The 42,619-nt window shown below is 62.3% G+C and carries 40 protein-coding genes and 7 pseudogenes; 16 read left to right on the top strand and 31 right to left on the bottom strand.

What is annotated here, in order from left to right; all coding sequences use genetic code 11:
- A pseudogene (locus ACGLHR_RS30695) lies at positions 1–281 on the top strand (hypothetical protein); the annotation flags it as partial.
- Between the two features lie 125 nt (positions 282–406).
- On the opposite strand, the gene ACGLHR_RS30690 reads toward ACGLHR_RS30695, so the two are convergent.
- The 3 genes from ACGLHR_RS30690 to ACGLHR_RS30680 all read right to left on the bottom strand — a co-directional run bounded on the left by ACGLHR_RS30690 (position 407) and on the right by ACGLHR_RS30680 (position 3,364).
- The gene (locus ACGLHR_RS30690) at positions 407–994 is read right to left on the bottom strand and encodes an SCO family protein (RefSeq protein ID WP_400098367.1); all 588 of its coding nucleotides are present in this window, start codon (positions 992–994) and stop codon (positions 407–409) included.
- Between the two features lie 43 nt (positions 995–1,037).
- Positions 1,038–2,681: a multicopper oxidase family protein gene (locus ACGLHR_RS30685; RefSeq protein WP_400098369.1), complete on the bottom strand. Its 1,644-nt coding sequence runs from the start codon at positions 2,679–2,681 to the stop codon at positions 1,038–1,040.
- A gap of 446 nt (positions 2,682–3,127) precedes the next feature.
- Positions 3,128–3,364, bottom strand: coding sequence for a hypothetical protein (locus ACGLHR_RS30680; protein ID WP_400098370.1), 237 nt, complete (start codon positions 3,362–3,364; stop codon positions 3,128–3,130).
- On the opposite strand from ACGLHR_RS30680, the gene ACGLHR_RS30675 reads away from it, so the two are divergent.
- Positions 3,363–3,782 carry a hypothetical protein gene (locus tag ACGLHR_RS30675; protein ID WP_400098365.1) on the top strand — a complete coding sequence of 140 codons (420 nt, stop codon included), beginning with the start codon at positions 3,363–3,365 and terminating at the stop codon, positions 3,780–3,782. The genes ACGLHR_RS30680 and ACGLHR_RS30675 overlap by 2 nt on opposite strands.
- 56 nt (positions 3,783–3,838) lie before the next feature.
- Here the strand turns inward: ACGLHR_RS30675 and ACGLHR_RS30670 are convergent, their stop codons facing one another.
- Both ACGLHR_RS30670 and ACGLHR_RS30665 read right to left on the bottom strand, forming a co-directional pair.
- Positions 3,839–4,051, bottom strand: a complete 213-nt coding sequence (locus ACGLHR_RS30670; RefSeq protein ID WP_400098363.1) for a hypothetical protein — start codon at positions 4,049–4,051, stop codon at positions 3,839–3,841.
- A 169-nt stretch (positions 4,052–4,220) separates the two neighbouring features.
- Positions 4,221–5,098, bottom strand: a pseudogene (locus ACGLHR_RS30665) (hypothetical protein).
- Positions 5,099–5,367: 269 nt separating this feature from the next.
- Here ACGLHR_RS30665 and ACGLHR_RS30660 point away from each other — a divergent pair.
- The 3 genes from ACGLHR_RS30660 to ACGLHR_RS30650 all read left to right on the top strand — a co-directional run bounded on the left by ACGLHR_RS30660 (position 5,368) and on the right by ACGLHR_RS30650 (position 7,083).
- The gene (locus tag ACGLHR_RS30660) at positions 5,368–5,811 is read left to right on the top strand and encodes a hypothetical protein (protein WP_400098361.1); all 444 of its coding nucleotides are present in this window, start codon (positions 5,368–5,370) and stop codon (positions 5,809–5,811) included.
- A 282-nt stretch (positions 5,812–6,093) separates the two neighbouring features.
- A complete protein-coding gene (locus ACGLHR_RS30655; RefSeq protein WP_400098359.1) occupies positions 6,094–6,324 on the top strand; it encodes a hypothetical protein in 231 nt (76 codons plus the stop codon).
- Between the two features lie 264 nt (positions 6,325–6,588).
- Entirely contained in the window at positions 6,589–7,083 is a 495-nt protein-coding gene (locus ACGLHR_RS30650) for a MarR family transcriptional regulator (RefSeq protein WP_400098357.1), read from the top strand.
- Between the two features lie 119 nt (positions 7,084–7,202).
- Here ACGLHR_RS30650 and phbB read toward each other — a convergent pair whose 3' ends face one another.
- A complete protein-coding gene (phbB, locus tag ACGLHR_RS30645) occupies positions 7,203–7,946 on the bottom strand; it encodes an acetoacetyl-CoA reductase (RefSeq protein ID WP_400098355.1) in 744 nt (247 codons plus the stop codon).
- 383 nt (positions 7,947–8,329) lie between these two features.
- On the bottom strand, positions 8,330–8,896 hold the full coding sequence (locus ACGLHR_RS30640; protein WP_400098353.1) for a phasin family protein: 567 nt from the start codon (positions 8,894–8,896) through the stop codon (positions 8,330–8,332).
- Between the two features lie 1,642 nt (positions 8,897–10,538).
- Here ACGLHR_RS30640 and ACGLHR_RS30635 point away from each other — a divergent pair.
- From ACGLHR_RS30635 to ACGLHR_RS30625, 3 genes and pseudogenes are all read left to right on the top strand, one after another.
- Positions 10,539–10,801: pseudogene (locus tag ACGLHR_RS30635) on the top strand (ThiF family adenylyltransferase); the annotation flags it as partial.
- Between the two features lie 475 nt (positions 10,802–11,276).
- Positions 11,277–11,591 carry a hypothetical protein gene (locus ACGLHR_RS30630; RefSeq protein WP_400098351.1) on the top strand — a complete coding sequence of 105 codons (315 nt, stop codon included), beginning with the start codon at positions 11,277–11,279 and terminating at the stop codon, positions 11,589–11,591.
- A gap of 33 nt (positions 11,592–11,624) precedes the next feature.
- The gene (locus ACGLHR_RS30625) at positions 11,625–12,848 is read left to right on the top strand and encodes a polyhydroxyalkanoate depolymerase (protein ID WP_400098349.1); all 1,224 of its coding nucleotides are present in this window, start codon (positions 11,625–11,627) and stop codon (positions 12,846–12,848) included.
- A gap of 10 nt (positions 12,849–12,858) precedes the next feature.
- Here the strand turns inward: ACGLHR_RS30625 and ACGLHR_RS30620 are convergent, their stop codons facing one another.
- Both ACGLHR_RS30620 and ACGLHR_RS30615 read right to left on the bottom strand, forming a co-directional pair.
- Positions 12,859–13,362 (bottom strand): transposase, encoded by a 504-nt coding sequence (locus ACGLHR_RS30620; RefSeq protein ID WP_400098348.1) that lies wholly within the window; start codon positions 13,360–13,362, stop codon positions 12,859–12,861.
- Between the two features lie 218 nt (positions 13,363–13,580).
- A pseudogene (locus ACGLHR_RS30615) lies at positions 13,581–13,685 on the bottom strand (IS6 family transposase); the annotation flags it as partial.
- 465 nt (positions 13,686–14,150) lie between these two features.
- On the opposite strand from ACGLHR_RS30615, the gene ACGLHR_RS30610 reads away from it, so the two are divergent.
- Both ACGLHR_RS30610 and ACGLHR_RS30605 read left to right on the top strand, forming a co-directional pair.
- Positions 14,151–14,405, top strand: a complete 255-nt coding sequence (locus ACGLHR_RS30610; protein WP_400098346.1) for a hypothetical protein — start codon at positions 14,151–14,153, stop codon at positions 14,403–14,405.
- A 112-nt stretch (positions 14,406–14,517) separates the two neighbouring features.
- Positions 14,518–15,897 (top strand): diguanylate cyclase, encoded by a 1,380-nt coding sequence (locus ACGLHR_RS30605; protein ID WP_400098344.1) that lies wholly within the window; start codon positions 14,518–14,520, stop codon positions 15,895–15,897.
- 435 nt (positions 15,898–16,332) lie between these two features.
- Here ACGLHR_RS30605 and ACGLHR_RS30600 read toward each other — a convergent pair whose 3' ends face one another.
- The 9 genes and pseudogenes from ACGLHR_RS30600 to ACGLHR_RS30560 form a co-directional block, all read right to left on the bottom strand.
- Entirely contained in the window at positions 16,333–17,019 is a 687-nt protein-coding gene (locus ACGLHR_RS30600; protein ID WP_400098342.1) for a PilW family protein, read from the bottom strand.
- A gap of 15 nt (positions 17,020–17,034) precedes the next feature.
- Positions 17,035–17,223 carry a hypothetical protein gene (locus ACGLHR_RS30595; RefSeq protein WP_400098341.1) on the bottom strand — a complete coding sequence of 63 codons (189 nt, stop codon included), beginning with the start codon at positions 17,221–17,223 and terminating at the stop codon, positions 17,035–17,037.
- Positions 17,220–17,525, bottom strand: coding sequence for a hypothetical protein (locus ACGLHR_RS30590; protein ID WP_400098339.1), 306 nt, complete (start codon positions 17,523–17,525; stop codon positions 17,220–17,222). Before ACGLHR_RS30590 ends, ACGLHR_RS30595 begins: the two co-directional genes overlap by 4 nt.
- Positions 17,526–17,645: 120 nt before the next feature.
- Positions 17,646–18,632 (bottom strand): IS5 family transposase, encoded by a 987-nt coding sequence (locus tag ACGLHR_RS30585; RefSeq protein ID WP_400098337.1) that lies wholly within the window; start codon positions 18,630–18,632, stop codon positions 17,646–17,648.
- Between the two features lie 74 nt (positions 18,633–18,706).
- Positions 18,707–18,829 carry a prepilin-type N-terminal cleavage/methylation domain-containing protein gene (locus ACGLHR_RS30580; protein ID WP_400098336.1) on the bottom strand — a complete coding sequence of 41 codons (123 nt, stop codon included), beginning with the start codon at positions 18,827–18,829 and terminating at the stop codon, positions 18,707–18,709.
- Positions 18,829–18,993: a hypothetical protein gene (locus ACGLHR_RS30575; protein WP_400098334.1), complete on the bottom strand. Its 165-nt coding sequence runs from the start codon at positions 18,991–18,993 to the stop codon at positions 18,829–18,831. The genes ACGLHR_RS30580 and ACGLHR_RS30575 overlap by 1 nt, the downstream gene beginning before the upstream one ends.
- A gap of 18 nt (positions 18,994–19,011) precedes the next feature.
- Positions 19,012–19,308 carry a Tfp pilus assembly protein FimT/FimU gene (locus tag ACGLHR_RS30570; RefSeq protein WP_400098332.1) on the bottom strand — a complete coding sequence of 99 codons (297 nt, stop codon included), beginning with the start codon at positions 19,306–19,308 and terminating at the stop codon, positions 19,012–19,014.
- 24 nt (positions 19,309–19,332) lie between these two features.
- Positions 19,333–19,596 (bottom strand): annotated as a pseudogene (locus ACGLHR_RS30565) (type IV pilin protein); the annotation flags it as partial.
- Positions 19,597–19,650: 54 nt separating this feature from the next.
- Positions 19,651–19,815 carry a prepilin-type N-terminal cleavage/methylation domain-containing protein gene (locus ACGLHR_RS30560; protein WP_400098330.1) on the bottom strand — a complete coding sequence of 55 codons (165 nt, stop codon included), beginning with the start codon at positions 19,813–19,815 and terminating at the stop codon, positions 19,651–19,653.
- Between the two features lie 1,095 nt (positions 19,816–20,910).
- Here ACGLHR_RS30560 and ACGLHR_RS30555 point away from each other — a divergent pair.
- Both ACGLHR_RS30555 and ACGLHR_RS30550 read left to right on the top strand, forming a co-directional pair.
- Positions 20,911–21,333: a universal stress protein gene (locus ACGLHR_RS30555; protein WP_400098328.1), complete on the top strand. Its 423-nt coding sequence runs from the start codon at positions 20,911–20,913 to the stop codon at positions 21,331–21,333.
- 76 nt (positions 21,334–21,409) lie between these two features.
- Positions 21,410–21,523: pseudogene (locus ACGLHR_RS30550) on the top strand (IS5/IS1182 family transposase); the annotation flags it as partial.
- 91 nt (positions 21,524–21,614) lie between these two features.
- Here the strand turns inward: ACGLHR_RS30550 and ACGLHR_RS30545 are convergent.
- From ACGLHR_RS30545 to bioF, 4 genes and pseudogenes are all read right to left on the bottom strand, one after another.
- Positions 21,615–23,483, bottom strand: a complete 1,869-nt coding sequence (locus ACGLHR_RS30545) for a transposase domain-containing protein (RefSeq protein ID WP_400098327.1) — start codon at positions 23,481–23,483, stop codon at positions 21,615–21,617.
- A gap of 1,195 nt (positions 23,484–24,678) precedes the next feature.
- Entirely contained in the window at positions 24,679–25,878 is a 1,200-nt protein-coding gene (locus tag ACGLHR_RS30540) for a Fic family protein (protein ID WP_400098325.1), read from the bottom strand.
- A gap of 495 nt (positions 25,879–26,373) precedes the next feature.
- Positions 26,374–27,675 carry a cytochrome P450 gene (locus ACGLHR_RS30535; RefSeq protein WP_400098323.1) on the bottom strand — a complete coding sequence of 434 codons (1,302 nt, stop codon included), beginning with the start codon at positions 27,673–27,675 and terminating at the stop codon, positions 26,374–26,376.
- 82 nt (positions 27,676–27,757) lie between these two features.
- Positions 27,758–28,980, bottom strand: a pseudogene (bioF, locus tag ACGLHR_RS30530) (8-amino-7-oxononanoate synthase).
- A gap of 442 nt (positions 28,981–29,422) precedes the next feature.
- On the opposite strand from bioF, the gene ACGLHR_RS30525 reads away from it, so the two are divergent.
- Both ACGLHR_RS30525 and ACGLHR_RS30520 read left to right on the top strand, forming a co-directional pair.
- The gene (locus tag ACGLHR_RS30525; protein ID WP_400098321.1) at positions 29,423–29,698 is read left to right on the top strand and encodes a hypothetical protein; all 276 of its coding nucleotides are present in this window, start codon (positions 29,423–29,425) and stop codon (positions 29,696–29,698) included.
- A gap of 214 nt (positions 29,699–29,912) precedes the next feature.
- Positions 29,913–30,395 carry a DNA primase small subunit domain-containing protein gene (locus tag ACGLHR_RS30520; protein WP_400098320.1) on the top strand — a complete coding sequence of 161 codons (483 nt, stop codon included), beginning with the start codon at positions 29,913–29,915 and terminating at the stop codon, positions 30,393–30,395.
- 448 nt (positions 30,396–30,843) lie between these two features.
- Here the strand turns inward: ACGLHR_RS30520 and ACGLHR_RS30515 are convergent, their stop codons facing one another.
- The 8 genes from ACGLHR_RS30515 to ACGLHR_RS30480 all read right to left on the bottom strand — a co-directional run bounded on the left by ACGLHR_RS30515 (position 30,844) and on the right by ACGLHR_RS30480 (position 40,212).
- A complete protein-coding gene (locus ACGLHR_RS30515) occupies positions 30,844–32,100 on the bottom strand; it encodes a CoA transferase (protein ID WP_400098318.1) in 1,257 nt (418 codons plus the stop codon).
- Between the two features lie 31 nt (positions 32,101–32,131).
- Positions 32,132–33,328, bottom strand: coding sequence for an acetyl-CoA C-acetyltransferase (locus ACGLHR_RS30510; protein ID WP_400098316.1), 1,197 nt, complete (start codon positions 33,326–33,328; stop codon positions 32,132–32,134).
- Positions 33,325–34,149 carry an enoyl-CoA hydratase/isomerase family protein gene (locus tag ACGLHR_RS30505; RefSeq protein ID WP_400098314.1) on the bottom strand — a complete coding sequence of 275 codons (825 nt, stop codon included), beginning with the start codon at positions 34,147–34,149 and terminating at the stop codon, positions 33,325–33,327. The genes ACGLHR_RS30510 and ACGLHR_RS30505 overlap by 4 nt, the downstream gene beginning before the upstream one ends.
- Positions 34,142–34,891: a 3-oxoacyl-ACP reductase FabG gene (gene fabG, locus ACGLHR_RS30500; protein ID WP_400098312.1), complete on the bottom strand. Its 750-nt coding sequence runs from the start codon at positions 34,889–34,891 to the stop codon at positions 34,142–34,144. Before fabG ends, ACGLHR_RS30505 begins: the two co-directional genes overlap by 8 nt.
- A gap of 47 nt (positions 34,892–34,938) precedes the next feature.
- Positions 34,939–35,832, bottom strand: a complete 894-nt coding sequence (locus ACGLHR_RS30495; RefSeq protein ID WP_400098310.1) for a MaoC/PaaZ C-terminal domain-containing protein — start codon at positions 35,830–35,832, stop codon at positions 34,939–34,941.
- A gap of 39 nt (positions 35,833–35,871) precedes the next feature.
- Positions 35,872–37,038 (bottom strand): acyl-CoA dehydrogenase family protein, encoded by a 1,167-nt coding sequence (locus ACGLHR_RS30490; protein ID WP_400098308.1) that lies wholly within the window; start codon positions 37,036–37,038, stop codon positions 35,872–35,874.
- Positions 37,035–39,140, bottom strand: a complete 2,106-nt coding sequence (locus ACGLHR_RS30485; RefSeq protein WP_400098306.1) for an acetate--CoA ligase family protein — start codon at positions 39,138–39,140, stop codon at positions 37,035–37,037. Before ACGLHR_RS30485 ends, ACGLHR_RS30490 begins: the two co-directional genes overlap by 4 nt.
- A gap of 94 nt (positions 39,141–39,234) precedes the next feature.
- The gene (locus ACGLHR_RS30480) at positions 39,235–40,212 is read right to left on the bottom strand and encodes a tripartite tricarboxylate transporter substrate binding protein (protein ID WP_400098304.1); all 978 of its coding nucleotides are present in this window, start codon (positions 40,210–40,212) and stop codon (positions 39,235–39,237) included.
- 147 nt (positions 40,213–40,359) lie between these two features.
- Between ACGLHR_RS30480 and ACGLHR_RS30475 the strand changes: the two genes are divergently transcribed.
- The gene (locus ACGLHR_RS30475; RefSeq protein ID WP_400098302.1) at positions 40,360–41,307 is read left to right on the top strand and encodes a LysR family transcriptional regulator; all 948 of its coding nucleotides are present in this window, start codon (positions 40,360–40,362) and stop codon (positions 41,305–41,307) included.
- A gap of 40 nt (positions 41,308–41,347) precedes the next feature.
- Here the strand turns inward: ACGLHR_RS30475 and ACGLHR_RS30470 are convergent, their stop codons facing one another.
- Positions 41,348–41,662 (bottom strand): hypothetical protein, encoded by a 315-nt coding sequence (locus ACGLHR_RS30470; RefSeq protein ID WP_400098300.1) that lies wholly within the window; start codon positions 41,660–41,662, stop codon positions 41,348–41,350.
- A 109-nt stretch (positions 41,663–41,771) separates the two neighbouring features.
- On the opposite strand from ACGLHR_RS30470, the gene ACGLHR_RS30465 reads away from it, so the two are divergent.
- A partial coding sequence (locus ACGLHR_RS30465) for an IS630 family transposase (RefSeq protein ID WP_400098298.1) occupies positions 41,772–42,619 on the top strand: 848 nt, incomplete at its 3' end.

The raw sequence follows: 42,619 nt of genomic DNA, 5'->3' as shown, positions 1-42,619 counted from the left end.
TACTCACGCCTTTCCTTGAGCATCTCCCAACCTTGGGATACGCACGCAAGACCTTGCTTCGGCACCGCGATCTCATCTGGATGCTCGGCGGCGAGATGATCCGACGACGCCATGAAGATCCCGACCTCCTTACCCTCCCTGTGGCAACCCTCCTGGACAAGCTCATCGAGGAAGACGGCGGCCCTCTCATCTGGCCAGCTATCTCCGAGTCCGCACAAAAATCCTTTGATGCAACCTGTCGCAAGCTCTATCAGTACCTCAATCGGGCTTCACTTGGCTAGCCGCGCATCCTCTTTCACCCACAGATTTCCCCGACGAGCCTAAAAGGCTCGTCGGGGAAATCTGTGGGTCGTTTCCTAGACGTGACTACTGCTCTTGAACCCGCATGAGAAAGAGCGAGGCCAGACTACACACTCAGGATGGTACTCACGATCTGTCGCGGCGAGCTGAACGCCGGCATCATGCACCAGTGATCGTGCGGCGCGTCGCCGATGCGCACCAAGCCGGTGTGTTGCCGCACATCGGCATCCACCTTGGGGTCCAGGTCGTAGAATCCCAGCTTGCGACGGATGATTTCCGTGTCCTGCGGCTCGCCGCGCATGAAGCTCCAGCCCGGCTTGACGCCGAACTGCCTGGCATAGGCCTTCAACACCGGCAGCGTGTCAAACTCCGGGCGCAGCGTGATCGAATACATGAAGATGTCGCGGCCCACGCGTTCGCCCAAGGCCTCTTGCACGCGCACCAGGTTGGCCGTCATCGCCGGACAAACCCCTTCGCCGCATTCGGTCAGCAGCATATTGATCACGACCACCTTATCCTTGATCAGGTCATCGTAAAACCGGACCTTGCGGCCGTCGTGCGTCTCGAAGATCGCGTTGGGAAAATAGCCCGCGGGCGGGCTGCCACCGGCCCGAGACTGAGGCCCGGCGGCGGCCACCGCGGGACTCAACAGGCCTGCGCCCAGCTCGCCGAGAACAATGCGTCTAGTCATCATGGTGGCATCTCCGCTTGCCGGACAGGGGCCGGACAGGAAGCGTCTAGCGAACAACGTCAAAGCGCAACATCATGGCGTGGTCTTCGTGGAGCAGGTTGTGGCAGTGCGCCGGGTATCGCCCGAGAAAATCCCGGAACTGGATAAACAGACGGAGCTCTTCCCCCGGGCCGACCACGTACATGTCCTTGCGCCCGCGCTCGTGCGGCGGCGGGGGCTTGCCGTTACGCGACAGGATCCGCCCTTCCTCGAGATGAAGATGGAATGGATGTGACCAATCCCCATTGGGCTGGATCACCCAGATCTCGGCGGTTCCTTGCCGGGGAGACGCGCTCGGCTGCTCGGGGTCGAATATGCCACCGTTGACGGTCCATTGGCCGTTGGACCGGTCCAGCTTGATCGTCCTGGTCTTGACCACCTGGGCCAGATCAATGGGTGGCTGCTCGCGCAGCTTTTTCGGCACGACGCTCATGTCCGGGTGGGCCGGATCACCCCCGACATCGAAACGCAGGATTTGCGTGCCGGGCGAGAGGAGGTTGCCTGTCGGCCCCCTGCCGTTGACCTGCTCCAGGCGGTTGACCAAGTACAACTGGCTGCCCTGCGGATACTGGGAAAAATCAATCACGATGTCGGCGCGTTCGGCCACGCCCAGCCTGACGCTCTTCATGCTCAACGGCGCCGAGAGCAGATTGCCGTCGTTCGCAATGTACGTGAAGGCCTGGTCGACGCCTTTGTAGCTCAAGAAGAATTCATAGAAGCGCGAAGGCCCGCCATCGAGCAAGCGGAAGCGATACTTGCGGCGTTCCACCGCGAAGAATGGCTGCACCTTGCCGTTCACGCAGAACTTGTCCCCCAGGATGCCATCGGTGTTGAACTGGTCGAAGAACAGGAAGCCGCTGGAATCGAACTGCTTGTCCTGGAACACCAGGGGGATGTCATAGACGCCCACGCCGCTCGGCAAACGCAGCGCGTTGGGGTTGGGGTCGTGCTCATCGCCGGAATCGATGTCATCGAACAGCAGATAAAAGCCGGCCAGGCCCTTGTACACGTTCTGCGAGGTGAAATCGATCCGATGATCGTGATACCACAGCGTGCCCAGGGCCTCGCGCGGATCACCGCCGGCGAACATGTTCGGGTAATGATGATCCTTGTAGCGGCCCGGATGCGTCAGGAATCCCCGGGGATCCACCTTTGCCACGCTGTACCAGTCGCCGGGGAAGCCGTCGCTCTCGGACGCGATATGCCCGTTGTGCAGATGGGTGGAAATTTCCGGCATGCCGAACCCGACATGGTCCAGCGGCAGGTCGTTATAGATGCGCACCAGTACCGGCTCGCCATAGCGCGCCACGAAAGTCGGACCGGGGACCTTGCCGTCATAGCCCCAGATCGGCTGCGTCGGCAACTCGGGGTGAAAGGAATGCAGGGCTTCCTGGACGTGCAATGCGTAGAATTTCCTGGGCAGGAATTCGTTCCATCGCTGATGCGCCACGCGTCCGACCTCGCCCACGCCGGCATTGATGCCCGGTGCCGGGTCAAGCGTCGTCGTGGCTTTGGGAGCAAACACCGGCAGCGGGACGACGAAAGGCGTTGTCGGCGGGCTGCGCACATCGGACGATGCGACATTTGCCGCCACAGCCGCAGCGCCGGGTTGCGCCGGCAGCAGGCAAGCTCCCGTGGTGGCGAAGCCCATTTTCAATAGCCGGCGACGAGCGGCTTTCGGAGGCAATCCTCCAGCGACCTTGGACATGGAACGTTCCTCCCCCGCAATCGTGATAGCGTCGCACCGCCGCCGCCCGATGAACTGCCGGGCCCCGCGCCTGTGTTCATCCAGCCCATCCACAACATGCACCGAACGAAAGGTCTGCGGGTTTTCCCCCGGACACCTGATCATCCGTTGATTGCCCGCGCCTAGACCATCCTTCCGATGGATGAGAAATGTATGGACATGACGGGGGCAGCCGCCGCAGAGAGTCTTCCCCAGCGGTCGAGCACTGCAGCCAATCTCGCCGCGGCTGCCTGCCAACCATCTGATTGCGATCATCGTCGGCGTGCCGTCGCTCAACGGCAAGCCGGGGGGGCAACAATCGCTTCTATGGCGCCAACGACCCGCGCCGCAACACTGCGGCTGGCCGCCGATTATTGATCGTCATCGCACGATGGAAGCCCGCTTCGGCGGGCATTTTTAAATTTTTGGTCGAAAACGAGCGTGTCATAGCCGCTGCCAGGCCGGTTGCAACACGAACAGATCGGCTTCGAACCCTTGCGTGGCCGCACGTCGATCTCGATGGTTTTGGACGACTCGCACAGCCGGGCACTTTCATAAACGAAGCCGGGAAAATGATGACAGGCATTGAGCAGGCGGGTCAGCAACATGGTTAGCAAGCGCGCGGGAATCGGTAAAGACGCTATTGTTGCCTCAGATCCGGACGCACTGGAACGCTACGTCCCGGACTTGCAGAACTGGGCTGCCTCATGGCGCTTCGAGGACGAGGACATCCCGTTCGGACAGGCGCTCGTGACGGTCTTCACGCCTTTCTTGCAACACCTGCTGACCCACGGGTATGCCCGCAAAACGTTGCTCCGCCACCGCGATCACCTTTGGATGCTTGGGGGCCATCTCATCGAAGTTCGTCACGTCGACACAGACTCAGCTGCGATGGATGCCCGCACCTTGCTTCTCAATCAGATCCAGGAGTTCGGTGGTCCGCTTTCCAGACACCTCTCCGAGCACGGGCAGAACGCCTTTGACGCCACCTGCAAGAAACTCTATCGCTTCCTCTGTCCCTCCTGAATCGCATCAAACTACCCACAGATTACGCCGACGATCCAAAGGTAATAGCGCTCGTGTCATCGGACACCCCCTGCGTAGATTGCCGCTCGGCGCATGTCGTACAGGCCGAAGAGGTAGGCGCGGATTTCGTCTGCAAGCTGGGCCATAATCAGGTCCTCCAGCCGCTCCAAGGGCATGCGGTAGGGGTCTTCAAGGTCGAGGACGCAGGACAGGTCAGTGCCCTGTGACAGGGTGTGGAGGGGGTGGGACAGTAAAATGGCACTAGCCATGACAAACCTCCGTTGAAGGTTGGTTGTGGTCACGCGAGTCCTGTGGTGGCTGTCACTAGGCTCGCCGCTTTTCGTCAGCGCCAAGCTCTGCCGACGAAGTAGATTGCTCAGGAAAGGGAGTTGCTGGGGTCTAGCCGAGACGGTCTAAGAGGCACCCCTTTCAAGGTGATTAGACGACACGTCCAGCCTTGATGACACGGGCGGTAGAAACATGCCGCCGTGCTACGCATCCGGCCACATAGCCGTTCTTCTTCGGCGCTTTCGGTCCCCGCGTATGTTTGCGCATCGCGCGGGGATCAACGTGCGTCGCCATCTTGATCAACTCGCGACCGAGCTGAGCTGGGGTGAGGAGGTCATAGGCCTGCCACACCTCGGGCGGCACCGCGATCATCATGCCGGCATAAGTTGCCCGGATTTCGCTGGCGAGGTAATACGGTGAGAGCTCGATGTCGCTATCCAGCTCATGCCGGATTCTCACCGCAGTCGCAATCACGCTCAGTACGTTATACGCGAGCGCCGCCACGCCGAAGGCCAGCAGCGCCGCGCGCGGTTGGCTCAACGAACGAATCTCACTGTTGAGCACCGATCAACGATCATCGCTATGTCCGGGTCATAGACGACCAATGACTGCCCCGGCAAGGCTGCGCCCCGAAACCCACGTAATGGTTTCAGGCGCTTTTCGCTCGCCGGCAAATGGCTGCCATCCACGATGCGCAGGCGATAGCCGTCCACCGAGGGTGGCTGCTTGCGCAACATCGGTTGCACGACCGGCCCCAGCCGCCGCGCGCTGCCTTGCACCAGGGCACGAACCAGTCCGGGCTCGGTCCGGCTGATCTTGTCGTATAGCGCGGTGATGGAAACCGGCAGCGCCGGACTGGCCTTGGCCGCCGCATGCACCGACGGGCGCAGCCCCACGGCGACCAGTGACATGATTTCCACCGTCGTCGAGAACAATAGCTCCCGCGTGTACTGCGTTTCACGCTCTTGCTCGAACAGCTGGTCGATCCAGGCCGGATCAAGGGCGCGTTGCAACCCCAGGCGCGCCATCACGCTGATCGGGCTGTGTTCGAGAAAGCGTTCCACCACTGCGTCCACTACCACGCCATTGACTCCGGTTTCTGTTCGAGAACACGGAGGGTGCCCTAATTTTCGTCACCTTGAAAGGGGTGGCATTAACAGCCTCTCGCAACCAACTCTGCGCCCCCTCTTCAAAATGGCAAGTTCCGCTCTCGGAATTCCGATACAGCGTTTTCCCCATTCCAGAAAGCTCCCGAGGAGTGCATAATTTTTGTCAGGTCTATTCTGCGAACATAAAAATGGCCAGGCGACAGCCTCGGTATTACAAGAAGCAGGGCAACGCGGTAGCTGCCCTTCCCATAACGTATGGCTTTAGAGATGGTGCGCTCATCACGTTCCAGTTGAAGGCGCGCCTCGCGCTGGATGCCTTCCGCCGAGGCAACACGACGCTGGACGACGTGGCCGCCATCGACACTGTACTGGCCGTCGGGCTTCTATTGGCTACTGACAAGACGGCAGCAGTCGCAGACACTATCGAACAGGCCCGACGCGTACTTCTCGAAGTCGCCTCCCTCATGCAGCAGGTGCTGGAAATCTCCCCCACAGACGAGCAGTTCATGCAGCTCGCTGATGGCTTGAGCTACGGCGAAGCATTGCTCGAGGCGGGTACGCGTCGTCAGGTCAGGGACGCGGTCGCAGAGGCGTTGCGCTCGTCCAAACGCAACGGGGTTGGGGCGCGATGAAGAATAGCCTGACCTGACGGTCACAAGTGTCGCGAGCTTGAAGACGTTTCATCACCGCTCAAGCGCGGTCGGCTAGACCGCTGCGTTCCTTGAGCCGGGAATTGACGGCTGCCTCAGTCTAGTAGTGCAATTGCTACATTTTTAGATTATCCCTCGTGCCGACGGCAGTTTCAAATCTGGAGCATTTTTGATTCGGCTTACATCAGACATAAGATTCACTTGCCTTCAGATTCGCGAAACCTACTGTTCTGACATCCGCCGGAAATCCTGCAAGCGTCTCCAATGAAGCTCGACCCGGAAGCACCTACCGCCCTTCCACCCGGCCACTATTGGGCAACCTGCCGCGAGCGCACGCCAATGCAGGCTTTGGCAAAGGACCATGCAGCACTTTTTCCGCAAGCGCGTTGTGTCAGCGATGGCAAGCGTGTTGTGGTGTTCTACCGAGATGGCAACGAGATCTGGGCGTGCAATGCACTCTATGCTGCGGTGAATTTCGACATCCAACCTGCTTGACCCATCGCTCCCGCTCTCACTGCTGTGTAGCGATTGCCACTCACGCGAGTTGGCTTGGAAGTGCCGATGCCAGATTGGCCACCTGAGGCACACAGGGAAAACCCTTCATTTCATTTTTCTGCCGTATTTTTCTGCTATGTTCGCTCCCCGGCAGAAAAGATCAGCGCCCACCTGCTGACACCAGCTAGCGCTGCAGCACACCGGCGCCGGGCCGACCAGGGCCGGAATTTGCGGACAAACACGAGAGGGGGACAAGACAAGAATATGAAGTCTTTGGCACAAGAATCGCATGAGCCGGTCGTTTTCGACTTGGTCGACACCGTCAAAGCCTGGCAGGCCGTACTGAATCAGGAACTCTCGGTGTACGGGATCAATTATGTGAAATGGGTCCTGCTGCGTGCCATCATGCATGGCGAGTTCGTGCGCCACGAGGACTATCTTGGGCCGCTGCTGATCGATGCTGAGCAAGCCGAACGCTTGCTCGCCGAATTGCATGCCACCGGGTGGGTGGCGCTCACCTCAGCCCCTCAAACGGCCGAGCCGTTTGTTCCGCCCGAGGCGATGGCGCGTGTGGCACGGGTGAGCCAGTCCGTGCGCGCGCTTCACTCTGTCTCCGTCGCCCCGCTTGACCGTCAGGAGCGCGCGGCGCTCAGTACATTGCTTCGACGCATGAAGTCGACGTTGCACGAGCACAGCCAGCGGAAACGCCAACAAGGCCGACCGCCCGAGTTCGACGCTCCGTTTGCCAAGGCGGCATAGCCGGCGACACACCCAACCCACACCAGACAGACGGGGCCGCGCCGCACACGGCCCCCGCAACGCGCAGGAAACGCGCGGGCGGGACGCGGTAGCGGACACTACCGCGTCCCGCCCATCGTTTATTGCATGTGTTGCCCGCCGTTGATGGCGATATTGGATCCGGTCACGTAAGCCGCGTCCTCTGAGCACAGATACGCGACCAGGGCCGCCACCTCTTCTGGTTTGCCGAGACGGCCGACGGGAATCTGCGGCAGGATCTTTGTCTCCATGATCTCCTGCGGCACGGCGGTGACCATCTTGGTGGCGAGGTAACCGGGAGAGATGGTGTTAACCGTCACGCCCTTTCTTGCCACTTCCAGCGCCAGCGACTTCGTGAAACCGTGCATGCCGGCCTTAGCGGCTGCATAGTTGGTTTGACCGAAGGCCCCCTTGGAGCCATTGATGGAGGCGATATTGATGATGCGGCCCCAGCCCCGCTCGATCATGCCCTCGCACAGCGGCTTGGTGACGTTGAACACCGAGTCAAGATTGGTGCGGATCACGGCGTCCCAGTTCACCTTGTCCATTTTCTTGAAGGCCATGTCGCGGGTGATGCCGGCGTTGTTCACCAGGATGTCGACCCGACCCATGTCGGCCAGGATCTTCGCCATGCAGGCCTGGCTCGCGTCGTAGTCGGCCACGTCCACCGGATACGCGCGCAGCTCCCGGCCGGCGGCAGCCATGGCAGCAAGCCAGCTCTGCACGTTCGGGTTCTCTGGCGAGTGGGTCACGACCACGGTATAGCCCGCGTCGTGCAGCTTAATGCTGATAGCCTCTCCCAGGCCGCCCATGCCGCCTGTCACTACTGCGATTCGTTCCGTCATACTACCTCTAATCCTAAAGTTGACCGACCCCTGACACCCCATGGTCGTCCCGAGTAAATTGCCATCGGCTTTCGAGCTGGCCACCCGGCACGCGGCAAGGTGGACGCACTCAGCCTTGGCTGACGAGCTCGCCGGTTTTTCCGACTTCTGGTTTTGTAGGATTGAATTTCCCCGCCCGTGCAGGCAGTAGCCGGGCGCCCTCCAATCGGAACATCGGGGATGGATTTGTTTGGGGGAGCGCGATGCCGGAACGAAACGTTCCGGAGAGCTGCGCTTAAGCTCCGGATGCCATCCGAATCCGTTGGAGGTTCGGAGCGCTTAGCCCACCTGCAGGAGCACGGCGCTGCGCAACGCGCAGTGCCATTGCGCAGCGTACGCAAGTACTACCGCTTTGCGGTGCGCGGCGCTCGTGCGTCGGCTTGCTGAGCAGCCTCCGACGCAGCGTTGGCCGCCGCATCAAAGTTGGTTCTGGCAACTTCGACCGCTTGCTTGGCGGCCTGCTGCACTGATTCATAGCTGCCTTGGGCGGCCGAGAACGCGGATTGCAGCAGCGCGGTGGCGGCTTCCGAACCGGCCGGCGCGTTCTTCACGAAATTATCGAGCAGCACTTGCGCGTCGCGGCTGTGCTGTTCATATTGTGCTTGCGCCACTTTCCCGATTTCGGCCTGGGTATTTGTCACGATGTCGTAGACCTGACGGCTGTACGAGATGGCTTTTTCGGTCGCCGATTGGGCCAGGCTGGCTTGCATCGTGAACAGTTCCCGCAAGTCTTTGCCGTCCACTGCCTGTTGCAGGCAGTCCTGGCTTTCGGCGATCGTAGACTTGGTCGCCTCCAGGTTCAGTTCGGTCAGCTTGTGAAAGCCTTCAAATGCCTTGTTTGTCAGGGCGAACAGATTTGCGACGTTAGCTCGTTGGGCGGCAAGCCATGGCTCTTGGTCGATAACACTCATTGCTGCTCTCTCCTGTAGCTCGACGGGCGCGTGTCTGATGGACGACAGGCAAGTTTGGTATCGCGCACACATGGTCGAGGGTTTCACCACTGGGGATGCCACCGTTTGTGCGGCGCACCAATCCGGGGCATTCTAGAATATTTCCCCTAATTTTGGGTGCTTGCGGTTCTAGGCGTAAACCCTGCTGACCGTGTTCAGGCATGTGAGGCCGCGCGCTTCGGCGGCTCACCCTCGAGACGGTACACATGGTGCTTGAACTCAACGTCCGAACGCGCTGTAGCTAGCCCGGCTCTCGCGTGGCGACTCGGTGGAAGAGCGCTCTCTTCGAGCCGATTCCAGGATCGAACTCCGAGCGCAGGATGCTTGTCCATGGTAGCTCTCCTCTGGGGCAATAGAGCAACCCGAGCAAAGCACCATTTATTATGTTCAGCAAGAGCGTCTTCCTATGCACAGTAACGGAGCCAGCGCAACGAGTGCTAAGCGACCGCAGACCCGCGCGAACTCTGCATAATTCCGTCACGTGGGTAAGAAGGCGACATCCGCCTCTTCACGACCGGAGGGAAGCATGCGCAGCTCGGGAATATGCAGGGTTACGCCCAACGGACGCTCGTTACGCCTTGCCTCGGCTGACGTTCCATCGCCTCGTCCGGTGATGGACTGCGCATAATAAAAGTGCTTTCCTCAGAAGGCGTTTTGCTTTCATGAGGAGAGACATCATGGACAATGAAGTTACCCTACGGCCGCAGGCGCGGGCGTGGCTGGACGGGCAGCGTACTCACGCGCGGTGCGCCAGCTTATTCGTTGCCGGTACGAGGTGCGAGCAGCTCTCAAGCATTTGCTCATCGTGCTGCGTGCACGAGCGGATATACTCCCGCCACCGGAGTTCACGCCCCAGTCGATACAGGACGAGTTCAAGCAAATGAGGTCTACTTTGACCAGGTCTGCGGCCTGGCGTCGGCCACGCGAACAATACGTGTTTTCGTGTCGCACGGACTTTCCTGCCGGATCGATTCGCTGCATCAGTATTCAAACTGGCGCAAGTCAAGCCGGAGCACATTCATCGATTCGGGATCAACCACGTGGCAGATCATGCGCCCAGCAACGGGTAGATTATCGGATCTTCACTGCGTGTCCGGATCGGCACGTACGACGTAAAGACCGCCGTGCCTTATGGCCTGGCTGTCGAAGCGACCGACATGCGCTGCGGGAAGATTCCCGTCCACTTGATCGGGCAGTTTGCCGAGATGGCCACGGCAGCCATGCCCAACGAGACTGCCGGCTGGGTCATGTGGAACGCGGACTTGCGCCTTGCCCCTGTCACCTGTCACGATCCGCTCACACGGTCGCAGCCACTTGGATTACGAGCGATCCGTGTTTGCCGCCAACGAGGTACTGGTGTTGGACTGCCACTATCACGGCGCCGCGCTGGTGTTCTTCGCATTGACAGACGATTAGGACGACCAGCATGACGTGCAGTTCGCGTTCGTGATCGGCAATTGCCTTGCCGCTGTCCCGTCGCTATCCCTGCGCCTTTGTGCCAGAGGGATCTCCGAGAAGATCGAAAAGGTTCGGACTGACTGGTATCCAGCGACGGCGGCAAGGAGGGTGGCGTGATGGCAATGCTCACCACATCCCGGATGAGATGCTCGAAGACGTCTGGTGCGTATTTGGTTGGCGGCGCCGGTGGTACCGGCAGCGCGTTGCTGCCCAATCTGGCACGGCTCCATCATGCCATGCTGGAGGTGGGGCATCTCGACGGCATCAAATGCATCGTGTGTTCGACGACGACACGGTAAGCGAGACGAATGTCGGGCCGCAGGGTTCTACCCCAACGACGTTGGCCAGTTCAAGGCGACGCTGCTGGTGTACCGCATCAACGCGCTGATGCCGTCGGGACTCTTATGGCCAACATTGTCGAGGTGGGGATTGTTGGCTCAAACCGCATTCGTTGCAGACCACTCAGATGTGCTGCTCGTGTCACAAGGTGCGGCATGCTAGCGAATTGCTGAAGACAGTTTCCGAAAGACTGTTACCCAGTAGGGTGGTGCAATCCTCTCGCCAGCGGAGGTAGAAAGGCAATTTTTCCGCCCATCCAATTGTTACAAATGCATCAGAAATGTTTACCCTATGCCGTAGCAATTGCGATCTCTAAGGCATCCCGCCGCGCCACTCCTAACTGCGTCGAAAACACCACATCCTACGCGGGAAGTCATGCAGCGCCTGAGTTTCAGTCCAGGATCCGATTCGCATCCCGCTATTGAAAAGGATCCGGTTAGGGTTAAAACGAATGTGTTACTGAATGTAAATAATGTAAATTTACCATTACCTTCTCCCCCTGCACTGCGATGCAGTCTCGGTGAATTTAAACGGTAAGCGCCGCATGCAGTACTCAGTCGATCCGCTCGTGCCCTATGCCGGACGCTCCTCGTCAGTCCTGCCGGCGTCAGGCGCAGCCAGTTTTTTCGTCGCCGACGATATTTGGGCCGCACGCAGCATAAGTAAGGTCAGCAAAGAGATCGTCCGCTTGAACCATCGCGTGCGCGAGCTCGCCGCCCAACTGAACGCGTTGGGCGAAGCCGTGCATGCCTGCCGCGCGCGCCACGTGGGCCGAAGTCCTCGCAGCGCTATACCAGTCGCTCGATGGCAACAAATTGCCGCCTGCCTTAACTGCATTGGCCTGACCCTGGTCCACTGAGAACCAGGCCTTCTTTATCGGCGGAGAACTTCAATGGCGCTCTACGGATTGCGGGAACTGGCGCTTCAGTCTTTTGAACCGCTTGGACTGATGGCCGAGGCAAGCCACCAGACAGTCAACTTCTGGGGCAACTTTGTCGCCTGGATTCCAGGGATGCGGGAAGCTGGTGCTGCACTCGAGTCGTTTTCCCGACTTGCCAAAGGCTACGGAAAGCCCGGCTTTGCCATTGACGATGTCATCGTGTCCGGACAAAGGGTGGCCGTCACGGAAACAGTGCTCATCGATGAGCCCTTCTGCCGGCTGCTGCGTTTCAAGAAAGACATGCCTTGTCCCGGTCCCCAGGTGCTACTGGTGGCCCCGCTCTCCGGCCATTACGCGACGCTCCTGCGCCCGACTGTCGAAGCGTTACTTCCGGAGCACGATGTCTGCATCACCGACTGGACCGACGCGCGCTTTGTCCCGCTTGACGCTGGCCGCTTCGACCTTGGCTGCTATGTCGAATACCTAAAAAGGTTCATGAGATATCTCGGTACAGACACGCACGTCATAGCGGTATGTCAGCCAGGGGTCCCAGTGCTCTGTGCGATAGCCCAGATGGCCGAGGACAGCGAGCACGCGCAGCCGCGCACCATGACACTCATTGCCGCGCCCATCGACACGCGGGTAAGCCCGACACCGGTCAACCAGTTCGCGCAGACGTACACGCTCCCCTGGTTCGAGGCAAACGTCATCGAGCGGGTACCCGCGCGCTACCCAGGAATGGGACGCCAGGTCTATCCAGGCTTCCTTCAACTCGCGGGCTTCGTATCAATGAACATGTCACGCCACGCTGACGCTCACCTTGACTTCTACTGTAACCTGGTCAAGGGAAACCAAAACGAGGCCGCACTGCATCGCAAGTTTTACGACGAATACAATGCCGTCCTCGACGTGCCCGCCGAGTATTACCTGGAAACCATCCAGAAAGTTTTCCAGGAGCACCACCTGTCCAGAGGGTGCATGGAAGTGGGCAACCGTAGGGTGCACCTCGAGGCGATCACTAAAGTCGCGCTACTGACCATCGAAGGCGCCGAGGACGACATCACGGGCCGAGATCAAACTGAAGCGGCTCACCTTCTATGCACGGGCATTTCGCCCAAGCACAGAAAGCACGTGGTCGTCGATGGCGTGGGCCACTATGGGACTTTCGCCGGCCGAAGGTTTCACCAGTGCATTCTGCCGGCCATCACGCAGTTCATTGGGATGCACGCTGCATAGCTTCGCCGCGTCAGGTTTCAGGCAGCGTAGTGTGGCGATCGCGCAGCCAGTTAAAGCCACGGCGCGGCAAGCGGCGGCGCCCAGCATGCCGTGGCGCACTATCTCGGGCCAAAGCCCCTAAGGCAATAGCCCGTGCATGGACGTCCCCGGTTTGCCAAGCAAGCAACGCGAACAGATCGTCCCAATCGTCAGTCTGCAAAGTCTGCTTTGCCAGCAGAGAGGATGGCAGGAGCGTCTCCAGCAACTCGGCAGCCCCCAGCTTCCATTCGCACAGCGTGGCACGCGGCAGGTGAATGCCCAGACGGGCGTAGCCCATCTCCTGCCGGTGGATCGGCAAGTGGTCCACAAAGGTATTGACCTGGATGTTGGCGAGCAGGCCCGCGCTGGCGTTGCTCTTGGGTAACGGCGAGGGCTGCGCGGTGGCGGTCACGATGGTGGACTCACCGTTCTTCATGGCCGCATACTTGAAGCGGATGTGCTCGATGACGGTGAGCTTGGCGCGACGCGTGCGCAACGGTCTGCTTGGCCGACTTCGACGCCGTGCCGCTCGCCGCATCCGCGCAGGGGTCTCCGACATTAAACCACATCGCACTGTACCGTTCTCGATTGGGACGCCGATAGCCCAGTGGTGATGACGTAGACCGCCAGGCTAGCGACTACGGCGAACAGATACCGTTGGAAGCGGACGGTGGGTGCCTTTGCCGCCTGGTAGTAGGCAAGGCAGCCAAAGGCGATGTCGCGCAGGCTCAGTTGAAGGCGAAAGTACCAGGGCACAGCTTGGCTGATGATCGCCGCTGGAAACCGATGGCCGCGATAGAGCGACTTTGTCTTTTGCATCGGTGGAATCTTACGCTATACACTGGCCAACGTGACAAAGCCCGGGCGCAAGCCACTATTGGCCGACGCAGGCGACCAGATTATCGACGTATCGCCGCGCCCAGAGAATTGCGTGATCCTGTGCGAATTGGCTGGTTGCGTAGCATCCGAGCGCCACCGCGGACTCTGCAAAAGACTGAGGAGCCGATTGATCCCCATTTCGCACGAATCCCCACGATTCGTACAAGCCATCCCCCGTTGGATTGGCGAGGCCCTCGATTATGTAACCCCGGTATATTTCGACCGACATAGGGTTGCTCCCAAGCAATCCGTGTTGGATGAGATCCGCCGCATGCCCCATAGTCGGCAGACTCCGCTAACCATCCTAGTAACACATCGGGGTATCGAGCAAGTCCGAAGTGTATTGCGTGGACGAAAGTCGACAACGCCGGGTATCACGGCCCCTACTGTCGAGGGGATGCAACCATGACCGTCGACACCATGTGCCAGATCGTAGGCGACGACCTGGTCATCCGAATTCCCGTGAGTGCGATCCCCTTTGCTGCAGAGATCAGCCTGCCGGATTGCTGCGTTTCAACCCAATGCACTACCCCTTGGGAAACGTGCGAGAGTGGCACATTTCTGGGCTATCTGGCCTTAGTGCCAGCAAAAGAAGGGGGCGAGTCGACTACGCGACGCCAACCCATGTTTCATGCCGTGCTAGGCAACGCGCAGACATAGGCAGCCCGCGGCCATCAAGACGCGATGCTGCAGCGGCTATGGGAGGTCGGTTGCAGCCCCCTCCACGACTGCTGAGTGGCGCCCGTGTGATGGAATGTTCCCTGACCCGATAATGTCTCTTCCCTTCTTGTCGGCTCTCACCTTCCCTGTGTTCGGCCATCGCTTCACTCGCACATACTCTCAAGCCATCAACTTCTCATCACCCTCCGCTCCCTCGCCAGACCGGTTCCGCTGGCGGTTGCTGCGCGCTCAATGCGCATGTCGGAAACGCAAAAATCAGCCATTGAAAAAGGGGAAAAAACCAGCCATTCTTGAAGCCATGTTCGAGCCGGACTCCGACAACTCGAACTGGACCCACGACGCCGGAGATGCCTGCCTTCTTTATGCCAGCGATCGACGCTTAACAATGAGCCTGCCGGGGAGTCTGGGCATGGGTGTTACAACGGCGCGGATCGCCTCAGCCCTCGGGGCCGATCAACGGTTCCGGGATATTGAGTATCGTGAACACCGTGCGATGAATGCGCTGATGACCAGCGTCGTGGCAGCGATGGGAACGGCCTTGTGGGCATGGGATTACGCCCACGATCCGACGGGCGCGCAACACACGGTCTGGCTACGCGCGTTTTTTCTCCCCTCCGCGTTGCCATATCTCGCGACGCTGGCTTTCCGCCTGCCTTGGCCATTAGCGTGGTTGGCAGCATCGATGACGATTCTCGCCTGGGAGAGTGGATACGTACTGATACTGAGCCACCTGCAGGGCGCCGCCAACTACGGAATTTCCGGCTTCGCCTATTTCCTCGCCATGCCGCTACTGATGATGCGAGGTTTCGTGTTCGGCGCTAACGTTCCATTGACGCTGCTCATCATCGCCTTGCCGTTGGTCTTAGCTTGCTTTGGCTGGGGACCGGGATTCGAGAACGTCAGATATGCGGAATTCACCATACCGTTCGCCGTGGCCAGTATGGCCACCCTGTTTGCCTATGGTCAACTGTATGCAATAACCTGTCGAACCACCGACACGGATCCATTGACAGGGCTGGGAAACCGGCGGCGTTTCACTGAAGCATTGCGCGACGAGGTGACGCGTGGCCGCCACTTGCAACACCCGTTGTCGTTGATCCTCGTTGACATCGACCTGCTCAATCAGATCAACAGTACCCATGGATATCCCACAGGGAACCAGGTGATCCGCGCTGTTGGCTCCGTTTGCCGCGAGGGGATTCGCGACATCGATATCGCGACACGCGTCGACGGCGATGAATTCGGCCTCATTCTAGTCGGAACCCCCGTCGAGAACGCAATTGGCACCGCTAGACGCATTCGTCATCAAATCGAACAACTGCAGATCACCGCGGCCAATGGTCATCGGCTCGGTGTTACCGTCAGTATCGGCCTGGCGGAGAGCCTTCATTCCGGGAGCATCGTCGATGCCGCCGAAGAAGCCCTTTACAGAGCCAAGAAATCTGGGCGCAACCGGTTTGCGGTGAGTTGACAGTGCTATCGGTGCTGGCCATGGCTCCGCAGAGCCGTATATTTTTCGCCCGAATCCGTCTCTATTCGACCGACTAGCTCTCGGGGATGGCCTAGTTTTTCCGAGATAGGCAGAGCTAGGCGAGCGACCTGGGGCCGCTTTGATAGGGGACGAGCGATCCTACGTCACTCAGGAGTCGAAAATTCAGGCGACAGAATGCGATCTACCGTCACCCCCATTCCCGCTAGTCGATCACCCTGCGCCAGTACGTTCGGTAGCGACGCCCAAGCTTTGGACCAGGTGGCGCAATTACCTGGGTGCCGCTGATGGCCATCTGATAGATGTTGTCACCCAGTTTACCGAAACGGATACCAGCGTCGGCGGGAAGCCACCGCCAGGGCCAGGGCCAGGGCGCACGGTGCGGCGGTCTGGACTGTGTAGTCCGCCACGCCGTCGTTATTGATTTCGATACTGAATCTCTGCGCGACGGGAGCGGCGAAACTGATCACGGTGCCCATCACCTTCTCGATCGCTTGTCGCGCTGCCGCGGTGGCCTCGTTCTTGACTTGCTGTGACGACCTGCACGGTGATCGTATAAACGTGGCGCTTGAACTTATCCGAGAAGGGCCCGACCGGTCCGGACACGCCCATATTGTATGTTTTGGCAGACAAGATGCTGTCGACAAAGCTTGATGCCTCCGTGTTGCGTGCCAGCAGGCGGACCTGCACCGTCATCACATTGGGCCAATCGGCCGACGCGGGCGCGGCGACGAACGGCGTAGCTGGCACGCCCGTGCCGGTGCCGTCGATGCCGTAGTCCAGTTTGTTGCCCAAGCGAACCGCCGAGACTGCCAGCAGGCTCAGCACGACGAGCAAAGCCGACAGCGCCGCGAAGACAGCGCCATACTGGCCGTAGTAGCCGGCATGCTGGATGTCGTCCTGCAGCAGCGTGAAAGCATAACGACCGCTTTCGACCTGCCGCGCCGACTTGTCCAAGTCTGCGCGAGCGCTGCTTTGCTGGGTAATGAGCGTGGCCATGCCGGCCATCAGGAAAAGATAGATGGTGATTGCAATCATTAGCTCCACCAGCGACAGGCCCGCCTGGCGGCGACGGTTTGGGGGCGTAGTGCGCAGCGCAGCCATGTTTGTCAGCGAAATTCAGTACAGGTTCGCGATCTGCAGTGTTGTGCTGACCACGCGCCGCAGAGCCTCGTCGCCGTTCAGCCCCTTGCCGCGGCCCAGCCCGGCGGTCGGGGCCGCCGTCTTCCCTTTGCCCTGCCAAGCCACACTTACCAGATAAATACCCGAGGCTGCGTCGAAGCTGACACAGCCACGCGCGCCAATCATGGCGCCAGAATTTCCGGCGCTACTGCTCTCGGCAGCGCCGGCAAGCAGATTGCTCCAGGAGCGAGGTCACTGTTGGCCAGGGTGTAGGCCTGGACCGTGCCGAGCGCACAGGGGAGCGCCGCCGCCGCCCCGGTTCCGAGATAAGGAAGACCATTGACGGTATCCGTGGTGATCGCGTAGCAGCCCGCGGCCGACCGATTGGCGTTGATGCGCTCGGCCATGTCCTGTAACAGGATCAAGGCCTGCGCGCGCTGGTAGGACTCTATCTCCGCGCGCTGGCTTGCTAGGGAAGTGCTGATCAATGAGGGTTGCGCTTGATGTTGCACAAGCCAGTGACTTCGGTTTTCGCAATGCGGGAGAAATAGATCGATTCAAGCCGGTTTTTCTCTCATTTCGCGCCTTTCCCGGCGCGCTTTGCGCACTCAGGACGGACTGCTCCCCTGCAACGCCAACAACGGCCTTTTGGCCAGCACCAGATTCGCCAGACCAAACAAGCTGAACAACTGCGCTGTGTTCTTGAACAGGCCTTTGTAGCGAACCTTGCGGTGACCAAATAGATTCTTGACGACGTGGAACGGATGCTCGACCCGCGCCCGAATCTTGGCCTTGTTCCGCTCGACGGCGACCAGCAAGTCCTTGATTGCGCCGTCGCGCATTGCCTTGATCTTGCCGCGCTTGACAGCCACCTGCCACTTCACGGACTTGCCTTGCATCTCGTCGCGCTTCTCCACGCCCGTGTAGCCCGCATCGCCAAATGCATGGTCTTCGTGGCCATGCAGCAGGGCATGCGCCTGCGATACATCCGACTCGTTCGCCGCGGTGCCCACCACGCTGTGCGCCAGTCCCGAGGCCGCATCCACGCCGAGGTGGGCCCTCATACCAAAGTGCCATGCGTTACCTTTCTTGGTCTGGTGCATCTCCGGGTCGCGGCTCTTCTCCTTGTTCTTGGTCGACGGTGGCGCCTCGATGATGGTGGCATCCACAATCGTGCCTTCCTTCATCATCAGCCCCCGCTCGCACAGCATGATGCCGATCTCGTCGAACAGCTTTCGCGTCAGTTCATGCTCGACGAGCAGGCGGCGAAACTTCAGCAGCGTCGTTGCGTCTGGCACCGCTTCGACCGCCAAGTCGATCCCGGCAAAGGTCCGCATCGCCAGGCTGTCGTACAGCGCGTCTTCCAGCGCCTCGTCCGACAGTCCGTACCACTGCTGAAGGAAGTAGATGCGCAGCATCCGCTCCAGTCCGATCGGTGGCCGCCCACGTCTGCCCTTGGGGTAGTACGGCTCGACCACCGCAATCAGGCGCGACCACGGCACCACGCTTTCCATCTCCGTCAGGAAGCGCTGGCGGCGTGTCACTCGCTTCCCGCTGTGGCTTTCCGCTTCCGCAAAACTGATCTGTCGATTCATCTCCGACTCATCTCTTGGGCATACACATGACAACGCTTACAAGCCACTCAGCGATGACTGTCGTGCTGAATTAATCAGTCTTTCCCTAGCAGCAAGCCCACCGGACCAAGCAGGCCTACCAACAGCACGATCAGCGTGACTAGCGCCTCGATCAGGCCGAAGCCCGCTTGGCTGCGATGGGGGCGCGGCCGGCGCATCAGCAGCTCTCGGCCAGGCTGCTCGGCTGCCTGCTCAGGTCGACGTTGATGCAGCGCGGCGATGCTGTACTGCCCGCCGCACTGATGCCGAAGGGATTGACCGCGGCAACTAGGCGGCCGCTACCGTTATAGACAACCGCGCCAGCCGGGCCGATGATGGTCACGCCGGGCAGCGCCTCGTGCTAGCTGAGCGTGGCAGCACCAGTGCTGACGGTCCAGCCGTATTGCCAGCCGCCCGATGCCTGGGCGATGGTGACGCTGTTATTTCGCTTGATGGCCTCGCTGCGCGCATATGTTAGCGTTGAGGCAATATCGTAGGAGGCCGTGCGGATCCGCTGGCCCAGGACAAAGTCGCGAAAATACGGCGTTGCGACCGCCATCAGGATGGCGGCAATCGTCACGGTGGCCATCAGCTCGATCAGGGTAAATCCGTTGACCAAGGTATTCTGCAAGCCCAGCGCGTCTGGTCGGCGGGGCATGTTGCGTGCGTCCATGATGCGCCCTTACCAGCAGTCGGCCACCGAGCCGGTGCCGCTGATGCCCTTGGTGCCGGCCTGGTTCACGGTCAAGTTCTGGCACTTGCTGTCGCTGGCAGCCTGCGCGCCGATGGGCGCGGCGGTGACGGTATAGCTGGGCGGTACTGCGACATTGCTGGCGGGGATCGTGACCATATAGTTCTTAGCCACCACCTCCGTCGGGAGGGTGGCGTACCCCAGCGTGGCCATGGTGGTGGCGTATTGGCGCGCGTCGAGACTGTACTGCTCCTGCTGGCTGGCAACCCGCTAGAATGAATCTCTCGGCCGCGGAGCGATTGCTCCGGATCACGTATTGCGTATAGGACGGAAATGCGATAACCGCAAGGGGATCCCGACGATGACCACTGTGATCAGCATTTCCATCAAAGTGAAGCCACGATGAAGGCCTGCCGCGCCCGCAGGCGCGGCAGCCGCCACCTTTCTTGCATGCCTCGCAGCAAACGGCCACATAGGCACCCCTGCTACCCGCCGACAAGACCGACCCATGATTGTTTCCACCCTAACGAGGTTCTTCTTCGGAAACTATTCTTCTATTCACCCTACATCTTCAAGATTGACCCCTCTACTCCTTGCGTGACCCTGCGCATACATCTCTGCCGCGCAACGGTCATGGAATGCCTTTGAGAAGACTTCGGCTTCCTCTAGCCTTGCGACGTACTGCTGCATCGGTAACCCAATCCCGCCGCTTTCCATTGCCGATCACCGCGCGTCAAAGTTTGCGCCTGTCGGCTGTGACATCGTTAAAAGAGATGCAGGCGATCCGAACCTAGAGCACCTGCGAATCCGCCGATGGGCTCACGGGGATGAGTCCATGTAGAAGCAGTATCGGCGAAGCGACTCGATAAGCCACCCCACGTCGTGGGGGTACCATAAAGCTGGTGATTAACGCATTTCTCCATTATGCGCGATCTGTACATTTTACATTTAACACGAATGCGTTCTGTATTTTCTCTAAATGGCACGAAATGTATATTTACCTACACATCATTATTAATTCCGGAACACCATTACCATTCCAAATCGATTGGATTTTACGATTCGAGATGGTTGTAAAATAGAAATAATTCCTATTTCATTCCCTACCAAATGGTGGATCGTTAGCCGACCAGCGTGGTCTATGCTCTCTTATAGGGTCACACTAGGTCTGTCTTGTACCTAGCAGGCGACCGGACAAGTTCGGTCGCTTTTTTTCTATTCAGCAATACTGGCTCACGCCATAGCAACCGTCGCGCGAATCGCCTCCAAGACCTGTCGAAGCGGCGAGTTATCTGGCTCGGCCAGGCAGAATTGCACTGGCATTACGCGCAGTTCGCGATTAGCACCTCGATGCCCGCACCGCTTTGTCATCACTTGTGTCCGTCGCCTTCCTCGAAAGGCACCGTCCCTATCAAGCTATCCGATCCAAACCGAACCACGCTGCGCAATGCACGCAACCACCAAACAGACGCACCTACTTAAGCGCTCACGATCGTAGAGAGGCTCGTCTATGCACCATGGACAGGACATTCGTTGATTTGATAAGGCCCCCCTGCAAAGGAGAACTGCATGTTCGAGCATTTTCTATTGCCGGTTGATGGCTCGCCACTATCCGATAGCACATTCCATAAGGTCATCACATTTGCCCAGGAAACGGAAGCTAGAATCACAGTGCTTCATTGCAGTTCCCACGCATCCCCGGTCGGAGCGTCAGTGCCCGTGAGAGATCGCATCGCGCAGGACGCGCAGCATCATGCCGACAGGTACCTCAAGGGGATAGCAAGGAAGGCGAGCGCAGCTGGAATCAAATGTGAAACGGCCTACGTCAGCAGCGATCGACTAGTGAAAGTCATCGTTGCGACTGCCGAAGAAAGAGGCTGCGATCTAATCCTCATTGCTCCTCATGGGCGGTGGGGGGTGCAGCCTCTCACAATTGAGAGCATAAGGGAAAGCATCCTGTCAGTCAGCGATATTTCGCTGGTGGTAGTCTAAGAACGCATTTAAATTACGTACGCTGAATAGGAGGCAAATTTGTTAACCTCGGTCGTTGTGACGATAGGCGGAGGGTATGGAAAAGCCGATCATGGACGACGAACTGTGGGCATTGATCGAACCGCTGTAGCCGTCAGCCAAGCCAAGGAGATTGCGATGTCCAGGCCGCAAGCCCATTTCGGATCCAGCGACCAACATCCCCGTTGTGCTCAGGTGCGTCGTAAGCGTCCCGCCGGCCCACCTTGTCAGCGGACGGACGTTTGTGAGTGAAGCGGACGCGCTCAGCGTGCGGGACGCCAGTTGTGAGGAAGAAGCTCGTCGATGCGGCTGTTCAGGTGTGTAAGCAGGCGGGTCCACACATCGTTGAGGAAGGCCCATGGATCATGTCCGTAAAGCTTGGCTGATTGCACCAAGTTCATCGCGACCGCGGCACGGGAGCGTGCCGCGTCAATCGGCGTCATCGGGTCTTCCGCTGCGTCAGTCACACCGGAAACCGCTGGCATCCAATCATCAAAGAGCCATGCGCTCTGAAGCAATGTGTCGTCCGGCTTAAACTTCTCCACAAGTGCATCAACTCGGGACAGAACGTCAGGTTGAAGTGCCCAGTCAGTATTGGCAAAGGAACGGTGCCGATTCGCCTCCTTTCGCAATACGTCCCATATCTGGAACCGGATTTCTCCCGTAACTTCAGCGAGCACGGCGTCCAGCGCACCAAGCATGCTGTCGAGCGGTTCCGGCGGGAACTCGCTCATTGCACCAGTGAGCGTTTCCCATCGGTCCGGTTTTTGTCGCGCGTGCTCCAGAGCGAGGTGAACGACTGCGGCCTGGCTCTCCCAGACCACTCCATAAGTCAGAACCTCCTCCTCTTCAGTGTCACCGAACTCACGAAATTTCGGCGTTGCCGCCGGGCCTGACGTGTCGTGCGATTGAGGCAACAGCTTTGTGAGCAATGGCCAAGCAATGGCAGGCACCGCCTTTACGACATGGGAGAGAACCGCCGTTCTCTGTTTGGCACGGGCACTGGTATTGGGCGACCATGACAGAAAGACGGCACGCAAACTGTTAATAGGGCGATTGGAAAGCGAGCCTCCCGGGTCAATTGCTGCCAGATGCGCCAGGCACATGGTAGAGCGAAGCAGAAGTGCCGGGTCCCAAGCCAGTATCTCCAGTGCCCACAGCAGTCCGACGTGGTAAGTCCGGGGAGTGAGAAAGCCCTTATGTTCTTCGAAGATTGGTTTGATTGCCGCGGCGTCGCCCTCAAGCAGACGCTCGAGGGCCTCAAGAAAAGGGATGGGGGCGGCCTCCGCGAGCAGGGCGAGGTTTTCTTGCAGACTCGCAAGAAGTCGATGGTCGCTTGACAGACCCGGTAGACCTCGAACGATGCCATTCACGAATTCTTGAGGCGTCGTGCCTTGCGCCGTGAAATCAGCCTGCTCATGCAGAACCGCCATGTGTAGAAGCATGGTCATCATCCCTTCACGAAGCCAGGCGCTGTGGGTGTCCAGCCTCTCTGACGGCGGCCGGTAAACCTCGTCAGCCCTCGGTGCCGGCGGGATATGAGAGAAAACCTCCTTCACCGCAGATGAGAACTGACGCAGGTGTTCTGGCCCGATGAGATGACCGAGGTGTACGAACGCATCTACCGATGAGCGCATGGTCCAAACGTCACCCACGTGGTCCACCGGCGGGTCTTTTAGCTTCGCGAGCTTCCGTAGTGGAGCCTCGACCACCTCATATTCGGCGCACCTGGCAAGCGTGCAGAGTATCGCCTGGTCCGTGTTGCCCGTAGAGACCCGGGAGTCCGCCAACAACGCAGGCAACAGCGGCTCCGCACTGTCTATCCATTCTGGCCTTTCGGCGGTACCGCTTGGTCTTTGGCGTGCCAGTACGGCCAGACTCCGCCCGCAGTGTCTCGCAATGTCGTATCCCTGCTGCTCAGTGAATCCCATGGCGACGAACGCCTTGCCGAGAGCTGAGCTGTGCGGTCGCTTGAGCAGGACATGATTCGACCGCTTTTCGTCCGCGCCTGCACTGACGATGGTGGGACCATACTGGGAAAGCAAGCCCGCGAGCCCCCGTGCCTGCCCGCGGGGCAGAAAGGCAAGCCCGGCCTTGCCGGCAAGCGCACGTGCGGCTTCCTCGGTGTCCACGATTAAGGTCCACGCTTCGAGAAAAAAACGTACCGACGGTTCTGCCCGACGAATCGCGGCAACGGCAAAAGCCAGAACCTCATCTGGAGAATCGGCGCAAAAGCAAGCCTGCTGGTGCCTTCATTTAGTCCGCGCAAAAGCTCTTCGGCTTGCGGCTCTCGACCGGCAAGCAGAACTTCCTCGACAAGAGCAGGAGAAAATCTGTTTGAGAACTCTTCCCAGAATTCATCAATGCTCCGCGCCCCAGCTGAAGGCATCTACATGCGCCCAGCCAGTCCTCCAACATCGCCCCATCGACGTACTTAACGTCCTTCCAGTCCCCCTGCTCGCACTTCGTCTCTTGTTGGCGGTGGGCGTGATGCCATACCTGAAGAACAGCAAGGCGCAGACCTCGCGGTAGAGCGCGCGAGTCTCACTCGCCGCTGCCCCAGCGCGTCACGGAGCAGCCCAGCGAGAGCAAGCACGACACCGGCGCAGCGCGCGACGTAATTGCGGAGCGCCGTCGGCAGGTCGAGGCTGAAGGCTGGACGGCGGAGCACGACGACGAGCACGACGGCGGTGAAATGGTTGAGGCTGCGGCCGTCTATGCACTTCATGCAGCTGGCTGGCCCGCAGGATCCTTTGCGGAGTTCTGGCCGGCACCTTGGTCACGAGCTTGGTTCAAGCCCACGCAACCGCGCCGCGATCTCGTGAAAGCCGGCGCCCTGACCCTGGCCGAGATCGAGCGCATCGACCGCGCTGCAATCGCTACAGGTGATGCGCAATGAGCCCTCACCTGGCGCCAGCCGGCGGCGTCCCGAGATCGAAGGCGAAGGTCTGTGTGGCGCGCACCTTTACATACTGCCCGGTGCCTGGATCTTTGAACGGCTGGCAACGCATTTTAGTAAAGGTTGCAATGCACGTCGGTACGGACGGCAGTTGAGAAGGCCGACGTCGTCGTTTCGTCTGGCAATGATCTACTGGATGCTGCGGCCGTAGACGCAGTCATGACGATAAGGTTTTTTTCGGTCAAACCGCCAAAAATTGCATGAAAGGTACGATTACCTATCAGGATCCAGGACGTCTTCAAGTGTTGATTTCTTAGGCTGCTGACCAAGCACCTTCCTTGTCTTGATGGCGCGCTGTCGTGACACTTGCTGCAATCGCCGTCAAGCGGGGCGCTGCTAGCGTGTCGCAGGTCGTGACGGAAAAGTGGCTATACGGTCTCACCCGGGTCGGGCTCCAAAGCTACACCATGCGCCCACCCCGGCACATTGATGTAATAGCGCACCGCTTTGCCCACACCGTTGCTCCACAATTGCCCGCCCGTGACCATCTCCGAAAGGTCGCGTGTAGCCGTGGCCTTTGAGACGCCGGTCATCTTCATGTACTTCTCAGCGTTCAGGCCGCCCAGGAAGCCACCGTCCCCGTCGTCGAGAAGCCGCTGCAGCACCTTGCGCTGCCGCTCATGAATCCCGCTGCCCTCATACTTCTCCCAAAAGCGCCTCTTCTCGATCGCCTGGTCGATGACTTGGCTCGCGGCATGACATGCCGCCGTGCATTGGCGCGCAAACCACCGCACCCACGACGTCACGTCGGCGTCACCACGCTGAGCTTGATTGAGGGCGTCGTAATACGCCGAGCGCGAGGTCAGTAGCTGCCGCGAAAGACTGTAGAAGCGCACCGGTTGTCGCAGATGCTGCGCCATGGCCATGTCAACGATGGCCCTCCCAATACGGCCGTTGCCGTCCTCAAACGGGTGAATGCTTTCGAACCAAAGGTGCGCAATAGCGGCCCGAGCGAAGCCATCGATCAGCTTGCTGCCCGACGTCAACGGCGAGGCCTGCGCTGGCGAGGACTCAGCAAACCACGTGAGGAAGCGCGTCATCTGCGCTGGCACGTCCTTTGATGGGGGTGCCTCGTAATGCACCACCTTACGGCCTGGCGGACCGCTTACGATTTGCATCGGATCGTCATGGTCGCGGTATCGGCCGACGGCGATTCGGTGGATGCCGGACGTGCCACCAGGGAATAGCGCAGATTGCCAGCGGTACAAGCGGTCCTTATCCAGGGGCAGATCAAACGCTGTCGTGGCATCGCTGATGACCCCAACCAGGCCATCGACATGGCGGTCGGTGGGCCCCGACGTCGCCAAGCCAAGCCGCCTCATCACTGACGACCGGACAACATCGAGCGACAGGCGCTCCCCTTCAATGGCGGCCGTGGCCACCACCTCGTCGGATAGCGCATCCAGCGCGACCTGGCTGGTACTTCCAAGGCCAATGGCCATGGCCTTGCCTTCGACGACACCGTGCATCCGGTAGGCCTCCGCCAAGTCAGGCGCGATCATCTGCGCGTCATAGGTGAAGTCAGGCCATTCTGCGCGGCGCCAGATCCAGGAAGAATTCGTGCTCATGAGCCGCATTTTGCCATATTCGGCTCACATAGTGCGCCGCTTTTCAAGATTTGCGGCTCACGTTCGACGCCACATGTGTGTTGTTGTTGTGTCCGAGACCGTTTATTATGTTAAATTGTTATGCTATATAACAATGAGTGCGGCGATCCCATTGGTTTGAATGGGACCCCGACAGCCGCGAAAGCCTGCAGGCAGCGACGCCGCCCACGGCTCGATATCCAGCCGCGGTCTTGGGATTGGCAGCAACGCGCAAGCGATCAACGATCTGCGGATCTTCCGATTGGGTGAGAACCGTCAAGCCGCAGAGCCTTGCTGCAGGCGGTTCTGCGCGCGACTACCGCCAGATTTGACACGAAAGGTACGATTACCCCGGCATGGTCGCGCCGAGGATTTCCGCCAGCGCGTGCGTGCCGCGATCGCACAGTATCGGCAACTTGCAAAAGACGTGCGAATTAAGCTGGATTAGACTCCCCCTATCTACCACTCTGGACCGTTTCAGCTCACGCCCATTGTGTGCGTCAAGGGCCGGCAGCGTACCTGCAGACTAGCCAGTCCCCGATAGACGGGGTTCCCGTTCCAATGCGGCCTGGCATCCAGGAGCTCTAGCCTGGTCCAGCGGGCCGACATCGCCCGAAACGCAATCTCCGCCTCCATCAACGTCAGCGCGGCGCCAATGCAAAAATGCGGGCCATGCCCGAACGACAAGTGCGAGCCCTCCCGCCGGGTGATCTCTAGGCTGTCTGGGTTGTTGTAGCGCGCCGGATCGCGATTGGCAGCGCCGATCAGGGGAACCACCAACTCCCCGCGCCGCAGCCGGCGCCCATGCAGGACCACGTCCGTGGTGACCCGCCGCCCTGTGTATTGGACCGGACTCTCGTAGCGCAACAGCTCGCGCAAGGCGTTCGGCAGCAACTCGGGGGCCCGCTGCAGGCGCCGCCATTGGTCCGGATGGCTCAGCAAGGCATACAGTCCATTGCCGAGCAGATTACGCGTCGTCTCATGTCCCGCGAACAGCAGCATAGCGCATTGCGCCAATAGTTCGGCCCCGGACTCCACCTCGCCGCCGGCCTCGGCTCGCAGCAGGTGTCCGATCAGATCGTCGCCTGCTGCGTCCGACACCTTTGCCCCTTGCGCCCGGCGTCGCTCGAGCGTTGCCTCGAAGGCGGCACACATCTTGAGCAAGCTAACCTGCGCTCGTCGTTTTAGCGCCGGATCAGGGTCCAGTGCGCCGATGAAGGCGGCCAGATCCTCGGACCAGGCCAGGAATTCCGGCTGGTCGTCCGCGTCCATGCCGAGCAGGCGTGCAATCACCATTGCCGGGAGCGGTCTGGCAATCCTCTCCATGAAATCAAACTGCCCCGCTTCGTCAATGCCATTCATCAATCCGGCCACCATGTGCTCGATCGCGCCTGCGCTGGCGCGTAGGGCTGACGGCCGGAAGCCGGCACTGAGCACATGCCTCAGCCGCGTGTGATCCGGTGCGTCGAGGAACAGCATCGCCCGGCTGAACAGGCGCTGGAAGGGACAGAGCGCCTGGCGCGATTCCTCGCTGCCACGCATCACCCAGCCACCCGTGCGCCGCGCCGAGTAGCGGGGGTCGCGCAGCACGGCCTCGACGTCCTCGTGCCTGGTCAGCAACCAGGCACCGCCAAAGAACTCCTCGCTCCAATGGATGGGGCCAGCCTCGCGTAGCTCACGGTAGAGGGGATAGGGATCGTGCAGAAATGCGGCGTTAACGAATGGGCGACAGGGAACTGGCTTCTCGATCACCGCTTCCGCATGCGCCACGGCCTCCATGCTTAGCATTGTCGTACTCATTCTGATGGTCCTTGGGAGCGCATTCCGAGCCTGGCGAGTGTGGCGAAGCGGGCTGGCGCGCTCATGCCGCCTCCCGCTGCGCCAGCACGGCAGACAGGCTGTCCAGCAAGCGCGCTATGTCGCCCGCGGTGTGCGCTGCCGAGAGCGCGATACGCAGGCGCGCCGTGCCTTCGGGCACCGTTGGCGGCCGGATGGCCGTGACGCGGATGCCATCGGCTTCCAGCGCGGCGGATAGTGCCATGGCAGCGGCAATGCCTCCCACGATCAGTGGCTGGATGGGCGTGCGGCTATCGACCAGCCGCCAGCCCGCCTCCGCATGGCAGGCCTGTAGTGTTTCCAGGCCTGCTCGCAGCTGTCCGATAAGTTGCGCCACATGGGCGCGGCGCCGGCGCCCGTCCTCGCCCGCTATCAGCGCCAGGCTGGCCAGCAGCGCATGCGCCGCGGCCGGCGGCGCGGCCGTAGTGTAGATATAGGGCCGCGCCACGTTGACCAAATGCTCCACGATGGTTACGTGCGCCGCCACGAAGGCGCCCGCTACGCCGGCGGCCTTGCCCAGCGTGCCGATGTAGATGAAGCGTTCGGAGGCCAGTCCCAGATGCTCCAGCACGCCGCGACCGCTCTCCCCCAGCACGCCAAAGCCGTGGGCGTCGTCGACCACGATCCAGGCATCGTGGCATTCGGCTAATGCCAGCAATTCGACCAGCGGGGCAAGGTCGCCATCCATGCTGAATACGCTGTCGGTTACGATCAGCTTGAGGGGGCTGTCGCTACCGGCCAGCAGTCTCGCCAGTGCAGTGGTGTTGCCGTGTGGGTAGCGTTTTACATGGGCGCGTGCCAGAAGCGCCCCGTCGATCAGCGAGGCATGGTTGAGCTTGTCGCAGAACAGGGTAGCGCCGGCAGTGCCCAACGCGCTCAGCACCGCCATGTTTGCCATGTAGCCGCTACAGAAATAGAGCGCCTGCGCCTTGGGGATATGTGAATCCAGCCACCGCGCCAGCTCGTTCTCCAGACGGTCGTGGGCCAGAGAGTGCCCGTTAACCACGTGGGACGCACCGCTGCCCGCGCCATAGCGGTAAGCGCCCTCGGCAAAGGCGGAGATAACCGTGGGATGGTTGGCCAGCCCAAGGTAGTCGTTGCTGAAAAAACTCAACAGCGCCGCGGCTCGCCGCATTCATTGCTGACAGCCTGATGTGGCGCGCAGGCTGTCTGTGTGACGCGCCGCCTGCGCGTCATGGCGCGATCGGCGCGTTCGGCGGCGGCCTGGGTGAGTCGGTCAAGCAGCATGGCAGCATTGGCGGACGATTGGGGAAATGCATCTTAGATGCGTATCCGCGCTAATGGCAAACTGGGCTACCGGCCAATTTTGCGAACATGTTGTACGAAGAAGCCAGCCAAATTGCGTAAAGTGTCGATCTTTGTGCTGAATGATACCCATCAGCGTGTACGCTCTAGAAGCGGCACTACCCTGCTTCGCCAAAACACGGAATCCGCATCCAATGCCACCGGAGGCAACCCGCCCCTTTTTTAGCGTGTATCCGAAACGCGCATAGCGCCGCCTCGCGAGACGAATAAGGTTCAAGTGAAGAGCGCGCTGGCGGCCCTGTGGCGCCAGCAGCCGGCCTTTGCGTGGAAATCGTGGAGGACACCGGCGCCCGCCTGCCCGACTTGCTGGACGAGGTCGATGTGGCGATGTCGCAGCAACGTGAGCCGGCGGCGAGACGTGGCCTTGATGCCAGCATTGGCGAGTTCGCGCTCCAGCGCCAGGCACATTCTCGGCCACGGTGCGTTCGTGATCGATCCCGCGCAGCGCTCGCCGCTCGGTGGCGCTGGCCGCTCCTGCGCCAATGCGACCTGCTCGCGGGTGCGTTCCAAGTCCGTCGAGAATTGGGTACGCAAGTCCCTGCAATTGCAGCTCAAGCGCCTCGATCTGACGGGTTCCCGCCTCGTAACGCGCCGGCGCGGCCGTGTGAGCCTGGCGCTCGGCCTCCAGTTCGCCCTGTAGCGCCGCGCGCCTAGTTGCGCTCCGCTTCCGCCTCGCTCGCCTACGACCGCGCTTCGGCCTGCAAGGCTGCCAATTCGGCTCGCTCAGTGAAGGTGTCCAACGCGGAACTCGTGATTGACTCAATGACTGGGCTGACGAAAGGCGACCTGGTCGGCTACTACGAAGCCATCGCGCCGCATCTGCTTCCCCATCTGCGCACGGGCGCCCGGTAGCCTTGCTGCGGGGCCCCACCGGTATTGGTGGAGAGCTGTTTTTCCAGAAGCACGCTGAGGCGAGCAAGATTCCGGGCATGACGTTACTGGATCCTTCACTTTGGGAAGGCCATCCAGCACTACTCGAGCTCCCAAGCGAGACCGCCATCGTGAGAGCGGCGCAACTCAATGTGATCGAGTTCCACACCTGGAATGCGACAAAGCGCAGCATCGATATGCCCGATCGCATCATCTTTGACTTGGACCCCGGCGATGGCGTGCCATGGCAGCACATGCTTGATGCCGCCATGCTGACGAAAGCGATGCTGGATGAGCTTGGCCTGGTGAGCTTTCTCAAGACCAGTGGTGGTAAAGGCCTGCATGTCGTCGTGCCAATCGCGCCCAGTCTGCCGTGGAACACCGTGAAGACGTTTTCGCAGGATGTTGTTTTCCGTATCGCCCGAACCATTCCGCAGCGTTTCGTCTTTTCCTGCTGCGGAGCGTGAAGCCTTTGCCAACGCCTGCCGACGACACGGATTCATCGCGGCAGATTTCCAGGTGCTGGATCGCCGGGACGAGAGCGGCATACGCATGGTCAGCATCCTACGGCCCGAGACTGGCGTATCTCTGTTGTACGCCGGCGGCAGAGGCAACTGCTGGTCGGTGGCATTCGAGCATGATCTCGAGGCAGACGCCTTTGGCCCGGCACCGGAGTGACATGGCTTGCCCGCAACTGACCTGGGCTAGATCACGGTGCCGGAGTGATCTTCAGGACCGATCGATGGCCGATCATCGGCTGCCTCAATTAAGCTGCGCGTCGATCGCAGATAAGTGAAAGATCGGCCGCCACGGAAAGCCAAATGGTATCTGTTAGATACCTATCTGGTATCGGTTAGGTAACCCCAAGCGTTCTCTGTCCCCTCGAATTGCCACCCGCCGAATCCACCACGTTCGTCACGCAGTGCCGCTGGCAGTGGGATCGCGCTCCGGGCCCGCCACCACGCCGGCATCATGCAGCCGGCCTATGGCGGCGCCGTCCAGCCCCAGGATTTCATGCAGTACCTGGTTGGTATGCGTGCCCAGCAACGCGGCCGGCAAAGTTGCCTCGCGCTCCATCGACGGAACCCGCACGGCCGCTCCGGCCGCAAGATGTTCGCCGATCCCTGGCGTCGCAATGCGCTCGAACACCGGATTGGCAAGGCTGACACGCGGATCGCCGGCCAGCAACTCGCCGACCGTGCTGTAGCGGCCCCAGCAGACCTTGCGCGCGTCCAGAAAACGCTCCGCCTCGGCCTGCGTGCGGGTGGCAAACCAGGGTGCGACCAGCTCGGCAATGGCCTCGCGGCAGGCAAACCGATCGGCCTCGTCGCGCAGGTTCAGGCCGGTACGCTGCTCCAGCGCAGTCACCTGCCCGGCAATGCCGCAAGCCTCCACCAGCGCCTTCCATTGCCCGGCCGAGATCGCTGCCACCATCAGGCGGCCGCCGTCCAGCGTGCCGAAGTCGCGGCCGAAGGCACCATACAGGTGGTTGCCGACCGACGGCCGCTCCTGCTGCAGCAATTCGGCCTCGGCCAGCAGGCCAAGATGCGACAGCATGGTGAAGGCCATGTCCGACAGCGCCAGCTTCAGCTCCGCGCCTGCGCCCGTGCGCCGGCGCTGCTCCACCGCCGCGACCACGGCAAAGGCGGCCTGGTAGGCGCAGGCAATGTCCCACGCCGGCAGCACATGGTTGACCGGCCTCTCACGCGACCCGCCGCCGGTGACAGCCGGATATCCGGTGGCGCAATTGACGGTGTAGTCCACCGCTGTGCTGCCGTCGCCATTGCCCTGGATGGTGCAGCTGATCATGTCCGCGCGCCGCGCGGCCAGCGCCTCGTGCGCGAGCCACGGCGTGCCGATATTGGTCAGCAGCACGCCCGCGTCCGGCCCTGGCGCCGTCGCCAGCGCCTGCACCAGCTCGCGCCCTTCGGGCTTGCGCAGGTCAACCGCGATGCTTCGCTTGCCCTTGTTCAGCGCGGTCCAGTACAGGCTGCGCCCTTTGCCGTCGGCCTGCGGCATGCGCGGCATGCGCATGTAATCGATGCCGCCGCCGATCATGTCCACGCGGATCACGTCTGCGCCGAACTGGGCCAGCGTGAGGCCGGCCAGCGGCGCCGCGATGAAGGCCGAGCTTTCGATCACGCGCAGCCGGTTGAGGAAGGGGTAGGTCATGGGAGCGGTCCGGTTCGTATTGGCGGCGGCGTCAGGCGCGTTCGAACACGGCGGCGATGCCCTGCCCGCCGCCGATGCACATGGTTTCCAGCCCATAGCGCGCGCCGCGCCGGCCCAGCTCATGCATCAGCGAGGTCATGATGCGCACGCCGGTGGCGCCCACCGGATGGCCCAGCGAGATGCCGGACCCGTTGACGTTGAAGCGCTCCGGATCGTTCCAGCCCCAGCCCTTGGCGCAGGCCAGCGCCTGGCAGGCAAAGGCTTCGTTCAGCTCCACCAGGCCCATGTCGTCGAAGCCCAGCCCGTTCTTGCCGAACAGCTTCTTGACAGCCGGCACCGGGCCGATGCCCATGTGCGACGGCTCGCAACCAGCCACGGCCCAGCTATGCAGGTAGCCGATGGGCTCCAGGCCGAGTGCTTCCAGCTTGTCCTCGGCCACGATCAGGCAGGCGGCAGCGGCGTCGTTCTGCTGGCAGGCATTGCCCGCGGTGACGATGCCGTCCTTCATCAGGGGCTTGAGCCGCGCGAGCTGCTCGATGGTGAGATCGCCACGGATGCCCTCGTCCTCGCTCACGATCAGCGCCTCGCCCTTTCGTTGCGGCACGCTGACCGGCACCACCTCCTGCGCGAACTTGCCGCTGGACCACGCGGCGGCGGCGCGCTGGTGGCTGCGCAGCGCAAAAGCGTCGGCCTCCTCGCGCGAGATGCCGTAGTCGCGCGCCAGGTTCTCGGCGGTCTCGATCATGCCGGAGATACGGCCAAAGCGGGATTCGGGCTGCGAGCGCTCGCGCCCGCGCTCCAGGCGGTCATGGAACTTCACGGTGCCGGCGCGCTTGCCCCAACGCATGTCGGTGGTGTAGTACTCCACGTTGCTCATGCTCTCGACGCCGCCCGCCATCACGACGTCAGCGGCGCCGGTCTGCACCATCATCGCGGCCGTGGCGATGGCCTGCAGCCCGCTGCCGCAGCGGCGGTCCAGTTGCATGCCGGCGACGCTGATCGGAAAGCCGGCCTGCAGCGCCACCCAGCGGCCGGTGCAAGGCACCTCGCCGCTGGCGTAGGAATGCGCGAACACCACATCCTCGATGCGGGCCGGGTCCAGCCCGGTCCGCTCGACCACGGCGCGCGCAACGGTGGCGCCGAGTTCTTCGACGGAAATGCTGCGCAGGCTGCCGCCGAACGCGCCGATCGGCGTACGCAGCGGGGAGACGATTGCGGCTCGTTTCATGATGGCATCCTTTGTTCTTGATACAGCTCGTCGGAGCCGAACTGCGGGGTTTCCCTGGCGAAGAAGGCACGCACGCCTTCCTGCGCTTCCTTGGAACTGAAGACGCGGTCCGACAGCGGCAGCGCCTGCCGCATGGCCTCGTCTTCCGTGGTGTCAAAGCTCAGGTCGATGGCCTGCTTGCATAGCGCCAGCGCCAGCGGTGGGCGCTGCGCCAGCGTGGCGGCCAGCGCCAATGCGGCTTGCAGCGCCTGGCCCGGCGGCGCCACGCGGTTGACCAGGCCCCAGGCCAGCGCGGTGGCGGCGTCGATGGGCTCGCCCAGGAACATCAGCTCCTTGGCACGGCCCTCGCCCACGCGGCGCGTGACCCGCACCGGGCCGCCGCTGCCGGGGAACACGCCCAGCTTGATCTCGGGCAGGGCGAAGCGCGCCGTCTCGTCCGCCACGATCAGGTCGCAGCAGACCGCGATCTCCAGCCCGCCGCCGAACGCCAGGCCGTTGACCGCCGCCACCGTCGGCTTCGGAAAATCGTCCAGCCGCCCGAACACCGCATGCTGCAGGGCGAGCTTGCCCGGCACGATCTGCCCGGGCCGCATCAGCGGCCGGAACTCCGCAATGTCGGATCCCGCGCAAAAGGCACGCGTGCCGGCGCCGGTCAGCACCACGGCCCGCACGGCGGGATCGCGCTCCAGCGCATGCAGCGCACGGTCCAGCGCCTCGGTCAGGCCGCGCAAGACCACGTTCAGCGGCGGGTTGTCCAGCGTCAGCGTGGCGATGCCGGCCTGTACGGCGCAGCGCACCGGCCCCTCGGCGATCTCAACCATAGCGCCCACCGGTCACGTGCAGGACCTCGCCGGTAATAAAGCTGGCGCGCTCCGAGGCCAGGAAGGCCACCGCATCGGCAATGTCGGCCGGGCGGCCAACCCGCTTGATCGGCTGCGCGGCAACGGCGCGCTCCTTGATGGTTTCGTAGGTGGGCAAGGCCTGCACCATCTCGGTTTCCATGAAGCCCGGAGCCACGCAATTGACCGTGACGCCGTAGCGGCCTTCCTCCAGCGCAAGCGCCTTGGCCATGCCGATCAGCCCGGCCTTGGCCGCCGCGTAGTTGGCCTGCGTGGGGTTGCCGAAGTGCGCGCGCGAGCTGATGTTGATGACCCGCCCCCAGCCCTGCTCGATCAAGCGCGGCATCACGGCCTTGCTGGCCAGGAAGGCGCCCTTGAGCATGACCTCCATCACCAGGTCCCAGTCCTCCTCGGTCATCTTGACGAGGTACTTGTCGCGCGGAAAGCCGGCGTTGTTGACCAGGATGTGCACCCCACCAAAATGGGCGACGGTTTCATCCACCAGCCGCCGCACGTCGGCGGCCTTGGTGATGTCCGCGACGATGCAATGCGCCTGCAAGCCGTCGGCGCGCAGCGCGGCGGCCGTGGCTTCGGCCTGCTCGCGCAGGATGTCCGTGATCACCACCTTCACGCCCTCTTGCGCCAGGTGGCGTGCCGTGGCGGCGCCCAGACCGCGGGCCGAGCCCGTGACGATGGCGACTTTGTCCTTGATTTGCAGATCCATTCGGTTCTCCTCGGAATGCGTGTACTGGGATGGCTGGGCTGGCAACGTCAGATTGAGGTGGGCGGCTGGCTCAGGTCCACGCGGCCGGCGTTGAGCACCACCACGCCGCGCTCCAGCGCCGTGGTGCGCAGCGATACAACCGGGCCATCGACCCATAGCGCGGTGCGCAGCGTTTCGCCGGGCAGCACCGGCGCGGTAAAGCGCACCCGCATGCCGCGCACCGTTGCGGCGTCATAGCCAAGCACGGTTTTCAGCACGGCGTGCATGGCGATGCCCATGGTGCACAGGCCATGCAGGATGGGCCGCGAGAACCCGGCTGCCTGCGCCACCGCCGGGTCGGTGTGCAAGGGATTGAAATCCCCGTTGAGGCGGTACAGCAGCGCGGCCTGCGGCAGCGTCGCCAGGTCGCACACAGCATCCGGCTCGCGCCCGGGCATCGCGTGCGGCGGCGGTGGCGAGGCCACCGTGGCGCCGTCGGCGGCAAAGCCGCCATCGGCGCGCAGCATGGTGGTCTGTGTAACGGTGGCCAGCAGATCGCCGGTGGCCGCGTCATGCACCCGGCGCTCCTGCATCATCAGCGCGCCTTTGTCCGGGCCCTTGTCGTACAGGGCGGTGACCTTGTTCCAGCCAACCACGCGCCCCTGCGCCGGCAGCGGGCGATGGAGCACGAACGCCTGCTCCGCGTGCACCAGCTTGTGCCAGGTGATGCCGGTGTCCGGCTGGTCGGCCCAGAAGCCGCTGTAGCCCAGCACGTTGACCAGCGTGGGCAGCGCCTGCAGGCCGCCGCGCGCGTGCTCATGGACGTAGCGCAACTGGCCCGCGTCCAGCGGATCGGCGCCCAGGCCGATGCCCAGCGCGTAGAGCATGCTGTCGCGCTCGCTGTATGCCTGCTCGACGGGGGCAAACTGGCGGCTGAGGAGGTGCTGGGGATTGAGTGGCATGGCGGACTCCGCTGCGGTTGCTGGATCGATGGCGATGCGTCAGGCTTGCGCCCCGGCGTCGCGGATCATGTTGCGGGCGATGACGACCTGCTGGATCTGCGTGGTGCCTTCAAAGATGCGGAACAAGCGCACATCGCGGTAGAAACGCTCGATGCCGCTGTCGGCCACGTAGCCCGCGCCGCCAAAGATCTGCACCGCGCGATCGGCCACGCGCCCGCACATCTCGGAGGCAAACAGCTTGCAGCAGGCCGCCTCGGTGGAAACGTTCCGGCCGTCGTCGCGCTTGCGCGCCGTGTCGAGCAGCATGCTGCGCGCGGCGTACAGCTCCGCCTGGCTGTCGGCGAGCATCGCCTGCACCAGCTGGAAGCTGGCGATCGGCTGGCCGAACTGGCGGCGCTCGGTGGCATAACGCAGGGCATCGCGCAGCATGCGCTCGGCCACGCCCACGCAGACCGCGGCAATGTGGATGCGGCCCTTGTCCAGCACCTTCATCGCGGTGCGAAAGCCCTGCCCCGCGTTGCCGGCGCCGCCGACGATGCGGCTGGCCGGCACCCGCACGTTGTCGAAGATCACATCGCAGGTATGCGAGCCGCGCTGGCCCATCTTGCGGTCCCGCTTGCCAAAGCGGATGCCCGGCGTGCCGGCGTCCACGATAAAGGCGGTGATGCCGGCCGCGCCCGGGATGGCGTTGTCCGTTCGCGCCATCACCGTGAAGATGCCGGCATAGGGCGCATTGGTGATGTAGCGCTTGGTGCCATCGATCACATAGTCATCCAAGTCCGCGCGCGCCGTGGTGCGCAGGGACCCGGCATCGGAGCCCGCCTCCGGCTCGGTCAGCGCGAACGAGGCCAGGATCTCGCCGCTGGCCAGGCGCGGCAGGAATGCCTGCTTCTGCGCGTCGGTGCCGTCCATCAGGATGCCTTGCGAGCCGATGCCGATGGTGGTGCCGATCAACGAGCGGAACGCCGGCGAGGTCTGGCACAGTTCGATGGCGGCCAGCGCTTCTTCTTCGGTGGTGAGCCCGAGCCCGCCGTATTCCTCCGGGATGGTCATGCCGCACAGGCCGAGGTCTTTCATGCCCTGCACGATGCGCGGCGGGATCTCGTCGGTTTCGTCGACCAGGCGCTCGGCCGGCACCAGCTCCTCGCGCACGAAGCGCCGGATGCTGTCGAGCAGCGCTTCCAGCGTTTCGGCGTCGCGGATCATCGGGGCAACTCCGTCACCTCGATCACGGCGTCGACGGCAAAGGCGCCCTGTCCTTGCGGCATCGCAAACACAGGATTCAGGTCCACCGATTGCAGGCGCGGGCCGGCCTGGTGCGCAAACACCGACAGCCGCGCCAGCATGCCCGCCAGCGCCTTGATATCCACCGGCGGCTTGCCGCGCGCGCCCAGCAGCAACGGCGCGCCCTTGATGGAGCGGATCATCTGCTCCGCCACGTCCTCGCCGAACGGGCAACGGTGCAGCACCAAATCCCTCATCACTTCCACAAAGATGCCGCCCAGCCCGAACATGGCCACCGGGCCAAACACGGGATCGCGCTGGACGCCAAGAATGCACTCCACGCCGCCGCTAAGCTGTTTGGCTACCAGCACGCCCTCGAGGCGCGCGCCGGGCGCAGCTTCCTTGCCACGGGCCAGCAGCAGGTCAAAGCCAGCGCGCACGCCCTCGGCATCGGTGACGTTCAGCAGCACGCCGCCGATCTCGGATTTGTGCTGGATGTCGGGCGACAGGATCTTGAGCACCACCGGATAGCCCAATGCCTCGGCCGCCGCCGCTGCCTCGCTGGCCGTGGCGCAAGCGCGCTCCGGCGCCACGGCGATGCCGACCTGCGCCAGCACGCGCTTGGCCTCGGCCTCGCTAGGCGTGCTGCCGGGCAGCTCCACCGCGGGCACCGAAGGCGGCGGCAGGCTGGGAGCGCGCTCAAACGCCTGCCCAAAGCGGCCCATGGCCTCGATGGCAACCACCGCGCGCGTAGGATCCTCGAACACGGAGAAGCCATCGGCTTCGTACTCGCGCACGCGCTCGGGCGAAGCCAGCACCGACAGCACATACAGGCGGTCCGGATGCTTGTCGCGCACGCCCTTGAGCTGCTCGCGCAGGCGCGGTGCAATCGAGTCGGCGCCGCCAGTGTAGGTAAAGAACCCCAGCACTGACTGGTAGCCACCCTCTGCCACCACCGCCTCCGTGAAGCGGCCCGCGATGGTCATGTCGTTCAGGAACTGCGCCGTGCAGTCCACGGGGTTGCGCGGCGCGGCAAAGGGCAGCAGCGCTTTCAGGCGCTGCTGGGTGGCGGGTGGCATCTCCGGCATCGGCAAGCCGACCACTTCAGCCGCATCGGAAATGATGACGCCGGCGCCGCCGCTGACGGTAATCACGCCCAGGGAATTGTTGGCGGGGTAGATGCGGCGCGTGGCCAGCCGCGCCACGTCGAGCATATGCTCGGTGGAGCGCGCCCGCACCACGCCGAACTCGGCCAGCACGGCATCGGTCACGGCGTCGTTGCCGGCCAGCGAGGCGGTGTGCGACTGCGCCGCCGCGCTGCCCACCGCGCTGGTGCCGACCTTCATCATGACGACAGGTTTCCTGGCCTTGCGCGCGGCCTCCAGCGCCCGCAACAGGCGCTCGCCGTCGCGGATACCCTCGGAGTAGACCGCGATCACGTCGGTGTTGTCGTCGTCCACCATGGCGTGGACGATGTCGCCCAGGCTGATATCGCTCTCGTTGCCGCTCATCACGCAGGCCGACACGCCGATGCCTGCATCGCGCGCAATGCCCAGGATGTGGCTGCCGTACGCGCCGGACTGGCTGGCAATGCCGACCCTGCCCGCCAGCGGAAAGCCCATTTCCACCACCGAGGTGAAGCTGCCGTAGAAGCCGGTGCCGGGATTGACCACGCCCAGCGAGTTGGGGCCAAGCAGGCGCATGCCATATTCGCGCGCCGAAGCCACCATGCGCTGCTGGATCTCTGCGCCCTCCTCGCCAGCCTCTGCGAAGCCTGCGGAGAACACGATGGCCGCCGCCGTGCCGCGCGCCGCCAGTTCCGCCACCACGGCGCTCGCCAGCTTGGCGGCCACCGCCACGATAGCCACGTCCGGGGTTTCCGGGAGGTCCGCCACGCTGGCGTAGGCTTCCAGGCCCTGGATGGTGGTGCGATTGGGATTGACCGGCATCAGGCGGCCCTGGTACCCCTGGCTGCGCATGTAGTCGATAGGCCGGCCGCCGATGCGCAGCGGATCGTCCGACGCGCCGATGACGGCGACGGAACGCGGGCGAAGGAGACGGACAAGGGGATTACGGTCTGGCATGGCGAGATCGCTTGCAAGAGAAAACGAGAAAACGGAGGAAAACGGAGTCGGGATCAGGTCGGGGGGCACCCGCCCCGACCTTTGCAAAGCTGGCTTATTCGACCTTGGCGCCGGAGGTCTTTACGACCTTTGCCCAACGGTCAATCTCCGAGCGGATCAACGCGCCGAACTGCTCGGGCGTGCCCGGCGACGGCTCGAAGCCCTGCGCGCGCAGGCGCTCCTTCATCTCCGGCGCGTCCAGCGCCTTGTGGATCTCGGCGTTGAGCTTGTCAATGATCGGCTTGGGCGTGTTTGCCGGCGCCATCAGCCCGTTCCACGCCAGGGTCTCGAAGCCTGGCACGCCGGACTCTGCCACCGTTGGCACACTAGGCAGCAGTGGCGAGCGCTTGGCGCCGGTGATGGCGATCGCACGCAGCTTGCCGCCATTGACCTGCGGCAGCGCCGAGAACATCAGGTCCATCACCAGCTGGGCGTTGCCCGCCATCACGTCCGCCATGGCAGGCGCGCTGCCGCTGTACGGGATGTGGGTCATCTTCACGCCGGCCATCGAGCTCAGCAGCTCGGTGGCCAGGTGCGTGGACGAGCCGTTGCCCGCCGAGCCGAAGTTGATCGAGCCCGGCTTGGCCTTGGCCGCGGCAATCACGTCCTGCACCGTCTTGTAAGGCAGCGACGGCGTCACCATCACCAGCATCGGGCCACGCGTGAGCTCGCTCACCGGCGTGAGATCGGTCTTGATGTTGTAGCGCAGGTTCTTGTAGAGCGAAGGATGGATCGAATGCCCCGTCGTCACCAGCAGCAGCATGTAGCCATCGGGCGCCGCGCGGGCCACCTGCTCCGCGCCCAGGTTGCCGGAGGCGCCAGGCTTGTTTTCGACCACGAACGGCTGGCCCATGCTGTCACCCAGCTTCTGCGCCAGCAGGCGCACCACGATGTCATTGGTGCCGCCCGGCGGGTAAGGCACGACGATCTTGACGGGCTTGGCAGGAAAAGCCTGCGCCAGGGTAAGCGCGGGCAAGGTGAGCGCGGCAGTGGCCGCAACGGCAGCGGCAAGCCAGCGTTTCGTGCTGATCATCGATTGTCTCCGGTCTGAGGTCAGGCGCGGCCGAACGTGTGTCCGGGGCCCTCGGCTTCTTTGTGCCTGTTTCAGAAACAATCGTAAGTAATGCCATATACTTAATCCAATACTTTACATGCACCGAGCTATACACGAGGTATATGGATGGACCTGCGTCAACTCAAGCAATTCGTGGCTGTCGCCGAGACCAGCAGCTTCAGCCGGGCAGCTGAGCGGCTATTCATGGCACAGCCGCCGCTTTCCGTCGCCATCCGCAAACTGGAGGAAGAACTCGGCACGCCCTTGTTCGAGCGCACTGCCCGCGGGGTACGGCTGACCGCCCCCGGCGAAGCCGCCCTGCAAGCCGCCAGGAAATGCCTGCAAAACGCCGAAGAAGTGACCGCGGCCGCGCGTGCGACCGCCAGCGGCGAAGCCGGACGGCTACGCATCGGCTTTATCGGCTCGGTCACGTTCGGCCTGCTGCCGCGGCTGATACAGGCGTTCACCAAGGGCCACCCACAGGTCAAGCTGGAATTGCGCGAAGGCACCAACCTGGAACTGCTATCGCTGGTGGAAAATGGCGAGCTCGACGTGGGCTTCGTGCGCGTGCCCACCGCCCGCCCACAGAACGTCCGCTTCCAGCTGATCCAGACCGACGTATTTTGTGCCGCGCTCCCGCGCGGCCACGCCCTGGCCAAGCAGAAGCAGATCACCTTGCACGACCTCGCCGACTGCCCCCTGATCGGCTACACACCCTCACGCGTGGGCGGCCTGCAAGCCGCGGTGTCGCACCTGTTCGCGCGCGCCGGCATCAGCCCCTACATCGCGCAGGAAGCCGTACAGGTGCAGACCGTGGTGGGGCTCGTGGATAGCGGGCTGGGGGTCGCGCTGGTGCCATCGGTCAACGCGTCCCACTCATCGGGCCGCGTGGTATTCCGCCCGATCTCCGACCTGCCGCCGGATGCGTCGATCGGCATTTCCCTGGCGTATCACGCGCTGGCCGAGACAGCTGTTCCGCAGCGTTTTCGCGAGAGTATCGAGGTGCCGGCGGAGAAGGCGCCTGGGGCCAGGCGGGAGGTAGTTAAGCGGAGCGGAGGTAGGCGCCAAGGGTAGCGCGGCCGGCCTACGGCTACACGGACTTCGCCCAGAGCAACTAGGAGCAATCGTACCTTTCGTGCCAAATCTGATGATAGTCGCGCACGGAGCCGCATGCAGCAAGGCTCTGCAGCTCCACGATTTTCACTCCATCGAAAAATCCGCAGATTGTTGATTGATACGGGTTTTTCCGATCAATCCGCCAGAAATTGCACAGAAGGTGCCCCAGACGGCGCGACGCGGTGGTTTCCGGCTCGGCCCGCCGCAGCGCCGCCTCCAGTTCGGCCCGCGGGCTGCCCTGCTCCGCCACGCACTGCCGGCAAAGCGTGTCACGCTCGGCCTTCAGCTGTGCCCGCTTCTCCGCGGCGGCCACATGCCTGCGGGTGTGACCACAATCGGTGAGCTGATCTCGCCCAACGACGGGCTAGTACAACATCCCGCAAATAGGTTGAATAATTAATTGGCTCGGATATCATGGCGGGATGAGTCGAGGCCGCCATGCAACGCCAGTGAAGCTGGCGAACAAAGAAAGACAGGAACTGCTATCGCTGGTCGAGCGGAAGACGGCTGCGCAGCGGGATGTGATGCGCGCGCGAATCGCGTTGTGGGCCCACGAGGGCCACTCCAATACGGTCATTGCGCAGGAACTGGGCGTATCGGTGCAAACGGTCTGCCTGTGGCGCAAGCGCATTGCCCAGCAAGGTGCCAAAGGCATTCGCGAGGGGGAGCGCAGTGGCCGTCCGCCACGCATCACGCAGGAAGCGCGACTGCAGTTGATCGCGCTGGCGTGTGAAACGCAGGAACCTGAGGGACGGGTCACGCCCACGCTCGACGAGATTGTGGCGCGCGCCGTGGAGCGCGGCGTCGTCGGGCAGATCAGCCGCAGCCAGGTGCAGCGCATTCTGCAGGCCGGCGACGTGCGTCCGCACCGGGTCCAACAATGGCTACACAGCCCAGACCCGGCCTTTCGCGAGAAGGTCACGGGGATTTGCAAACTGTACCGCAAGGCGCCTCGAAACGCGGTGGTGCTCAGTATTGACGAGAAGACCGGCATTCAGGCCATCGAGCGTAAGCACCCGGGACGTGCACCCGTGCCGGGGCGGCTGCGTCGGCGTGAGTTTGAATATGTTCGCCACGGCACCCAGGCTTTGATTGCCGCGCTGGATGTGCATTCCGGACAGGTGCTGGCAGACTGCCGTGAGCGACGCACCCAGGACGATCTGGTGGCCTTCATGGAGCGCGTGGCAACCGCCTACCCGGGCAAACAGGTGCACGTCGTCTGGGACAACCTGAACACACATCGCGCACAGGCCGTCTGGCAGGCGTTCAA

The organism is Cupriavidus sp. CuC1 (assembly GCF_044627735.1).
Lineage (GTDB): Bacteria > Pseudomonadota > Gammaproteobacteria > Burkholderiales > Burkholderiaceae > Cupriavidus > Cupriavidus ulmosensis.
This window is presented reverse-complemented; position numbering and strand designations above follow the sequence as displayed.

Bases quoted from the DNA above. Each gene is read 5' to 3' on its own strand.
- ACGLHR_RS30505 (WP_400098314.1), bottom strand. From the start codon at position 34,149: ATGGTTGAGATCGCCGAGGGGCCGGTGCGCTGCGCCGTACAGGCCGGC.
- ACGLHR_RS30595 (WP_400098341.1), bottom strand. From the start codon at position 17,223: ATGATTGGCGCGCGTGGCTGTGTCAGCTTCGACGCAGCCTCGGGTATT.
- ACGLHR_RS30555 (WP_400098328.1), top strand. From the start codon at position 20,911: ATGTTCGAGCATTTTCTATTGCCGGTTGATGGCTCGCCACTATCCGAT.
- ACGLHR_RS30490 (WP_400098308.1), bottom strand. From the start codon at position 37,038: ATGATCCGCGACGCCGAAACGCTGGAAGCGCTGCTCGACAGCATCCGG.
- fabG (WP_400098312.1), bottom strand. From the start codon at position 34,891: ATGGATCTGCAAATCAAGGACAAAGTCGCCATCGTCACGGGCTCGGCC.
- ACGLHR_RS30485 (WP_400098306.1), bottom strand. From the start codon at position 39,140: ATGCCAGACCGTAATCCCCTTGTCCGTCTCCTTCGCCCGCGTTCCGTC.
- ACGLHR_RS30675 (WP_400098365.1), top strand. From the start codon at position 3,363: ATGGTTAGCAAGCGCGCGGGAATCGGTAAAGACGCTATTGTTGCCTCA.
- ACGLHR_RS30600 (WP_400098342.1), bottom strand. From the start codon at position 17,019: ATGGCTGCGCTGCGCACTACGCCCCCAAACCGTCGCCGCCAGGCGGGC.
- ACGLHR_RS30540 (WP_400098325.1), bottom strand. From the start codon at position 25,878: ATGAGCACGAATTCTTCCTGGATCTGGCGCCGCGCAGAATGGCCTGAC.
- ACGLHR_RS30680 (WP_400098370.1), bottom strand. From the start codon at position 3,364: ATGTTGCTGACCCGCCTGCTCAATGCCTGTCATCATTTTCCCGGCTTC.
- ACGLHR_RS30510 (WP_400098316.1), bottom strand. From the start codon at position 33,328: ATGAAACGAGCCGCAATCGTCTCCCCGCTGCGTACGCCGATCGGCGCG.
- phbB (WP_400098355.1), bottom strand. From the start codon at position 7,946: ATGACGGAACGAATCGCAGTAGTGACAGGCGGCATGGGCGGCCTGGGA.
- ACGLHR_RS30475 (WP_400098302.1), top strand. From the start codon at position 40,360: ATGGACCTGCGTCAACTCAAGCAATTCGTGGCTGTCGCCGAGACCAGC.
- ACGLHR_RS30610 (WP_400098346.1), top strand. From the start codon at position 14,151: ATGACCGTCGACACCATGTGCCAGATCGTAGGCGACGACCTGGTCATC.
- ACGLHR_RS30650 (WP_400098357.1), top strand. From the start codon at position 6,589: ATGAAGTCTTTGGCACAAGAATCGCATGAGCCGGTCGTTTTCGACTTG.
- ACGLHR_RS30640 (WP_400098353.1), bottom strand. From the start codon at position 8,896: ATGAGTGTTATCGACCAAGAGCCATGGCTTGCCGCCCAACGAGCTAAC.
- ACGLHR_RS30585 (WP_400098337.1), bottom strand. From the start codon at position 18,632: ATGAATCGACAGATCAGTTTTGCGGAAGCGGAAAGCCACAGCGGGAAG.
- ACGLHR_RS30515 (WP_400098318.1), bottom strand. From the start codon at position 32,100: ATGACCTACCCCTTCCTCAACCGGCTGCGCGTGATCGAAAGCTCGGCC.
- ACGLHR_RS30535 (WP_400098323.1), bottom strand. From the start codon at position 27,675: ATGGAGGCCGTGGCGCATGCGGAAGCGGTGATCGAGAAGCCAGTTCCC.
- ACGLHR_RS30570 (WP_400098332.1), bottom strand. From the start codon at position 19,308: ATGCCCCGCCGACCAGACGCGCTGGGCTTGCAGAATACCTTGGTCAAC.
- ACGLHR_RS30580 (WP_400098336.1), bottom strand. From the start codon at position 18,829: ATGCGCCGGCCGCGCCCCCATCGCAGCCAAGCGGGCTTCGGCCTGATC.
- ACGLHR_RS30605 (WP_400098344.1), top strand. From the start codon at position 14,518: ATGTCTCTTCCCTTCTTGTCGGCTCTCACCTTCCCTGTGTTCGGCCAT.
- ACGLHR_RS30625 (WP_400098349.1), top strand. From the start codon at position 11,625: ATGGCGCTCTACGGATTGCGGGAACTGGCGCTTCAGTCTTTTGAACCG.
- ACGLHR_RS30655 (WP_400098359.1), top strand. From the start codon at position 6,094: ATGAAGCTCGACCCGGAAGCACCTACCGCCCTTCCACCCGGCCACTAT.
- ACGLHR_RS30560 (WP_400098330.1), bottom strand. From the start codon at position 19,815: ATGTGGCCGTTTGCTGCGAGGCATGCAAGAAAGGTGGCGGCTGCCGCG.
- ACGLHR_RS30660 (WP_400098361.1), top strand. From the start codon at position 5,368: ATGGCCAGGCGACAGCCTCGGTATTACAAGAAGCAGGGCAACGCGGTA.
- ACGLHR_RS30480 (WP_400098304.1), bottom strand. From the start codon at position 40,212: ATGATCAGCACGAAACGCTGGCTTGCCGCTGCCGTTGCGGCCACTGCC.
- ACGLHR_RS30630 (WP_400098351.1), top strand. From the start codon at position 11,277: ATGCAGTACTCAGTCGATCCGCTCGTGCCCTATGCCGGACGCTCCTCG.
- ACGLHR_RS30685 (WP_400098369.1), bottom strand. From the start codon at position 2,681: ATGGGCTTCGCCACCACGGGAGCTTGCCTGCTGCCGGCGCAACCCGGC.
- ACGLHR_RS30495 (WP_400098310.1), bottom strand. From the start codon at position 35,832: ATGCCACTCAATCCCCAGCACCTCCTCAGCCGCCAGTTTGCCCCCGTC.
- ACGLHR_RS30670 (WP_400098363.1), bottom strand. From the start codon at position 4,051: ATGGCTAGTGCCATTTTACTGTCCCACCCCCTCCACACCCTGTCACAG.
- ACGLHR_RS30690 (WP_400098367.1), bottom strand. From the start codon at position 994: ATGATGACTAGACGCATTGTTCTCGGCGAGCTGGGCGCAGGCCTGTTG.